General features: G+C 49.7%; 53 protein-coding genes, 2 pseudogenes and 1 riboswitch (2 of these 56 running past the window's edge). Of the genes and pseudogenes, 45 read left to right on the top strand and 10 right to left on the bottom strand.

The features are described 5' to 3' along the window. On the top strand, positions 1-1,092 hold the 3' portion of the coding sequence (locus ACLIN2_RS27310; protein ID WP_411502678.1) for a glycosyltransferase family protein. 138 nt of this gene lie to the left of the window's left edge; 1,092 of the gene's 1,230 nt are visible here — the last part of the coding sequence; its start codon lies off the left edge, out of view; the stop codon is at positions 1,090-1,092. A gap of 5 nt (positions 1,093-1,097) precedes the next feature. Here the strand turns inward: ACLIN2_RS27310 and ACLIN2_RS27305 are convergent, their stop codons facing one another. The 5 genes and pseudogenes from ACLIN2_RS27305 to ACLIN2_RS27285 all read right to left on the bottom strand — a co-directional run bounded on the left by ACLIN2_RS27305 (position 1,098) and on the right by ACLIN2_RS27285 (position 3,912). Beyond that, complete coding sequence (locus tag ACLIN2_RS27305) at positions 1,098-1,499, bottom strand: hypothetical protein (RefSeq protein ID WP_411502677.1); 402 nt, start codon at positions 1,497-1,499, stop codon at positions 1,098-1,100. Positions 1,500-1,580: 81 nt separating this feature from the next. Further along, positions 1,581-1,688 (bottom strand): annotated as a pseudogene (locus ACLIN2_RS27300) (DUF2920 family protein); the annotation flags it as partial. Between the two features lie 190 nt (positions 1,689-1,878). Next, positions 1,879-3,096 (bottom strand): IS256 family transposase, encoded by a 1,218-nt coding sequence (locus tag ACLIN2_RS27295; protein WP_411502676.1) that lies wholly within the window; start codon positions 3,094-3,096, stop codon positions 1,879-1,881. A gap of 56 nt (positions 3,097-3,152) precedes the next feature. After that, complete coding sequence (locus tag ACLIN2_RS27290; protein WP_411502675.1) at positions 3,153-3,677, bottom strand: hypothetical protein; 525 nt, start codon at positions 3,675-3,677, stop codon at positions 3,153-3,155. A gap of 61 nt (positions 3,678-3,738) precedes the next feature. After that, on the bottom strand, positions 3,739-3,912 hold the full coding sequence (locus ACLIN2_RS27285) for a putative motility protein (protein WP_411502674.1): 174 nt from the start codon (positions 3,910-3,912) through the stop codon (positions 3,739-3,741). Between the two features lie 154 nt (positions 3,913-4,066). On the opposite strand from ACLIN2_RS27285, the gene ACLIN2_RS27280 reads away from it, so the two are divergent. From ACLIN2_RS27280 to cspD, 5 genes are all read left to right on the top strand, one after another. Further along, positions 4,067-4,876: a motility protein A gene (locus ACLIN2_RS27280; protein ID WP_092275519.1), complete on the top strand. Its 810-nt coding sequence runs from the start codon at positions 4,067-4,069 to the stop codon at positions 4,874-4,876. After that, complete coding sequence (locus ACLIN2_RS27275; protein ID WP_411502673.1) at positions 4,869-5,672, top strand: OmpA family protein; 804 nt, start codon at positions 4,869-4,871, stop codon at positions 5,670-5,672. The genes ACLIN2_RS27280 and ACLIN2_RS27275 overlap by 8 nt, the downstream gene beginning before the upstream one ends. A 292-nt stretch (positions 5,673-5,964) precedes the next feature. Continuing rightward, positions 5,965-6,762 carry a basic amino acid ABC transporter substrate-binding protein gene (locus ACLIN2_RS27270; protein ID WP_092275525.1) on the top strand — a complete coding sequence of 266 codons (798 nt, stop codon included), beginning with the start codon at positions 5,965-5,967 and terminating at the stop codon, positions 6,760-6,762. Between the two features lie 79 nt (positions 6,763-6,841). Next, positions 6,842-7,522: an amino acid ABC transporter permease gene (locus ACLIN2_RS27265; protein WP_175530597.1), complete on the top strand. Its 681-nt coding sequence runs from the start codon at positions 6,842-6,844 to the stop codon at positions 7,520-7,522. Between the two features lie 93 nt (positions 7,523-7,615). Next, a complete protein-coding gene (gene cspD, locus ACLIN2_RS27260; RefSeq protein WP_055746341.1) occupies positions 7,616-7,813 on the top strand; it encodes a cold-shock protein CspD in 198 nt (65 codons plus the stop codon). 53 nt (positions 7,814-7,866) lie between these two features. On the opposite strand, the gene ACLIN2_RS27255 is transcribed toward cspD, so the two are convergent. Then, entirely contained in the window at positions 7,867-8,919 is a 1,053-nt protein-coding gene (locus ACLIN2_RS27255; protein ID WP_411502672.1) for an HD-GYP domain-containing protein, read from the bottom strand. Positions 8,920-9,130: 211 nt separating this feature from the next. Between ACLIN2_RS27255 and hpf the strand changes: the two genes are divergently transcribed. The 19 genes and pseudogenes from hpf to ACLIN2_RS27160 all read left to right on the top strand — a co-directional run. Beyond that, positions 9,131-9,691, top strand: a complete 561-nt coding sequence (hpf, locus tag ACLIN2_RS27250; protein ID WP_310235758.1) for a ribosome hibernation-promoting factor, HPF/YfiA family — start codon at positions 9,131-9,133, stop codon at positions 9,689-9,691. Between the two features lie 210 nt (positions 9,692-9,901). Beyond that, positions 9,902-12,424 carry a preprotein translocase subunit SecA gene (secA, locus tag ACLIN2_RS27245; protein WP_400588197.1) on the top strand — a complete coding sequence of 841 codons (2,523 nt, stop codon included), beginning with the start codon at positions 9,902-9,904 and terminating at the stop codon, positions 12,422-12,424. 246 nt (positions 12,425-12,670) lie between these two features. Continuing rightward, a complete protein-coding gene (locus tag ACLIN2_RS27240; protein ID WP_400588198.1) occupies positions 12,671-13,123 on the top strand; it encodes a hypothetical protein in 453 nt (150 codons plus the stop codon). A 118-nt stretch (positions 13,124-13,241) separates the two neighbouring features. Next, a protein-coding gene (prfB, locus tag ACLIN2_RS27235; RefSeq protein ID WP_411502671.1) for a peptide chain release factor 2 occupies positions 13,242-14,355 on the top strand; the annotation gives its coding sequence in 2 pieces (ribosomal slippage) (positions 13,242-13,322 and positions 13,324-14,355; 1,113 coding nt in all). Positions 14,356-14,495: 140 nt separating this feature from the next. Beyond that, complete coding sequence (locus tag ACLIN2_RS27230) at positions 14,496-14,894, top strand: VOC family protein (protein ID WP_400588199.1); 399 nt, start codon at positions 14,496-14,498, stop codon at positions 14,892-14,894. 77 nt (positions 14,895-14,971) lie between these two features. After that, a complete protein-coding gene (locus ACLIN2_RS27225; protein ID WP_092275543.1) occupies positions 14,972-15,241 on the top strand; it encodes a YciI family protein in 270 nt (89 codons plus the stop codon). Positions 15,242-15,312: 71 nt separating this feature from the next. Then, entirely contained in the window at positions 15,313-15,675 is a 363-nt protein-coding gene (gene cccB, locus ACLIN2_RS27220) for a cytochrome c551 (RefSeq protein WP_092275546.1), read from the top strand. Between the two features lie 251 nt (positions 15,676-15,926). After that, entirely contained in the window at positions 15,927-16,970 is a 1,044-nt protein-coding gene (argC, locus tag ACLIN2_RS27215) for an N-acetyl-gamma-glutamyl-phosphate reductase (RefSeq protein ID WP_122960716.1), read from the top strand. A gap of 15 nt (positions 16,971-16,985) precedes the next feature. Further along, on the top strand, positions 16,986-17,786 hold the full coding sequence (gene argB, locus ACLIN2_RS27210) for an acetylglutamate kinase (RefSeq protein ID WP_411502670.1): 801 nt from the start codon (positions 16,986-16,988) through the stop codon (positions 17,784-17,786). Positions 17,787-17,799: 13 nt separating this feature from the next. After that, positions 17,800-18,984, top strand: a complete 1,185-nt coding sequence (locus ACLIN2_RS27205; protein ID WP_411502669.1) for an aspartate aminotransferase family protein — start codon at positions 17,800-17,802, stop codon at positions 18,982-18,984. Positions 18,985-19,131: 147 nt separating this feature from the next. Continuing rightward, complete coding sequence (locus ACLIN2_RS27200) at positions 19,132-20,238, top strand: carbamoyl phosphate synthase small subunit (RefSeq protein WP_092275558.1); 1,107 nt, start codon at positions 19,132-19,134, stop codon at positions 20,236-20,238. After that, complete coding sequence (carB, locus tag ACLIN2_RS27195) at positions 20,231-23,473, top strand: carbamoyl-phosphate synthase (glutamine-hydrolyzing) large subunit (protein WP_411502668.1); 3,243 nt, start codon at positions 20,231-20,233, stop codon at positions 23,471-23,473. Before ACLIN2_RS27200 ends, carB begins: the two co-directional genes overlap by 8 nt. Beyond that, positions 23,418-24,389: an ornithine carbamoyltransferase gene (gene argF / locus ACLIN2_RS27190; protein WP_092275564.1), complete on the top strand. Its 972-nt coding sequence runs from the start codon at positions 23,418-23,420 to the stop codon at positions 24,387-24,389. Before carB ends, argF begins: the two co-directional genes overlap by 56 nt. A gap of 93 nt (positions 24,390-24,482) precedes the next feature. Further along, a riboswitch (cyclic di-GMP riboswitch) is annotated at positions 24,483-24,566 on the top strand. Between the two features lie 254 nt (positions 24,567-24,820). Continuing rightward, positions 24,821-25,372 (top strand): DUF5317 domain-containing protein, encoded by a 552-nt coding sequence (locus tag ACLIN2_RS27185; protein WP_400588203.1) that lies wholly within the window; start codon positions 24,821-24,823, stop codon positions 25,370-25,372. Beyond that, the gene (locus tag ACLIN2_RS27180) at positions 25,356-26,690 is read left to right on the top strand and encodes an HD-GYP domain-containing protein (RefSeq protein WP_400588204.1); all 1,335 of its coding nucleotides are present in this window, start codon (positions 25,356-25,358) and stop codon (positions 26,688-26,690) included. The genes ACLIN2_RS27185 and ACLIN2_RS27180 overlap by 17 nt, the downstream gene beginning before the upstream one ends. Positions 26,691-26,808: 118 nt before the next feature. Next, positions 26,809-27,243, top strand: coding sequence for a DUF4760 domain-containing protein (locus ACLIN2_RS27175; RefSeq protein WP_411502667.1), 435 nt, complete (start codon positions 26,809-26,811; stop codon positions 27,241-27,243). A 255-nt stretch (positions 27,244-27,498) separates the two neighbouring features. Next, positions 27,499-28,758 carry an argininosuccinate synthase gene (locus ACLIN2_RS27170; RefSeq protein ID WP_092275573.1) on the top strand — a complete coding sequence of 420 codons (1,260 nt, stop codon included), beginning with the start codon at positions 27,499-27,501 and terminating at the stop codon, positions 28,756-28,758. After that, on the top strand, positions 28,755-30,212 hold the full coding sequence (argH, locus tag ACLIN2_RS27165; RefSeq protein ID WP_092275576.1) for an argininosuccinate lyase: 1,458 nt from the start codon (positions 28,755-28,757) through the stop codon (positions 30,210-30,212). The genes ACLIN2_RS27170 and argH overlap by 4 nt, the downstream gene beginning before the upstream one ends. A gap of 81 nt (positions 30,213-30,293) precedes the next feature. Beyond that, positions 30,294-30,932 (top strand): annotated as a pseudogene (locus ACLIN2_RS27160) (YfcC family protein); the annotation flags it as partial. Positions 30,933-31,038: 106 nt separating this feature from the next. Here the strand turns inward: ACLIN2_RS27160 and ACLIN2_RS27155 are convergent. After that, positions 31,039-32,196: an iron-containing alcohol dehydrogenase gene (locus ACLIN2_RS27155; RefSeq protein WP_092275580.1), complete on the bottom strand. Its 1,158-nt coding sequence runs from the start codon at positions 32,194-32,196 to the stop codon at positions 31,039-31,041. Between the two features lie 281 nt (positions 32,197-32,477). Here ACLIN2_RS27155 and ftsE point away from each other — a divergent pair, with 281 nt between their 5' ends. From ftsE to ACLIN2_RS27120, 7 genes are all read left to right on the top strand, one after another. Continuing rightward, complete coding sequence (ftsE, locus tag ACLIN2_RS27150) at positions 32,478-33,164, top strand: cell division ATP-binding protein FtsE (RefSeq protein WP_092275583.1); 687 nt, start codon at positions 32,478-32,480, stop codon at positions 33,162-33,164. Continuing rightward, positions 33,154-34,050, top strand: a complete 897-nt coding sequence (gene ftsX, locus ACLIN2_RS27145; protein ID WP_310235702.1) for a permease-like cell division protein FtsX — start codon at positions 33,154-33,156, stop codon at positions 34,048-34,050. Before ftsE ends, ftsX begins: the two co-directional genes overlap by 11 nt. Before the next feature lie 25 nt (positions 34,051-34,075). Further along, the gene (locus ACLIN2_RS27140; protein ID WP_411502666.1) at positions 34,076-35,284 is read left to right on the top strand and encodes a murein hydrolase activator EnvC family protein; all 1,209 of its coding nucleotides are present in this window, start codon (positions 34,076-34,078) and stop codon (positions 35,282-35,284) included. A gap of 92 nt (positions 35,285-35,376) precedes the next feature. After that, positions 35,377-36,849, top strand: coding sequence for a S41 family peptidase (locus tag ACLIN2_RS27135; protein ID WP_310235698.1), 1,473 nt, complete (start codon positions 35,377-35,379; stop codon positions 36,847-36,849). 104 nt (positions 36,850-36,953) lie between these two features. Continuing rightward, complete coding sequence (locus ACLIN2_RS27130; protein ID WP_411502665.1) at positions 36,954-38,222, top strand: PDZ domain-containing protein; 1,269 nt, start codon at positions 36,954-36,956, stop codon at positions 38,220-38,222. A 108-nt stretch (positions 38,223-38,330) separates the two neighbouring features. Then, positions 38,331-39,044: a hypothetical protein gene (locus tag ACLIN2_RS27125; RefSeq protein WP_411502664.1), complete on the top strand. Its 714-nt coding sequence runs from the start codon at positions 38,331-38,333 to the stop codon at positions 39,042-39,044. 127 nt (positions 39,045-39,171) lie between these two features. Further along, on the top strand, positions 39,172-40,884 hold the full coding sequence (locus ACLIN2_RS27120; RefSeq protein WP_411502663.1) for a hypothetical protein: 1,713 nt from the start codon (positions 39,172-39,174) through the stop codon (positions 40,882-40,884). Between the two features lie 52 nt (positions 40,885-40,936). Here the strand turns inward: ACLIN2_RS27120 and ACLIN2_RS27115 are convergent, their stop codons facing one another. Beyond that, positions 40,937-41,869: a flagellar hook assembly protein FlgD gene (locus ACLIN2_RS27115; RefSeq protein ID WP_092275604.1), complete on the bottom strand. Its 933-nt coding sequence runs from the start codon at positions 41,867-41,869 to the stop codon at positions 40,937-40,939. A gap of 178 nt (positions 41,870-42,047) precedes the next feature. Here ACLIN2_RS27115 and uvrB point away from each other — a divergent pair, with 178 nt between their 5' ends. From uvrB to ACLIN2_RS27095, 4 genes are all read left to right on the top strand, one after another. Beyond that, a complete protein-coding gene (gene uvrB / locus ACLIN2_RS27110; RefSeq protein ID WP_092275607.1) occupies positions 42,048-44,024 on the top strand; it encodes an excinuclease ABC subunit UvrB in 1,977 nt (658 codons plus the stop codon). 15 nt (positions 44,025-44,039) lie between these two features. Continuing rightward, entirely contained in the window at positions 44,040-46,907 is a 2,868-nt protein-coding gene (gene uvrA / locus ACLIN2_RS27105) for an excinuclease ABC subunit UvrA (RefSeq protein WP_411502662.1), read from the top strand. 103 nt (positions 46,908-47,010) lie between these two features. Next, positions 47,011-47,640, top strand: coding sequence for an HD domain-containing protein (locus tag ACLIN2_RS27100; RefSeq protein WP_411502661.1), 630 nt, complete (start codon positions 47,011-47,013; stop codon positions 47,638-47,640). A 40-nt stretch (positions 47,641-47,680) separates the two neighbouring features. Then, the gene (locus tag ACLIN2_RS27095) at positions 47,681-48,043 is read left to right on the top strand and encodes a phage holin family protein (RefSeq protein ID WP_092275618.1); all 363 of its coding nucleotides are present in this window, start codon (positions 47,681-47,683) and stop codon (positions 48,041-48,043) included. Positions 48,044-48,278: 235 nt separating this feature from the next. Here the strand turns inward: ACLIN2_RS27095 and ACLIN2_RS27090 are convergent, their stop codons facing one another. Beyond that, the gene (locus tag ACLIN2_RS27090; protein ID WP_400588214.1) at positions 48,279-48,878 is read right to left on the bottom strand and encodes an accessory gene regulator ArgB-like protein; all 600 of its coding nucleotides are present in this window, start codon (positions 48,876-48,878) and stop codon (positions 48,279-48,281) included. A gap of 28 nt (positions 48,879-48,906) precedes the next feature. After that, positions 48,907-50,250 (bottom strand): sensor histidine kinase, encoded by a 1,344-nt coding sequence (locus ACLIN2_RS27085; protein WP_400588215.1) that lies wholly within the window; start codon positions 50,248-50,250, stop codon positions 48,907-48,909. Positions 50,251-50,487: 237 nt separating this feature from the next. Between ACLIN2_RS27085 and hprK the strand changes: the two genes are divergently transcribed. The 9 genes from hprK to hisF form a co-directional block, all read left to right on the top strand. Next, a complete protein-coding gene (gene hprK, locus ACLIN2_RS27080; protein ID WP_092275627.1) occupies positions 50,488-51,417 on the top strand; it encodes an HPr(Ser) kinase/phosphatase in 930 nt (309 codons plus the stop codon). Positions 51,418-51,438: 21 nt separating this feature from the next. Next, entirely contained in the window at positions 51,439-51,945 is a 507-nt protein-coding gene (locus tag ACLIN2_RS27075) for an acyltransferase (protein WP_122921930.1), read from the top strand. Between the two features lie 206 nt (positions 51,946-52,151). After that, entirely contained in the window at positions 52,152-53,327 is a 1,176-nt protein-coding gene (locus ACLIN2_RS27070) for an ATP phosphoribosyltransferase regulatory subunit (protein ID WP_411502660.1), read from the top strand. Positions 53,328-53,330: 3 nt separating this feature from the next. Continuing rightward, the gene (hisG, locus tag ACLIN2_RS27065) at positions 53,331-53,978 is read left to right on the top strand and encodes an ATP phosphoribosyltransferase (protein ID WP_092275636.1); all 648 of its coding nucleotides are present in this window, start codon (positions 53,331-53,333) and stop codon (positions 53,976-53,978) included. 25 nt (positions 53,979-54,003) lie between these two features. Further along, complete coding sequence (gene hisD / locus ACLIN2_RS27060) at positions 54,004-55,302, top strand: histidinol dehydrogenase (RefSeq protein WP_411502659.1); 1,299 nt, start codon at positions 54,004-54,006, stop codon at positions 55,300-55,302. After that, on the top strand, positions 55,299-55,898 hold the full coding sequence (gene hisB, locus ACLIN2_RS27055) for an imidazoleglycerol-phosphate dehydratase HisB (RefSeq protein ID WP_411502658.1): 600 nt from the start codon (positions 55,299-55,301) through the stop codon (positions 55,896-55,898). Before hisD ends, hisB begins: the two co-directional genes overlap by 4 nt. A 2-nt stretch (positions 55,899-55,900) precedes the next feature. After that, positions 55,901-56,518, top strand: a complete 618-nt coding sequence (gene hisH, locus ACLIN2_RS27050; RefSeq protein ID WP_122921926.1) for an imidazole glycerol phosphate synthase subunit HisH — start codon at positions 55,901-55,903, stop codon at positions 56,516-56,518. Next, positions 56,515-57,252: a 1-(5-phosphoribosyl)-5-[(5-phosphoribosylamino)methylideneamino]imidazole-4-carboxamide isomerase gene (gene hisA, locus ACLIN2_RS27045; protein WP_411502657.1), complete on the top strand. Its 738-nt coding sequence runs from the start codon at positions 56,515-56,517 to the stop codon at positions 57,250-57,252. The genes hisH and hisA overlap by 4 nt, the downstream gene beginning before the upstream one ends. Before the next feature lie 2 nt (positions 57,253-57,254). Continuing rightward, a protein-coding gene (hisF, locus tag ACLIN2_RS27040) for an imidazole glycerol phosphate synthase subunit HisF (protein ID WP_301170524.1) crosses the window boundary here: on the top strand, positions 57,255-57,671 show its 5' portion. 342 nt of this gene lie beyond the right edge of the window; only the first 417 of its 759 coding nucleotides appear in the window; the start codon lies at positions 57,255-57,257; its stop codon lies off the right edge, out of view.

Raw genomic sequence — 57,671 nt, 5'->3', positions numbered from 1 at the left:
AAACTTATATCTATTTTGGGATCAAAGAAGGTAGCTTTTTTCGTGGGATTAAATGGAGTTGGGATACAGATGGATCTGAATGGTGAATCCTTGTTTACAAACATGAAAACGCCTTTCGTTGCCTATCTAGTTGATCATCCTATGTATCATATCAACCGATTGGAAAGCGCAATGCATAACAACGTAATTGTCTCATGTATGGATGTTGAACATATCAATTATTTAAGACATATGGGTGCTGAATTTGCTAGGGCGTTTACGACACTGTTTATCCCACATGGTTCTTACGTCAATAAAAATGATCTCATTTCGGCAAAGCAGTCTGCGGATCGACCGATCGATATTCTATTTGCCGGAAGTTATATTGATCCAGACGAGATCCGTTCGAAATGGAAAAATTCATCGTCTAGTATCTTAGGAAAAGTGGCAGATGCTATTGCGGAAGAGGCATTGGAGTCGGAATGCGTACCTATTCACGAAATTACAAAAAAGATACTAGTGGATAAAGGGATTCTTTTGTCAGATTCCCTTCACTTAGAATTTTGGCATTTATTGATGAGTGTGGATAGTTATGTAAGAAATAAGATTAGAAGAGACATTATTGAGCACTTACATACCCTTGAATACAGAGTCGATATTTTTGGAAACGGATGGGATCAATTGAATTTAGCATCACGAGCTAATTTTCTAATCAATAATAATATGAGCTTTTTAGGGATTCAAAAGAAAATGAAAGAGGCAAAAATGACATTAAATATTACACCAACCATTCATGCTGGTGGCCATGAGCGAATCTTTACCTCTATGCTAATGGGGAGCGTAGCGCTCTCGACGAACAATCGCTACCTACGCACAAATTTCAAACACGGTGAAAGTATTCTTTTATTTAGTAGCAAAAATATGAATGAGCTTTCCCGTGTTCTTGAGGAGCATCTCAAGAACACAGAAAAATTGAATATAATCGCGCAAAATGGCAAAGAGATTGCTAGTGGTGAACATACATGGGAAAATCGAGCACTTGAAATAATCGAGTCCGTTAGAATGTATACTTTATTGCAAAAAACGAAAGAGACTAGAATGCAACAGAAATAAGTAGATTAGTTAGAATTCAATCCCTTTTTGGCCGTTCTTAATAATGGAATACCATGAGTGTAATCTAAGTAATAATCTTGAACTGGACTTTCGATGGTCATGGGGGTCAACTTGAAAATAGTCGATTTTTCAAATTGTTTTTCGCCCATAACGAAATCAAATAATGCTAAAAAATCTGCCCCCAGACCGTGAGTTGTAGACTTGAAAATGTGACCATCTATACCGGCTTCCGATATCTCGTGATAATGGCAATGGGGAAGGACATTGCAGAAAGCTCGTTTCAGCGTGTGGGGGATTAATGTATCATTTGTTCCATGGAAGCAATACACCTCACAGGTTGTATTTATGAGTGTATATAGATTGGGAAGGTAAAGAAGTGTTTCATCCATCTCGATCTGCGAAGCCAAGTATTCAAAGGATACTCCAAGCAAAATATTTCCTACAGTATAATTTGTGTATCTCTTGCCTTTTAAAAACAGAGGAAACAGCCAAGAAGAATTGTCGATTAATAAGGTGAAGAGGTTGGGTGCAAATACATTGCACAAATAGCTTAGGTAGGCACCGTGGGAGTGACCATAAGCAATGATTTTATTCGAATTAAATGGGAATGTAAATTATTTTGTGTAAATGGGTTTTTAAGAAATGAATAGCTACATCAAAGGCTTTACATGGAGGGGCGGGCATGATAGGCTGGTTCGCCGTGCGATGCATGTCTTTACAAGAATCGCCCGATCGCAAGATCTCATGCCCGCAGAGGCTCCATGTCAAGCCGGCTCAACAGTTGGATTAGGCGGACAGCTCCGCTTGCAATCGGTCTCCAAAATGGATGGCAAGCTGCGATATACATTCTTTCCAACTCCTGACTGGCATAGTCCACTTCTTCGAAGCCTCAATAGTTGCAAGATAGATGATCTTTCGTAGGGCATCGTCAGATGGATAGGCAGTTTTCGTTTTTGTTACCTTGCGGAGTTGACGGTGATATCCCTCAATAACATTCGTGGTGTAGATCATCTTGCGAATCTCTGGAGGATAGTTAAAATAAGCGGTCAACTCAATCCAGTTATTTTCCCAGGAACGTATAATAATAGGATACTTCTTCTCCCATCTGTCTTTAAAAGTAGAGAAGGCAACCTCGGCTTCTTCTAATGTAAGAGCTTGATAGACTTTCTTTAAGTCTGCCAAGACTAGCTTTTCTTCTTTGAAGGGGACATATTTCATGGAATTCCGTATCTGGTGGATGACGCATAGCTGAATCTGAGTTCTCGGGAATGCAGCATGAATTGCCTCTGAAAACCCTGAAAGTCCGTCCTTACAAGCAATCAGGATATCTTCTACCCCGCGACTTTTCAACTCCGTACACACATTTAGCCAAAAGCTAGCACTCTCGTGCTCACCAATCCATATACCCAAAATGTCCTTATGTCCAGACATGGTAATACCTAGAACGCTGTATGCTGCTTTATTGATGATCCGATTATCTTGGCGAACTTTAAAGTGGATAGCATCAAGAAATACAATGGGGTAAACGCGGTCAAGCGGTCTGCATTGCCATTCCGCTACCATTGGCATGATCTTATCCGTTACTTTACTGACCATCGCCGCTGACACCTCGATCCCATATAAATCCTTCATGTGCTCCTCGATGTCTCGCGTAGACATTCCTTTCGCATAGAGAGCAATGATTTGCTCTTCTAAACCATTTACGGTAGTCTCGTGTTTTTTCACAATATGAGGTTCAAATTCGCCGTTGCGATCACGAGGCACACGAAGTTCGGTGTTGCCAAACTTCGTTTTCACCGTCTTTTTGCTGTAGCCATTTCGACTATTGCCAGTATGGTCGCCGTCGGAACTATGCTTGTTGTAGCCTAAGTGATCATCCATTTCAGCTTCAAACAACTGCTGGATTGTGTCACGAAACAGGTCCTTCAGCATCACATGGACATCCTCGATGGTGCGGCAATCCTTTGCTAATTCTTTGATCGTAAGATCCCTTTTGTCTTGCATAAATGATCATCTCCTTAATGGCAAGTTTAACCATTTACACAAAACTTTTTACGCTCTCAATTAAATTGATAGCCATTATCCTGAAGTATTTTAACGACATAGCATACAGCCGTAATATTATCTAGTGCCTGCATGATACCCATGTCATTAAAATTACTGATGCTTTCCTCCAGCATCTCATCTACCAATATTCGCGAGTTGTAGTTCTTTCCCACGCTCGTAAACGCAGAAAAATCAAGACCATTCCTAAAAATAGAGTTCAGTTCAGCAGGAGTTACAATATTTTGTAGTTGGCTGTATAGAGAACCTTTATTTAAGTTTTGAGAGGCCTGCATGAATTCATGTCCGAAATAATCACATTGTACAGTAACAAGATCATATTTGTCTGCGAAAGTTTGGCGCATTTTTGCGTACACCTTTGAGTTGGCATTTCCACCAAATCCGGCGATTAGCAATAAAATTCCAGTATCTTCAGTAACGCCTAGGTCTGGTTCGGAAAAATATACGTTAAAGGTCCTTTCACTATTATTGTTGTAAATATTAGGGTGAGCAGACCAATTTATATGATAATCTTTTGCCAACGTAATCGCTCCTTATGAAATGAAATAAAAAAGAGACCAGCTTCAAGCTGGTCTAATTGGGTCAAGCTTTGATATCCAGAACCTTACCCAAAGTTGGATGACTCGCCTGCGCCTGAACATTTTGCGTCGTATTCGCGAGGCCTTCGAGCAGAATAGATGCTTGAGCCTGCGTAGTATCCTGCACTTGTTTCATAACACTAACATTCACCGCTTGTTGCAATTGTACAGCATTCATGGTGGTTCACCTCTGCGCTAGATTTGCCTTTCACCATTTATATCGACATTTCCTGTATTTTCCGTTACAGTCCAGATACGATATCTGTGCCTTGTGAAAACTACCATCTGCTATACTATACCCATCTCGCCCAAACACTAGGAAGGTGACACCATTGTCCACAAAACGCCGCTCGCTGCTCCTGATCGGGGCCGTCCTGCTCATCTTCGTCCACGCGGTCTACCTGAACGGCAGCCTCGCTGATTTGATAAATCCGACCGCGATCGAGCTGGTCGCGCTCTCGGTGATCATTTCGTTTGCGATCAAGCGCAAGCATCTGGATCTGAAAAAAATTATAAATCTGCTCATCCACGGCCGTGAGAGCAACGTCGAGGAGACCATCAAGCGCTTCTACTATTACGCGCTCGTCCAGAAAGAACAGGGATATATCGCGCTCGAAAAGGAGCTCCAGCAAGAAAAAGACTCGTTCGTTCAGCGCGGCAGCCTGCTCGCGATCGAGGGTGTTCCAGAGGACGAGCTGCGGCTGATTCTGGAAAACGAGCTGAAAGGGGAGCAGTACCGCTACCAGCAGTCTGCGGGTTTTTTCCGGCTCATCAGCTTGCTGGCGCCCGGGATGGGGCTGGTTGGTACCTTGCTTGGGATGACAGGCGTTCTGAAGTCCCTCTCCGACTTTAGCGTGACCGGACACAGTCTGAGCGCGGCCGTGGTTGCGACCTTGTACGGAGCACTTCTGGCCAACCTGCTGGCTCTGCCATGCTACTACCGCATGATGGATATCTATGACCGGGAAATGTTTGAAAAGCGCCTGTTTATTGAAGGCTGTGTCGGCTTGCAGCGGATGGAGACGCCGCGCTTGCTGTTCGAAAAATTGAATTCGTTCCTGCCAGGTGACCAGAAGCTGGTGCTGATCAAAGAGGCGGGCAGTACGAAAGGAACGATTGAAAGGCAGGATCGCTATGCATAATGATCGGCTGTACGATGAAAAGGAGCTGGAGAAAAGCTGGCTGCTCAGCTACAGCGATCTGATTACTCTCTTGTTTGTCATCGTGGTGATTATTGCCGCATCCCAGGCTAACAACATCCAATCGCAGCGTGAAGAGGCGCGAAAGGAAAGCGTGGAGCAGCAGGCGACCCTCAAGCAGGTGCATGAGAGCCTGGATCTCTTGAATCTGCAAAAACTGGAGCTGCAGCGGGAAGTGCATCAGCTGGAAGCGCAGAAAAAGTCGCTGACGGGCACAGAACAAGACAACGCAGATGTTGCTTTGGCAGTGAAGCCCCCACCCCCCATTGGGTCGCAGGATAAAGACGCTGCTGAGCGCGATATGGAGACAGTCCGAACGCAGCTTTCCTCCGCATTGGCAGAACTGAATCTCGATTTCGAAGAGACAGAAGAGGGATTGCGCATCCGTCTGCCCGTAAGCATTTTGTTTACGAGCGGATCCTCTGAGCTGAAGGACCAAGGAAAGCAGGTGGTGGGGACAGTCGCTGGGGTATTGCAGCGTTTTGGCAACCGGGTGAGAATCGAGGGCTATACGGATGATACACCGATTGCCCGTAGTGCCTACCAAACCAACTGGGAGCTTTCCACAGGACGCGCTATTGCAGTAATGCGGGAAATGGTTGATGCGTACAGTTTGCCGTCCACCCGATTTACCGTGGCGGGGCTGGGAGAATCCAAGCCATTGGTGGATAATTCGAACGAGGAGAACCGCGCTCGCAATCGCAGAGTAGAGATTATCATTTTAGCGGAAAAAGAATAATTCATATTTTTCTGCAAATATATTGGATTTTGAGAAGGATTCCTGTGTATCAGATAGAAGTATATCTGACAGGAATCTTTCTTTTTTTCTGACCATTTTCCGTTCGATCTAGGTGCCGCACTCTCGCAAAATCGCGCCTTGCGACCGGAAAATAGTTATGCCCAGCTTGTGCACAACCGCATGTGGATAATGTGGACAACTCTGTGGAGAACGCAAAAAACACGTTATTTGGTTGTGGATAATGTTGGGGAAAAGCTGTACACACAGAGATAGAATCAAGGGGGTTTTACAGTTGAAGATCGGGAAAAAGTGGTTGGCAACACTTGCGTTGACCGTTGGGGTGGGACTTTTGGTCTCAGCATGTGGATCGGGTGGTCAGCAAGCATCAGGTGGTTCTGCAGCGTCAGGAGGGGACAGCAAAGTATATGTGGTAGGTACGGACGCTGCTTATCCGCCATTTGAAAAAATGGAAGCGGACAAAATCACCGGTTTTGACATTGATGTTATTCAAGCAGTTGCAGATGCAGGTGGCTTCAAGATCGAAGTGAAGAACACCGGTTGGGATCCTTTGTTTGATGGCATTGACAAAGGGAATGTCGATTTGGGCATCTCCGCAGTGACGATTACAGATGAGCGTAAACAAAAATATGATTTCTCGGAACCCTACTTTGATGCAAACCAGCTGATTCTTTTACCGGAGGATACGACGGTTACCAAGCTGGCTGATCTGAAAGGGAAGAAGATCGGGGTACAATCGGCGACGACAGGCGAGCAGGTCGTGAAAAAAGCCTTTGGCGATACGTATGAAGGAATTAAAGGCTTCGACGATACGCCATCCGCTGTGGACGATTTCTTTGTGGGCCGTGTAGATGCGGTTGTGGCTGACAATGCCGTTCTGCAGGATTATGCGAAAAAAGTGAAAGACAAAAAGTTCAAGCTGATCAAGGACGATTCGTTCGAGGTCGAACACTATGGCATCATGGTGAAAAAAGGCAATGCAGACCTGCTGAACAAAATCAACCAAGGTCTGAAAACAATTAAAGAAAACGGAAAGCTGAAAGAAATCAACGAAAAGTACTTCGGTCAGTAATGGCTGAGAATAGCCCCGGGGCGGGTGCGTCTATTGGCGTACCCGTTCCTTGTGCTCGGATGACTTTTTGGAAGGTGGAATGGGTTTGGATTGGAGCGTAGTCTATGATTATCGGGAATTATTTATACGTGGTGTATGGAATACAGTACTTCTGACGACGGTTGCGGTCATTTGCGGGACGATCCTGGGCTTGTTCATCGGTTTGGGAAAGATGTCGGATAAGATTTACTTGAAAGCACCGGCCGCCATTTATGTAGAGCTGTTTCGCGGCACGCCTTTATTTCTTCAGATTCTCTTGATCCACACGGCTGTGATTCCAGGCATTTGGGGACTGTTTTTTCCTGAAGCGAAAGTACCGGAAGCTCTCTTTTCCGGTTTTGTAGCCCTGACCTTGAACGCAGCGGCTTATATCGCGGAGATCTTTCGAGCGGGGATTCAATCGATTGATCCGGGTCAAATGGAAGCCGCGCGATCGCTGGGAATGACAAAGGGAATGGCCATGCGGTTAATTACCATTCCCCAAGCATTTTTACGCATGCTGCCTGCGCTCGGAAATGAGTTTATAGCGTTGCTGAAGGATTCTTCCTTGCTCGCTATCATTTCGACACCAGAACTCGGCTATGCCGCTTTCAACATCGCCAAAAACACCTTCGAGCGCTTCCCGCCGTATCTCACCTCAGGGGCAATCTATCTGGTGCTCACCTTGTTCCTCTCCCGCGTTGTCGTGAGAGGACTGGAGAAAAAATATACTCCTAAATAAAGGGAATGACTGTCGTCGTTTTGGGTAAACTAGGAACGAACGCTGCAGGATACTTATCCTAATTTTTTGCAAAAGAAAGGGTTGTGCTGTTTCATGCAAGGCAAAGTAAAATGGTTTAACGCAGAAAAAGGTTTCGGTTTCATCGAGCGGGAGGGTGGCGATGATGTATTCGTCCACTTCTCAGCTATCCAATCAGACGGTTTTCGTAGTCTGGAAGAGGGCCAAGCTGTAGAGTTTGATATTGTGGAAGGCGATCGAGGTCCACAAGCAGCTAACGTGGTCAAATTGTAGAAAAACACATGAAATCCCCCTGGCCCAAAGTTGGGTCCAGGGGGATTAGTATATCAGCTGATCATTTTATGAATATGTAGCTGGCGGTGCTGTCGCAAATCGAGGAATTCCTCTCCGCGACGCACCAGAGGACGCATGGGCTCATCGGTATGAATCATAATAATTTCGACGTCATCCCCGTTGCTCAAGACGGCCTTGGAGCCGACGTACAACAGGACGATGTAATGAATAAAACGGGAAACAATTAAAGGGTTCAGCTTGCCCGTGCAGGCTTGTTCCCATAAGATATGAGCGGCTTCGAAAGGTGAAGTGCCTCTGCGATAGACGCGGTCGGTACAGATGGCATCAAAAACATCTGCGACACTGATGATTTGACATTCAAAGGGAAGCGAGTCATTGCTTCGAGCTTGCGGGTAACCGGTGCCATCCAGACGCTCGTGATGCAATAACGCACACAGAGCCATCAGCTCGCTGGCATCTTCCATGGATTGCAGCAGCTTGTATCCGTATTTTGTGTGCTGCTTCATGATCGCGTATTCTGCATCAGACAGACGTCCTGGCTTGTTCAGCAGTTCATCGGGAATCATCATTTTTCCGACATCGTGCAAAAGACCGCTTTGCCCCAGAAAGTAAATATCCTGCTCCGATCTCCCTAACAGCTTTCCTATGAGGGCAGCTACGATGCCGACATTCAAAGAATGGCGATACGTATAGTTATCCGTTCCTTCTTTTAAGTAAATGAAGCGGAGAAAACCCCAGCGCTGCAATACTTGATCGAGCAAAGGGTAAAAAGCATCGTTGAAATGCTTCAAGGGCGGGACTGTGCCCGAGGCGATTTGTTGGAACAATCTTTTTGTGTGCTGCACGGCCTGCATGTATTGGCGTGCTGCTTGGACTTCACTCCAATGCAAAACAGGGAGAGGCATCTCGGGCTCCGAACCGTGATCCGAGATGTGGATGTTTTGGACTTGATGGGCTTCTAGCAGCCGTATGTCACTCTGATGCAGTACTGCTCCAGCGGGCAGGAGCAGCAGGCCGTACTCATTGTTAACGTCTTGTGCAAGTGTTGCTCCGATAAGAGAATGGGAAGGTTTCACCTCTGCCATGAGGATTCCTCCTGTGCGATATACGACCGCGAAATATGATGAGTAGAGTGACTACTAGGGTATTATATCATAGGGAACATAGTAAGTATTGGTAAAATTCTGTCGATTGTTAACGTAATGTAAATATTTAGTATCATTTTTTGATGGGAAACAGGAGGATTATTTACATGGACGGCGAATATTCTTAACTAGACGGAAGGAGGTTGGAACCATGAAATTTAACATTCGTGGAGAAAACATTCAAGTCACCGCAGCACTTCGAGAGTATGTGGAAAAGAAAGTCGGCCGTCTCGAAAAATATTTTGAAACACCACAGCCTACCGATGTCCATGTAACGATGAGAGTACATCGAGGAGAAGGCACGATCGAGGTAACCATCCCGCTCGGCGGGGTAATTATCCGGGCAGAGGAAACGCACGAGGATATGTATGCTGCTATCGATCTTGTGGTAGAAAAGCTGGAACGCCAGATTCGCAAGCACAAAACGAAGCTGATGAGACAACTGAGGGTGGATACTATTAGCAAGCAACCTCAGCGTGAAAATCAGCAAGTTGCAGTAGCGCTTGCCGAAGACAGCGAGGAAGAAGACGTGGACATTAACATCGTCCGCACGAAAAGATTCGATTTCAAACCGATGGATGCTCATGAAGCAGTGATGCAAATGGATATGCTGGGGCACAGCTTTTTCGTCTTCCAGAATAGCGACACGAACGATGTGAGCGTGGTGTATCGCCGAAATGACGGCCGATACGGTTTGATTGAACCGAAATAACGAAACTTTATCTCAAATCACTCGTATAAGACTAGGGAGTTGCTATTGGCAACTCCCTTTACTTGTGTATATGTGAAACAATTTGTTAAAATAGATTTTTAGAGAGAGTTGAATTTCGGAGAATCGGTATTCCTGCTTCAGGGATACGTTGAGCACTCCTATAAATAGGCGGTTCGGTCTGTTTAGGGAGCATATGGAAGGGGTGTCCTCATGTTAGGACTCGTTAAAAAGATTTTTGGCGATAGCAATGAGCGCGAAGTCAAAAAAATGTTTAAGCGCGTAGAATCCATCAATGCGCTGGAACCAAGCATAGCGGCACTCTCTGACGAGCAGCTGCGTGAAAAGACAGTGGAATTTAAGGCGCGCCTGCAAAACGGAGAGGATCTGGACAAGATTTTGAACGAAGCGTTTGCCGTCGTTCGGGAAGCATCCAAACGGGTTCTCGGCATGAGGCACTTTGACGTTCAGCTGATCGGTGGTATGGTCCTGCAAGAAGGACGCATCTCCGAGATGAAGACCGGTGAAGGGAAAACGCTGGTAGCAACACTGGCTACCTATCTCAATGCCCTGCTGGGAAAAGGTGTTCACGTTGTAACCGTCAACGAATACTTGGCAGAACGTGACTCGTCCATCATGGGCCAGTTGTACAACTTTTTGGGACTCACCGTTGGTCTGAACAAAAATGGACTGGATGCCGAAGAAAAACGGGCAGCCTACGCGTGCGATATTACTTACGGTACCAACAATGAATTCGGCTTTGACTACCTGCGTGACAACATGGTGCTGTACAAAGAACAGATGGTACAACGTCCGCTGTTCTACGCCATCATCGACGAAGTGGACAGCATCCTGATCGACGAAGCGCGTACGCCGCTGATCATTTCTGGTTCTGCGAATCGTTCGACAGAGCTGTACTACATTTGCTCGCACTTCGTCAAACGCATGGAGCAAGACAAAGACTTTACGATTGATGAAAAGCTGAAAATCGTTTCCTTGACAGATGATGGTGTCAGCAAGGTCGAGCAAGCTTTCAATATCGAAAACCTGTATGACACCGCGCACATGACGCTGAACCATCACATCACTGCGGCTTTGAAAGCACAAGTGCTGTTCAAGCGCGACGTAGACTACGTGGTTCAGGAAGGCGAAGTTGTGATCGTTGACGAGTTCACAGGTCGTCTGATGGTGGGACGTCGTTACAGCGATGGTCTGCACCAAGCGATTGAAGCCAAGGAAGGTCTGCGCGTTCAAAGCGAGAGCATGACGCTCGCGACCATTACCCTGCAAAACTACTTCCGTATGTATCAAAAGCTGTCCGGTATGACCGGTACGGCGAAAACGGAAGAAGAAGAATTCAAGAAGATTTACGGGCTCGATGTTGTTGTGATCCCAACGAACAAACCAGTAGCGCGTATCGACCTGCCAGACCTGGTGTTTAAAACAGAGGCAGCCAAGTATCGCGCGGTTGTGAACGACATCGTAGAGCGCCATAAAAAAGGCCAGCCGATTCTGGTCGGTACCATTTCCATTGAAAACTCTGAGCGTCTGTCTCAGATGCTGAAGCAAAAAGGTGTTCCGCACAACGTCTTGAACGCCAAGCAGCATGCTCGCGAGGCAGAGATCGTAGCACGTGCCGGTCAATACGGTGCAGTTACCATCGCAACCAACATGGCAGGTCGTGGTACGGACATTCAGCTGGGCGAAGGTGTAGCTGATTTGGGCGGCTTGCACATCATCGGTACGGAGCGTCACGAGAGCCGTCGTATTGATAATCAGCTGCGCGGTCGTGCCGGCCGTCAAGGGGACCCGGGTTCGTCCCAATTTTTCCTGTCGATGCAGGATGAGCTGATGCGTCGCTTTGGTGCCGACAATATCATGAACATGATGGACCGCTTGGGTATGGAAGAAGACATGCCGATCGAGAGCCGTCTCGTTACACGCGCTGTCGAATCTGCTCAAAAACGGGTAGAGGGCTCCAACTTCGATGCTCGTAAAGGCGTCCTGCAGTACGACGACGTCATGAACCAGCAGCGTTTGGTGATCTACAAGCAGCGCCGCGACATTTTGGAGCAGGAAAACCTGAGCGAGATCGCACTTGGCATGCTGAACAGCGTCCTTGCACGCAATGTTGAGCTGCATTGTCCAAAAGACGAGGTACCAGAGGATTGGGACCTGCAAGCTCTGGCGGATGCAGCCAACAATACCTTCCTGCATGATGAAACGATTACCGCAAAAATGCTGAAAGGCAAAGAAGCGGAAGAAATCATGGAACTGCTGAAAAACGAAGTATCCAAGCAATACGCACAGCGTGAAGCGGAGATTGGCGATATGATTCGCGAGTTTGAAAAAGTGGTCATCCTGCGTGCGGTCGACAGCAAATGGATGGATCACATCGATGCGATGGATCAGCTGCGTCAAGGGATTCACTTGCGCGCGTACGGTCAAAACGATCCATTGCGCGAGTACCAATTCGAGGGCTACGAAATGTTCCAATCCATGGTGGCTGCTGTGGAGGAAGAAGTGGCTATGTATATCATGAAGGCAGAAGTCAGCCAAAACCTGGAGCGCCAGGATGTCATTCGCGGGCAAGGCATGGATCCAAGCCAGCTCCAAACCTCTGGACCATCCGAGCGTCCTGACGATGAGACTTCCGGTGATGCCGATCCGAAAAACCGTGCGCAGCGCCGTGCACAGGAGCAGGAGCGCCGCCGCAGCAACAAGCGCAATCAATAATGGCCCAAACGCCAAAGCATCCCTTCCAAACAGCGAAAGCTGCGGAAGGGATGTTTTTTTCTGCTTCAATCCCTCCTGCATAGACAGCGTTCGTCCCGATCCTGTGTTCCTCGTCGGCATCGGCACGTCGATTTGTCTAACACTGGAAAAAGCCATCGAACGATTCTAGTGGAAAAGATTTGTAAAAACCATAGAATCATAGGTACAACACTTTTTTCCAAATACACGATGACGGGGGAATGAACAATGAAGGCGTCAGTCAACGTGATGGGCATACAAGCAGTAAGCATCCTGGAGCGAATTGCCGGTACATTAAAAGCGGTGCTGCGTGTAGGAAAAGAAAATAGATCGGTACAAATCATCAGTGAAAAAGAGGAGCAATCCTACAAAAAGCCAATCGAGGTGTTTACGGCAAGGGACGCAGTCTTTGCTGAAGAAAGAGTCGTTTCAGAAATTCCGCAGACGCTCTGGATGAACGCCTTTGTGGTTGATCCCAAGGTACTCACAGACAAAGGAAAAACCGGGCAACCAATAGAAGTGAATAACGAATACAAAAAAGTGAATAAACATACATCCGGTAAAAAACGAGCGACAACATCGCGAGGCGGCCATTTAACACTGGTGAAGGCAAAACAGGTGGGGACACCCTCCAGAGAAATCCGAGATCTCCGCTCCTCGCCATCACCACCGGCTCGCTGAGTGGCTAAAAACAGAAAAACCAATCACCTTCCCCCTATCTGGCACTGAAGTCAGGTTGCGGATCTGGCAAATTACGATACAATAAACATAGCTTACAGAAGAGAAGGTGATTCGCAACATGGCATTAATCGATATTGCGGACATCAAACAAGAGATGTCCAGTATGGCTAAGCGTTTAGCAGATATCAGGGGGTCTCTTTGACCTCCCAGTAAAAGAGGCGCGTATCGGGGAACTGGAAGAGCGCATGCTGGCACCAGATTTCTGGGATGACAACGATGCAGCGCAGAAAACGATCAGTGAACTGAACGCCGTAAGAAGTCTCGTGGAGACGATGGGCAAGCTGGATTCCCAGTACGAGGACCTGCAGCTGATGCTCGAGCTGGTCATTGAAGAAGGGGATCAGTCCCTCATCCAGGATTTGTACGACAGCACCCAAGAGCTGAGGAAAGCTTTTGAGAGCTTTGAGCTGGAACTGTTGCTGAGCGATCAGTACGATAAGAACAATGCAATCCTGGAGCTGCACCCTGGCGCGGGTGGAACGGAATCTCAGGATTGGGCATCCATGCTCCTGCGCATGTATACACGCTGGGGCGATGCCAAAGGCTTCAAGGTGGAAACCCTGGACTATCTTCCAGGGGACGAAGCGGGTGTCAAAAGCGTCACGCTTTTGATCAAAGGACATAATGCTTACGGGTATTTGAAATCAGAAAAAGGGGTTCATCGACTCGTACGCATTTCGCCATTCGACGCATCCGGACGTCGGCATACTTCCTTTGTGTCCTGCAACGTTCTTCCAGAAATTGAAGACGATAATGCAATCGACATTCGCTCGGAGGACCTCAAGATCGATACGTATCGTTCCAGTGGTGCCGGCGGTCAGCACATCAATACGACCGACTCCGCAGTCCGGATCACCCACTTGCCATCGGGTATCGTCGTGACGTGTCAAACAGAGCGTTCGCAGATCAAAAACCGTGAGCGTGCGATGAAAATGCTGACAGCACGATTGTTTGAGCGCAAACGGGAAGAGCAGGAAAAAACGATGGCAGCCATTCAGGGTGAGCAAAAAGACATCGCATGGGGCAGCCAGATCCGTTCCTATGTCTTCCACCCGTACAGCCTGGTCAAGGACCACCGCACCAACGTAGAGGTAGGCAACGTGCAAGCGGTCATGGACGGGGAGATTGACGTTTTCATCGACGGTTACTTGAGATCTCAAATTAAACAGTAATCAAAGGGTAAAGCGGCGAGGGTGCAACCTGCCGCTTTTTTTATGGCCACGCACCTGTACCTGTATCCCATGGTAGGCAGCAGGTTGTGACAGTGGTAAAATTCGAAATAAACAGACGAACACTGGAGAGGAGAGCACGCATGATCAAAAAAGCAGAGCATGTAGCCATCATCGTTACAGATATGGACAAGTCAATTGCATTTTACCAGGAGATGTTTGGCTATCAGGTACGTCTGAGGGGAGAGGGAGCCACTCGTGAGATGGCTTTTTTGTTTCACGAAAACCAGCCAAGCTTTGAGATTGAGCTGATTCGCGACCTGCAGCCAATGGCCGATTACGCAGCAGTAGGGATTGTTAATCACCTGGCATTTACAGTTGATAATATCGACGAAGCCATCGCCTACTATCGGGAGAGAGGCATCACGTTTAAAACAGAGGGGCCAACCCCTTCCCTGGATGGAGGCAGAATAATTCTCTTTGATGGACCGGAAGGCGAATTGCTGCAATTTGTAGAGCCGGGCAAGGACCGAAAGCGATAAAAGGTTTACCATCTCATCGGCAAAGTGGTAATTTGATTAAAGGAATGAATGCATACCCAAACAAAGGAGCGATTCTCATGTTGTATGTAGCGTTTTTACCGATTATCAATCAAGAACTGAATGCAAAAGTAAGACCTGCCCACCTGGAATACCTCAACGACTTGTACAAGCAGGATAAGGTTTTTATGGCAGGTCCTTTCACAGATAAAGAGGGAGGCCTCGTCATTTACAAGGCGTCTTCCCTGGAGGAAGCACGGAAGCTGGCAGAAGCAGATCCCGTAGTTGCAGAAGGAGCGCGTACTTTGGAGCTGCGTGAATGGAGCCCACTGGAGCTGCCGCTGACGTAATTTAAGGAATGAGTTTGGGATCTATGAGGCATACTTAGCGAAGAATTATCTAGAAAAGGAGGAAACAGCCCATGAAACGTTCATCACTGTTTGTGGTTGCGGCTGTACTCGTATTCTCGCTAAGTGCCTGTGGCGGAGGAAACACTGCACAACCGCCGGCCAACCAGCCTTCTACCGAAACACCGTCCACGACTGCTCCATCGGGTAGCTACGATGCAGCAACTGCGGAAGCCTTGTTCAAAAATACTTGTGCAGGCTGCCACGGTCAAACTCTGGAAGGTGCTGTAGGTCCGAATCTCCAAAAAGTTGGCGGGCAGCTGAGCAAAGATCAGATTTTGGAAATTTTGAATAACGGTAAAGGCGCCATGCCCCCTGGTTTGGTAAAGGGTGCCGATGCAGAAACACTGGCAGCGTGGCTGGCAGATAAGAAATAAGCAGGTTCGATCCAAGGAAGCGTCCGAGCATATCGGGCGCTTTTTCAACGTATAGGAATTTATAAGCTTTAGGCTTATGAATTCCGGAGCGCATGAAAACTTTCCGCTAAAACGCGGTCGCTCCTTCTTGAATTGGCCTCGATAGAGGTTTTCTTACGTTCTTCCGGTTTTTAGGGTTGTATTCTCCGTGAATTTTTATTATTATTCATGTATAAAAATACAGAAAATTCAGCGGAGAAGGGGAGAGATCTATGATTCGGGTCGGGATTGTTGGGGCTACCGGTTACGGTGGAGCGGAATTGATTCGCTTGCTGGCGGGACACCCTCATGTGCAAATAGCCAACTTGTATTCAAGCTCAGCCGAAGGAGAGTCGTTGGAAAAAACGTTTCCGCACGTGAGCGGACTGGGGCTGCCGAAATTGGCGCCAATCGATGCTCAGAGCATGAGCAAGGATAACGATGTCATCTTCCTGGCAACTCCAGCGGGTGTAAGTGCAGATCTTTCTCCGCAATTGATGAAGCTCGGTGGTACAAAGGTCATCGACTTGTCGGGGGATTTCCGACTGGAGTGCGCCGATGCCTACCGGAACTGGTACAAGAAAGAGCCCGCCCCAGCAGAGTGGGTGGAAAAAGCGGTGTACGGCTTGACGGAGTGGAACTACGAGCAAGTGGCAGGAGCATCGCTCGTCGCCAATCCTGGCTGCTATCCGACTGCTACCTTGCTGGCTTTGATCCCCCTGATGCAAAAAGGATGGGTGAAGCCGGACAGCTGGATCGTCGACGCGAAATCCGGTGTATCGGGAGCGGGACGCGGCTTGTCTATGGGGGTCCACTACAGTGAAATCAATGAGAGCATTCATGCCTATAAGGTTGCGAAGCATCAGCATACACCTGAAATTGAGCAGGAGCTGGCAAAACAATCGGGTATAGCATCACTCGTGCAATTTACTCCCCACTTGGTTCCGATGACCCGCGGGATTCTGGTAACGGCATATGGTCAGCTGGAAACAAAAGTGACACAGGCGCAGGCTCAAGAGCTTTTCGAAGCCACTTATGCGGATAAGCCTTTTGTACGCGTACGCCCGGCAGGATCCCATCCCCATACCAAAGAAGTGCTGGGCTCCAACTACTGCGATATCTCGGTGCATGTAGACGAACGTACGGGTCGCGTCATTGTCCTGTCTGTCATTGACAACATGGTCAAAGGGGCAGCAGGTCAAGCGCTCCAAAACATGAACGTCATGTTCCAAATTCCAGAGAAAGCTGGACTGCCGCTCGTGCCGGTATTCCCGTAAAGAGGAGGAAAGAGGATGGAGGGAATTATCGTCATCAAATGCGGCGGCTCGACGATGGAGCAGCTGCCGGATACCTTCTTTCAAGCCATTGCCAAGCTGCAAGGCGAGGGGAAACCAATCGTCATCGTTCACGGCGGCGGACCGGCTATCAACGGGATGCTGGATAAGGTGCAAATCACACCGCAGTTTGTCGATGGATTGCGCGTGACCTGCGAGGATACCTTGCGCGTGGTGGAAATGGTGCTGTGCGGGAGCATTAACAAAGCGCTGGTGCGGCGACTGACGCAAGCAGGGGCAAAGGCTTGGGGAGCGAGCGGGATCGACGGTCAGACCTTGATCGCGGAAAAGACGACCAAGCCACTCGGATGGGTAGGCGAGGTCAAGCAAGCGGATACAACCATTCCTCTGGCGATCCTCGGTCAAGGCTATGTTCCGGTCATCGCGCCTCTGTCTGTGAGCGCAGATGGCTCCGATGCCTTTAATGTGAATGCAGATATTGCAGCAGGAGCCATCGCGGCTTCGTTGTCGGCCGAGAAGCTGGTCATGGTAACAGATGTTCCAGGTATTCTGCGACCGTTGCCAGATGGCAGCAAGGAGCTTGTACAGGAAACGAGCGCAGGCGAGATCCATCAGATGATCGCAGATGACGTGATTACTGGCGGAATGATTCCGAAGGTTCAGGCTGCTCTGGATGCTTTGAGCCAAGGCGTCAATCAGGTCGTTATTTGCCGGGGAACGGCTGAGGACCTATTGGCAGTCAGCGCAGGAGAAGCAGTCGGAACCACAGTGCGGATGAACGTGATTCAACCACAATAGGAGGGGATTTTCTATGAGTACGGTTACAGCACCCATGCATCTTATGAATAACTATGCACGATGGCCGATTAGTCTGGTGAAAGGACAAGGCAATCAGGTCTGGGACGATCAAGGAAAGGAATATCTCGATTTTACTTCCGGTATCGCCGTAACTTCCTTGGGCCATGTTCCACCAAAGGTAACGGCCAAGCTGCATGAACAGCTCGATACGCTGTGGCATTGCTCCAATCTGGTTCATGTTCCCCAGCAAGGCGTTCTCGCAGAAAAGCTGAGCCGCCTGTCCGGTCTGGACCAAGCCTTTTTCTGCAACAGCGGTGCCGAGGCAAACGAAGGACTGATCAAGCTGGCTCGCCGCTACGCACAAAAAGTAAAAGGGACAGGACGCTACGAAATCATTACGTTTGAACAGTCCTTCCATGGGCGTACGCTGGCTACGCTCACAGCGACAGGGCAAGAGAAAGTAAAAGACGGCTTCGCTCCTCTCCCACAAGGTTTTGTCACTGTACCATACAACGATCTGGATGCAGTCAAGGCCGCTATCACAGATCAAACATGCGCGATCATGCTGGAGCTGGTTCAAGGAGAAGGAGGCGTGCATCCAGCAGAAGAAGCGTGGGTCAAAGCCCTTCGCGAGCTGTGCGATACGCATGGACTGCTCCTGTTGGTAGATGAGATTCAGACCGGTATTGGACGCACGGGCACGTGGTTTGCCTTCCAGCAGTATAATGTGAAGCCAGATGCCATTTCGCTGGCAAAAGGTCTTGGCAGTGGATTCCCGATCGGTGCAGTAGTAGCGACGAAAGAAGTGGCAGAAGCCTTTGCCCCAGGTACACATGGCACCACCTTTGGGGGCAACCCACTCGCGACGACAGCAGGAATCGCTACACTGGATACGATGGAAGAAGAAAACATATTGGAGAAAGTGGCGAAAATCAACAGCCTGATCATTCAGGAGCTGGAGCAGCTCAAAGCGCAGTATCCAGATAAAGTGGCAACCGTTCGCGGAAAAGGACTTCTTCTCGGTGTAGAGCTGTCGATTCCTGCAGCCAATGCCGTGAACTACGCCAGGGAGCAAAAGGGAGTGATTCTCCTGATGGCAGGCCCGAATGTAGTTCGTCTGCTGCCATCCTTTATTACGACCGAGGCAGAAATCAAGCAAGCGGTTGCTGCACTGAGCGAGGCTCTGGCGCAGTCCTAAAACAAATATTGTGTGCATTGGAAAAATGCAACGGGTGAGAAAGGACAAAAAACTCGTTGCATTTTTATAATTACAAATGTATATTAATACAAAGAGTTGCATAAATTTTCGTTAGATGTGCCCTTTGGAGAGGAGTGGCTTTCATAGATGAGCAGAGAGAAAAAAGAAATTGGTATCGGTTATCTCACGCTTGAGAGCGGGGAAGTATTCACAGGAACGTTGTACGGAGCGCCTATCACAGGTTTTGGCGAAGTGGTTTTTCATACAGGAATGACAGGATACCAGGAAGTGATGACTGATCCCTCCTTTGCAGGGCAGATCGTTACATTCACATACCCATTGATCGGAAATTACGGCATTAACGAAAGAGACTACGAAGCCGCACAGCCTGCCCTGACAGGAATGATCGTGAGTGAGCTTTGTCTGGAGCCGAGTCACTACGAATCGACCAAGACGCTGGCTGAAGCTGCAGAGGATTTCGGATTCCCGATCCTGGCTGGAATCGATACAAGGACGATCACCAAGCGCGTACGCCAAAACGGTCCGGTATTTGGCGTGATGTCCGACCATCCGCTAGCGGTGGAGGAAGTCGTCGCGATGCGTTACAAGCATGCGAAAAAGTCGCTGGTCGCAAACGTATCCAGCCAGCAGGTCGAGCGTCACCCCGGAGCTGGGGAGCACGTCGTACTGGTCGATCTTGGCATGAAGCAATCCATTTTGGATTCCCTGCTGGAGATGGGCTGCCGCGTGACTGTAGTGCCATTTGACACGAATTTTGCTCAGATTAAAGCGCTGCAGCCAGACGGCCTGATGTTCTCCAATGGCCCTGGCGACCCGGAGCATTTGCTCGCGTATTGCAGTGAGTGGCGCAAGGCCGTCGAGCAATACCCAACCTTGGGAATTTGCTTGGGGCATCAGGTCCTGGCGCTCATGTATGGCGGCAAGACCGAGAAGCTCGCTTACGGCCACCGTGGTAGCAACCATCCGGTGAAAGAGCTTATGACCGGAAAAGTCTATCTGACTTCCCAAAATCACGGATACGTGGTCAAAGAAGAAGCGCTGGATAAGCGATACCTGGCTGTTTCGTATCGCAACGTCAACGATGGCTCAGTCGAAGGACTTCGTCATCTCAGCCTGCCCGTTTTCACTGTGCAATTCCATCCGGAGGCTCATCCCGGACCTAGTGATACATCTCACATTTTCCACCAATTCTTGCAGTCGATGCGCGTAGTAGGAGCGAAGAATTATGCCTAAATTGTCCCACATCCATAAAGTGCTGGTTATTGGTTCTGGCCCGATCGTCATCGGTCAGGCAGCAGAATTTGACTATGCGGGCGCACAGGCCTGCCTCTCTCTGAAAGAAGCGGGCGTGCAAGTCGTCCTGGTGAATAATAATCCAGCTACGATCATGACAGATGAACAAGTAGCTGACAAAGTATATTTGGAGCCGCTCACGGTGGAATCCGTGACAGCGATCATCGCGAAGGAGCGTCCAGACGGCCTGCTGCCGACCCTGGGCGGTCAAACCGGTCTCAACCTGGCTGTTTCCTTGTCAGAAGCGGGTGTCCTCGAAAAGTACAGCGTAGAACTGCTGGGTACACCGCTGGCTGCCATTCAAAACGGGGAAGACCGTGAGCTGTTCAAACAACTGATGCAACAAATCGGCGAGCCGGTACCGGAAAGCGACACCGTTGAATCCGTGGATGCGGCTATTGCTTTTGCAAATTCCATCGGCTATCCCGTTATCGTGCGTCCTGCCTATACATTGGGCGGAGCAGGTGGAGGGATCGCGGAGGATGAAGCTACTCTGCGCAAAGTAGCGGCTGGCGGTATCGCGGCTAGCCCGATCGGCCAAGTGCTGATCGAGCGCAGCGTAAAAGGCTGGAAAGAAATCGAATACGAGGTCATGCGGGATGCCAATGACACCTGCATCATCGTTTGTAATATGGAAAACCTCGACCCAGTGGGGATTCATACAGGTGACAGTATCGTCGTAGCCCCCTCCCAGACGCTGACAGATCGCCAGTACCAAATGCTGCGCAGCGTTTCGACCAAGGTTATTCGTTCCTTGGGCGTTGTCGGTGGCTGTAACATTCAGTTCGCTCTGGATCCAAAATCGGATCGCTATGTACTGATCGAAGTAAATCCGCGGGTGAGCCGTTCCAGTGCGCTCGCATCCAAAGCGACGGGTTATCCGATCGCCCGTATCGCTGCAAAGCTGGCTTTGGGCTTTGGTCTGGATGAAGTGCTGAACCCGATTACGGGCTACACATATGCAAGCTTCGAGCCAGCGCTGGACTACATCGTCGTAAAAATCCCGCGCTTCCCGTTTGATAAATTCCCGCTGGCTGACCGCAAGCTGGGTACACAGATGAAGGCGACCGGGGAAGTCATGTCGATCGCACGCAATCTGGAGGCAGGGCTCTTAAAAGCAGTACGTTCCTTGGAGCAAGGCTGCACGCATCTGTCCCGTCCGGAGATGACGACCTGGTCAAAAGAAGAGCTGTCTCGTTCTCTGCAGGAAGCGACAGACATTCGCCTGTTCGTATTCGCGGAAGCCATTCGCAAGGGCTTCACCGAGCAAGAGCTTCACAGCTTGACCGGGGTTGATCCATTCTTCCTGCGCAGCCTTCGCAAAATCATCGATCTGGAAATCGAGCTGGCTTGCTGCGAGGGCACCGAGCTGCCTGAGCAATTGCTCTTGGAAGCGAAGCGCCGCGGATTTGCGGATGAGACGATCGCGTCTTTGGCCGGACGCACGTCGGTTGAAATCAAAGGGATGCGCGATCAGGCAGGCATTGCCCCGACCTACAAAATCGTAGATACATGCGCAGCCGAGTTCGATGCGCAAACGCCGTACTATTATTCCGACTGGCAAGGCGTAGATGAAGTGGCTACCTTGGAAGGCCGCAAAGTCATGGTGCTCGGCTCTGGTCCCATCCGGATCGGACAAGGAATTGAGTTTGACTACTGCTCCGTGCACGCAGCCAAATCATTGCAAAAGAACGGGATCGCTGCTGTTGTCGTAAACAACAACCCGGAAACAGTAAGTACGGACTATGAAACAGCGGACCACTTGTACTTTGAACCACTCCATGTGGAAGACGTCCTGCATATCGCAGAGCGCGAGCAGGTAGAAGGCGTGATGGTGCAGTTCGGTGGCCAAACAGCAATCAATCTCGCAGCCAAGCTGGAAAAAGCCGGTCTGAAAGTGATGGGAACGTCCCTGTCGGCTATCGAGCGTGCGGAAGACCGCGAGCTGTTCTATGAAATGCTGCGCAAGCTGGACATTCCGCACATCCCGGGGAAAGGCGTTTCCTCGCTGGAGGACGCAACCGCGATCGCAGAAGAAATCGGGTTCCCTGTCCTGATGCGCCCGTCTTACGTAATCGGCGGTCAAGGGATGGTTGTCGTTCACGACCTCACTGAGCTTGCGGCGACGATCAACGGCTGGTTGAATCATCCTGACAGCAAGACGTTCTTCCCGCTGCTGGTGGACAAATACGTTCCGGGCAGCGAAGCAGAAGTGGATGCCGTTTGCGACGGCGAAAGCGTCATTATCCCAGGAATCTTCCAGCATGTTGAAAAAGCCGGAATTCACTCCGGCGATAGCGTGGCTCTGTTCCCGGCTCCTGGCTTGTCAGATGAGATCAAGCAGAAGATCGCGAGCTATACCGAGGCAATCGCGAAAGAAATGGGAGCGGTTGGCTTGATCAACATCCAGTTTGTGATCGATGGAAGCACGGTTTACGTGCTGGAAGTGAATCCGCGTGCCTCCCGTACGGTTCCAATTACGAGCAAGGTAACAGGAATCCCGATGGTTCAACTGGCTGTTCAAGCACAACTGGGTGAGAAATTGGCGAATATGGGATACAGTACAGGACTCTTGCCGGATATTCCTTTCGCGGTCGTTAAAGCTCCCGTGTTCTCAACGGTAAAGCTGAACGGCGTAGACCCTGTCCTAGGTCCAGAAATGAAATCGACAGGCGAAGTGCTCGGCCTCGGGCGCTCCTTTGAGGAAGCGGCTGGCAAGGCATTCGCATTCAAAGATCATTTTTATGGTGACTGGAAAGCAGGCCATCTGGTGATTGCGTCCTTAAAAGACTCCGACAAGCAGGCAGATATCAGCAAAACGCTAGCACAGCTTCAATCAGAGGGGGGCGTGCTGGCAGCGACAGCCGGAACAGCAGCATGGCTGCAAGAGACCGGAGTAACAGTCAGTCATGTCATCGAAAATGAGGCAAAACTGAACGAACTGCTGCAAAAAGACAAAGCAGCCTTTGCCCTGATCACAGCGACGATCGGAAATCGTCATGGCCGTACCGGATTCGCCCTGCGTGGTCGTCTGGTGCAGCACGGTGTACCGCTGTTCTCAGCAGTCGAAACCTTTGATTTGTACGTGAAATCCATTCTTGAGAAAAGAGGTGGCTCGCATGCAGCCAGTGAAGATATTGGAACACTTTCCAAACTTGCCGCTCAGCAAGCATAAAGGAAAGGACCTGCTCAGAATCGACGAGTTTAACGGGGAAGAACTGATGGAGCTGCTGCATCTGGCCGCTCACATCAAGCAACTGCAAAAGCTGGGACAGCCGTTCCAGCCGCTGCAGGGCAAGACCTTGGGAATGATTTTTGACAAGGCTTCTACCCGTACCCGCGTATCCTTCGAAGTAGGGATGTATCAGCTGGGGGGCATGGGTATGTTCCTGAGCGGAAAAGAACTGCAGTTGGGACGCGGTGAGCCGATCAGCGATACAGCGAAAGTGCTATCCCGCTATGTAGATGCGATCATGATCCGCACGTTCTCCCACTCCTATGTAGAAGAGCTGGCAGAGCATGCATCCATCCCGATCATCAACGGGCTGACCGATCTGTACCACCCTTGCCAGGCCTTGGCTGACATGCTCACGATCTGGGAGCATAAAGGCAAGCTGAAGGGAATCAAGCTGGCGTATGTCGGCGATGGCAACAACGTAGCAAATTCACTGGTTCTGGCAGCGGTCCTCTTGGGAATGGACGTGCGCGTAGCGACCCCGGTCGGCTATGAAATGGACGCCGCAATCGTTCAAAAAGCGACAGAATATGCGAAACAAAGCGGCGGAAACATGACTGTGACGTATGACCCAGCGGAAGCGGTTGCAGGAGCGGATGCGGTGTATACCGACGTTTGGACCAGCATGGGCTTTGAAGCAGAGAATGAAGTCAGATTGAAAGCCTTCGCGAACTACCAAGTCAACGAACAGCTGGTTGCACAGGCAGATCCGAGCTATTTGTTCCTGCATTGCTTGCCTGCTCACCGCGGGGAAGAAGTGACTGCCGGCGTGATTGACGGAGCTCGCTCCTTCATTTTCGATCAGGCAGAAAATCGCCTCCATGCACAAAAAGCGATTCTTGCCGCGCTAGTGTGAGGAAAGGGCTAATTCAAAAGAACTATTTATAGATAAAATCTAGTAAACTATGAATATTTGATTGCCGAAATTTGTCACTTATGTGTAAAATATAGGTATGAAAGTCGCGAAGAAGTACGGACTGTATTTGGTCGCTTGGTCCGTATGGAGCCAGTAGCGAATCCGCCCTTTTCTCGTAAGAAAAGGAAAGATGCGCAGGGGCTGTAAATGGTCGCTTGGCCCCTGGGTTATGACCAGTAGCGAAGCCAGCTTTCTCCACTATTTTAAAGGGGGGGAAATATATATGAAAAAATGGGTCGCAGCAATCTTGATGGTGGTTGCTATCGTAGCAGCTACATCTGCTAACTACAACATCGGGTAATATTGGATGAAATAAAAACACCGCTTGTAAGAAAAGTGGTGTTTTTTCTTCAATACTGGAGGTTTGTGATATGCTGCTGGATGTTATTTGCTTGTCCTTTATTGTAGCGCTCATCAGAGGTGGTAGGATTAGAGAATTCCCTAAATTCAGACGACTATCATTCCTCGTTGTCAGCATTTGCTTGCAAATTTGCTCAGCCCTCTATCCTCCTGCAGGCGGGGTACTAATTTCGATTGCATACTTATTTATTTTGATGTTCCTTGTCTTCAACCGTCAATATGAGGATATACGCATTTTCATGATGGGATGGTTTTTAAATGCCCTTGCCATTTGGACCAATCATGGTAAAATGCCGATTGATTTAGAACAGGCGAAAAAGCTTCCCTATGATTTGACTCCTGTCATTAACGGTACCAACTTCAAACACAACATTTTGAGTGAGACTACCAATCTGCCTTTTTTAACGGATGTAATCTACATGCCATCTATAATCCCTCGAGTCATCAGTATTGGTGATATATTTATCATGTTAGGTGCTTTCCTACTAGTTCAACGATTTATGAATAAGCCAATCTCGCTATTACAACTCCGAGAAGGAAAAAGCTATGCGACTAAAAGTTGAGATCAGCTCGAAAATAAAAGGAATAGTAGTGCCAATTGGTTTTCCAATTGCAGCCATTCTTATTTTTGCTTCACTTGTCCCAGAATGGGAGCCTCGTGAGCACTGGGGGGTATTATTCGCCTATACCTTGCTCACGATTTTTTCCACGTTTGCTCCAATCAGGACGCTAAACACGATCCTTACTTTGAATAATGCCGTTATTTTTTCCGGGATCTTACTATTTGGGGCGTGGGTAGGCGTTTGGTCAGCTGTAGTTGAAACTCTAATTTTGGCTTTCCTTATTAAGTTTAACCCGGTAAAGGCTCTTGCGAATATTGGTCAATTAGTAATCACAATTTGGGCTGTAGACTATTTGAAAAATGTACTCGATTACTTTGCCTTTTCCCCGATGATCTCGGATTTGATCATGGCTGGAGCTTATTGGTTCATTAACATTGTCCTTTGCGCGTTGGGAATCTCGTATTTTTTCCAAACAAGCTGGTTCGCCACTGTCAAAAATATGGCGAAAGGGACAACCCTTACATATTTGCTATTGATGGTAATGGCAGGGATTGGATCTCGACTTGTGGAGAGTTACGGAATCTACACGGTTATTCCTATGACGGCTGCTTTTACGACCATGAGCTTTGTCTTCCATCAATACTACGACAGCCTCAACAAGCTCCATCAAAAAGTAGAGGAAGTTAAGTCGTTTAACCACCGTTTCCTGACGACGATGGCAGCTTCTATTGATGCGCGTGACCGCTATACAAGCGGACACTCCTTGAGAGTCGCCCATTGGGGTAGAGAAATCGCCAGGAAAATAGGGATGTCATCCGAAAAAGTCGAGGAAATATATGTAGGCGGCATTTTGCATGATATCGGGAAGATAGGTATTGAAGATGAAATTCTGAATAAAAAGGGCAGATTGACGCCTGAGGAATACGACAGAATCAAACAGCATACCGTCATCGGGTACGAGATCATTTTACAGGCGGGAATGTTCAAGGAGCTGCTTCCGGCGATTCGTTCTCACCATGAACGAATTGATGGTAAGGGCTATCCGGATGGGCTCGTCGGTGATGAAATTCCGTTGATGGCGAAAATATTGGCGATTTCTGATGCGTTTGACGCGATGGTTGCTGATCGACCATATCGAAAAGGCCTGCCTGTTGAGGAAGCGCTAAATGAAATCAGGCGTGGATCGGGCACTCAGTTTGATGAGATATTGGCAGTTCATTTCATCGAGATTGTAGAAAGACTGCCGCGGGAAGAATTGGAGAGCATTATCAGCCAAGAAACCCAAAGCCAAAAACAGTTACAGGAGGCGATCCATTAACGATGCCTTTTCTGTAGCTGTTTTTGTTTTTGGGAGGCTCATACGTTGTTCGCTTGCATCACGAATCAATAGCAGACATACTGGTAGGGAATGGAAATATCGTTGAGGTGATAGAGAAATGATTCCTACCTATCAAGATGCGGATATGATGGTAAAGCTTTACGAGCAGTATGAATCAGAGCGGCTCAGGAAAGCAAGAGCGTGGTTTATAGCTGTTCTAGGGCAGAAGGAAGAAATAGCACCCGAAGTATTTTGGGAGAAGTATCCACGAACAGGTGAAGAATTCTCGCAGTTTACGACGCTCTACGGTTTTTTTGAAATGGTTGGTGTTTTGCATAAAAACGGTCTTATACATCCTGATCTCTTGTTTGATATGTGGTATATCAATGGGTTTTACAGTCGGATGTATCCGGTCATCGCCTCGTGGAGAGCGGAGGGGGACATCCATATCGCAGAGAACTTCGAGCGCCTGGCGTTAGCTGAGCTGGAATGGATTCGCAAGCATAAAGGTGCAGAGTTTGTCCCGCAGGTATCGTATACAAAGCATGAATAATAGAGCATAAAACAGCCGGACAAGTGATCCTGTACGGGGAGGATTCTATTTTCCTATCCCGTACACAAGAAGCTATGGCAACACCAAAACCTTGGTGCAGCTTGGCTTTCTCACAGGTCCGGCTACTTTGTTTCTGTCTTCCTAAAATTGCACGGGGAAAAAGTAGAGGACAAATAAGAAAAGTGGTTGTATTTTTATTAGTTCGTTTGTATAATTACTCACATGAATAAATCTTCGGAACAGGGAGAGAGAACGATGGCAAAAGATAAAATTGTGTTGGCCTACTCGGGCGGCTTAGATACATCCGTAGCAATTAAGTGGCTTCAAGAAACATACAACTTCGATGTAATTGCGGTAGCACTGGATGTAGGGGAAGGGAAAGACCTGGATTTCGTACAGAAAAAAGCGCTGCAAGTCGGTGCGCTGAAATCCATCGTCGTAGATGCGAAGGAAGCATTTGCAGAAGAGTTCGTATTGCCTGCATTGAAAGCAAACGCGATGTACGAAGGAAAATATCCGCTGGTGTCTGCGCTGTCCCGTTACCTGATTTCGCGCGTACTGGTAGAGATCGCAGAAAAAGAAGGCGCTGTAGCTGTTGCTCACGGCTGCACAGGGAAAGGAAACGACCAAGTACGTTTTGACGTATCCTTCACAGCGTTGAACCCAGATATCAAAATCGTAGCTCCCGTGCGTGAGTGGGGCTGGACTCGCGACGAAGAAATCGAATATGCGAAAAAGAACAATATTCCAATCCCGATCGACCTGGATAATCCATACAGCATCGACCAAAACCTGTGGGGCAGAAGCTGCGAGTGCGGCGTACTGGAAGATCCATGGGCTGCTCCTCCAGAAGGTGCGTATGATCTGACAAAATCCATTGCAGATGCACCAGACGAAGCAGAGGAAATCGAAATCACTTTCGTACAAGGGAAGCCAACTGCACTGAACGGTGAAGAGCTGCCATTGTCCGAGCTGATTCTGAAGCTGAACAAAATCGCTGGCAACCACGGTGTGGGCCGTATCGACCACGTAGAAAACCGCTTGGTCGGTATCAAATCCCGTGAAGTATACGAAACACCTGCAGCAACTACATTGATCCTGGCTCACCGTGAGCTCGAGTTCCTGACTCAGCCTCGCGAGGTAGCATCGTTCAAACCAATCGTGGAGCAAAAGCTGGCACAGGTGATCTACGAGGGTCTCTGGTACTCGCCAATCCGCAATGCAGTTCAAGCGTTCATCGAAGAAACACAAAAACACGTAACAGGTATCGTACGTGTGAAACTGCACAAAGGTCATGCGATCGTAGTGGGCCGCAAATCCGCTTCCTCGCTGTACAGCCATGAGCTGGCTACCTACAATGCAGGTGACCAATTTGACCACAAAGCAGCGCTCGGCTTCATCAAGCTGTGGGGTCTGCCAACCAAGGTATACGCACAAGTAAACGAAGGTGTCTTGCATGAGAACATGAATACAGACATCAAGATCTTGGACGAAAAGGATGCGATCAAGCAATGAAACTCTGGGGAGGACGCTTCACGAAGCCGACGAATCAGCTCGTAGAAGAGTATACTGCTTCTATCTCTTTCGACCAGAAGATGTGGCGTCAGGACATCGTCGGTAGCCTAGCACATGTCGCTATGCTGGGGAAGTGCGGTATCCTGCCGATGGAGGAAGTACGACAAATCATTGCTGGTCTGAAAAAAGTAAAAGAAAAGATCGAGCATGGGCAAGCCCCGTTCCTCGTTGCTCATGAAGATGTTCATATGAATATCGAAAAGATGCTGATTGAGGAAATCGGTCCGGTGGGGGGGAAACTCCACACCGGCCGCAGCCGCAACGACCAGGTTGCACTCGATATGCACCTGTTCCTCCGGGAAAAGCTGATGGAGATTATCCAGCTGGCAATGTATCTGCAGGAAGCGATGATCGAGCAGGCGAACCAGCATCTGGACACCGTAATGCCAGGATACACTCATCTGCAGCGTGCGCAACCGGTTCTCTTCGGCTACCATCTGATGGCGTACGTATCCATGCTGCAACGTGATATCGAGCGGATGACAGAGACCTGGAAGCGGGTAAATGTGCTGCCACTCGGAGCAGGTGCATTGGCTGGGACTACATTCCCGATCGACCGCGCCTTTGTAGCAGAGCTGCTGCAATTTGACGGTATCTATCAAAATAGCATGGACGCAGTCAGCGATCGCGATTTCATCGTCGAGTTTTTGGCAGATGCTTCTCTCTTGATGGCGCATCTCTCTCGTTTGTGCGAAGAGCTCGTGATCTGGAGCAGCCAGGAGTTTTCCTTTGTCGAGCTGGATGATGCCTTCTGCACAGGCTCCAGCATCATGCCGCAAAAGAAAAACCCGGATGTTGCGGAGCTGGTACGCGGAAAAACAGGTCGCGTGTACGGCAATCTCGTTGGTCTGTTGACCGTTCTCAAAGGCTTGCCGATGGCGTACAACAAAGATATGCAGGAAGACAAGGAAGGCATGTTTGATACCGTTACTACAATCCACGGTGCACTTGCTCTCCTGACGCCTATGATTCAAACCATGCAGGTGAGAACCGAGCGTATGCGTCAGGCAGTGACCAATGACTTCTCGAACGCCACAGACTTGGCAGACTACCTCGTACGCAAGGATATGCCTTTCCGTCAAGCGCATGAAGTCGTAGGCAGAGCAGTTCTGTACTGCATTGAGCAGCAAAAGTATTTGCTGGATCTGTCTGTGGAAGAGTTCCAAAGCTTTTCCGAAGTGATCGGCGAAGACGTATACGAGGCGCTTGCGGTTGAGACGGTTGTCAATGCGCGCAATGTCTTGGGTGGTACGGCTCGCAATCAAGTGGAACAACAGATCGAATGGTATCGCAGCAAGCTGGTTGATACCCATGCATGGGTGGACACGAACAGCCAAAAGGTTATGATCGAGGCGTTGATTGACATCGGTGCACCGGTGCAGCGCGCTTTGTAAAAGAAAAAAGCGGATGGGCGATGAGCCTGTCCGCTTTTTCATTTGCCGAAAGGGGGCATCACTCCTTTCCCGTCCGATAGCGGTTCAGCTGCGGGAGATCTGGATAGCAACATTCTCTTTACCCTGCGCCACAAGCTGACACTGGCTTTCTCTGGGATTGTGTTAATTGCCTTTATTGCATGTACCATTTTGTTCAAATGGGACGTCAACGAAATGGCCGGAATCTTTATTGCGATTGGTGTAGGCTTGATCAACAAAATGAGCCTCGTTTATGGTGCGTTGATCGTGGGGATGGCCCGCTCGATCACGGTCATTTTGGAGGATGGAAAGTTCCTGGATACCATCGTGTATGGACTTGCTACCCTCTTGGAGTCGCTTTCACCGATGGCAGGAGCAGTAGGAATGTTCCTGGGAAGCGCTGCCTTGCACTTCCTGATCTCGTCAGGCTCAGGGGAAGCCGTCATGCTGATGCCGCTCCTCGCGCCGCTGTCCGACCTCATGAACATCACGCGTCAGGTTGCCGTAGAAGCGCTGATGCTGGGAGAAGGCGTGGTCAATTGTATCAATCCGACCTCAGGGGTGTTGATGAGCATTCTCGCCATCAGCGGAATCTCTTATGGCAAATGGCTGAGGTTTATGCTCCCGTTGACTGCGATATGGACGGTTTTGTCGATTGTTTTCGTCATGATCGGTGTTGCGATCAACTGGGGACCCTATTAAGAAACAACAAGAAAGCCGAACTCCTCATGGGGAGTCCGGCTTTTTTCGCGTGTATCGCTCCATCGTGAATGGGTCACGAAAGAGGTTTTCTGCATGCTGGGTTTCTTTAAAGCGACATGCGCAGGATTTCCGCCACATCTTCGCTGGTCAGCTTCTTGAAGCTTCCGATTGGGCCAAATGGCGTTGCTTTTTCCGCCATCACTTGCAGCTTGTCATCGCCGATTTGGTAGTCAGCGAGGCGAGTAGGAGCGCCGATACGTGCAAAGAAGGCTTCTACGGCAGCAATTCCTTCGAGAGCGACTTCCTCATCCGATTTGCCTGTTGGATCGACATTCCATACTTCAACGGCAAAGCGAGTGAAGCGGGCCACATTTTCACGATAAACGTAGCGCATCCAATTCGGGAAGATGATCGCCAGTCCGCCGCCATGCGGGATGTCGTAAATAGCACTGACGGCATGCTCGATAGAATGGGTCGCCCAATCCGTCTCAACACCAACAGGCAGGGTTCCGTTCAGGGCCATTGTTCCGCAATACAGGATGTTGGCACGCGCGTCGTAGTCCTCTGGGTTTTCCAGTACACGCTCTGCATTTTCAATCACGGTTTTCAGGATCGATTCGGCAAAGCGTGTCTGCAAAGGAATTTCCGGTGTATGACTAAAGTATTGTTCAAACACATGTGACATGATATCGCTGATTCCGTAAATCGTCTGATCGCGGGGAACCGTGAATGTATTTTCGGGATCGAGAATGGAGAACGTCGGGAAGGTGGTCGTGCCTCCGTGCTTTTCTTGCGTCTCCCAGTTGGTCACTACGCTGCCGCGGTTCATTTCAGAGCCGGTAGCTGCGAGAGTCAGCACCGTTCCCAGCGGCAAAGCTGCCTGTGGCTGTGCAACTCGCGAGTAGAAGTCCCAAACATCTCCCTCATAGGGAACACCCACTGCTACTGCTTTGGCTGCGTCAATGACGCTTCCGCCGCCTACTGCGAGAATCCAGTCAACGCCTTCTTGACGGCAAATCTCGATTCCTTTCTTTACCGTACTCAGTCGAGGATTTGGTTCTACACCAGGCAGTTCAAGCACGCGACAACCTGCATCCTGCAATAGGGAAACGGTTTTGTCATACAAACCGGAGCGCTTGATGCTACCGCCACCGTAAACAATCAGGACAGTGGACCCAAGCTGTTTGGCCTTTTCTTGCAAGAGGGAAAGCTGACCCTTCCCGAAAATAAGCTCTGTTGGATTGTGATAAACAAAGTTGTTCATCGTGCATGGCTCCTTTCTAAATCAAACTTCTTTTATTGTATCCCACGGATCGGAAAGCAGGCTAGGCTGCGATGTGCGAATTAAAACGGTTTCGACAAGAAATGAGAGATTTAGTGGATACCATACACGAAACAGGGTGGTATAATAGGTACGATGGAAATTTCCGCTGTTTTTGTCGATACGCAGGATAGAGCGGCAGTGGATGGCAGAAGGTTTGGGTTTTCGTCGAAATTTAAAAGATCAAGAGATAGATGGATCTGACATTGTAGGATGTGATGGGCATGATCGAGATGTTTGACGTATGGAAAACGTACCCCAACGGCACAAATGCGCTCAAGGGTGTAAACATTCGTATTGAAAAAGGTGAATTTGTGTATGTCGTGGGTCCCAGTGGTGCAGGGAAATCCACGTTTATCAAATTGATGTACCGCGAAGAAAAGCCTTCAAAAGGCCAGATTTTTCTGGGCGGCTTCAACGTAAGCCGGATCAAGGAAAGACAGATTCCGCTGGTACGCCGCAGCATTGGCGTCGTATTTCAAGATTTCAAACTGTTGCCGACACTCACGGTATTTGAAAATGTGGCATTTGCCATGGAAGTTATCGAAAGCAATCCGAAGCAGATCAAGCCTCGCGTGATGGATGTGCTGGGCTTGGTGAAGCTGAAGCACAAAGCGAAAATGCTTCCAAACGAGCTCTCCGGTGGGGAGCAGCAGCGCGTCGCCCTGGCACGTGCGCTGGTCAACAGCCCTGGGATTATCATTGCCGATGAGCCGACCGGTAACCTGGACCCTGAGACATCGTGGGAGATCATGAAGCTGTTTGAAGAAATCAACCAGCGCGGCACGACGGTCGTCATGGCAACGCATAACCGAGAAATTGTAAACACCATGAGAAAGCGCGTTATCGCGATTGAAGCGGGACAAATTGCCCGTGACGAGCAGAGAGGGGAATACGGTTATGAAGATTAGAACGCTGGGACGCCATGTCCGTGAAGGGGTAAAAAACCTCGGTCGGAACGGCTGGATGTCGTTCGCTTCAATCAGTGCCGTTACCATTACTCTTTTCATTCTGGGAGTTTTCCTCGTCCTAGCGATGAACGTCAACTACTTTGCTCAATCGGTGGAAAAACAAGTAGAAATCCGTGTATTCCTCGATGTTTTGGCAACGAAGGATAACGTCACACAGGTCGAGCAGAACATCAAGACGATCGACAAGGTGGAGTCGGTCACGTTTATCCCGAAAGATGAAGGATTGAAGCAATTTAAAGAAAGCCTCGGGGAAAAGGCTTATTTGTTTGAAGGACTGGAAAAGGACAATCCTTTGCCGGATACCTTTGTCGTAAAAACCAAGGATCCAAAGGACACATCCGTAGTTGCAGCGCAGATCAAAAAGCTGCAGTACGTGAAGAACCTCAATTATGGGGAAGGAACGGTTGAAAAGCTGTTCGCCTGGACGGGAGCGATCCGCAATGTCGGGATTGCCTTTATCATCGGGCTTGGGTTTACCGCGATGTTCCTGATCGCCAATACGATCAAGCTGACGATTGTCGCTCGTCGCCGCGAGATTGAGATCATGAAGCTGGTTGGGGCGACGAACTGGTTTATTCGCTGGCCTTTCTTTGTAGAAGGGCTCCTCATGGGAGTTCTGGGTGCTTTGATTCCTACGGCCATGCTGACGGTTGGCTACTACTATTTGCTGGATGCGATTCAGTCAAGCTTTGAGGCTGCCCAACTGTTCAAACTGTTGCCACTGTTCCCGCTGGTTTATGAAGTGGCACTTGCTCTGATTGCGATTGGCGCATTTATTGGCATCTGGGGCAGCTTGGTGTCGGTTCGCCGATTCTTGCGGGTTTAATTCAGGAGAATGTGGGAGGAGTATCATGAGGAAAAAGATTATATTGGCACTCTTGATAACCGGTCTGGTAGCCGGATCTGCAATCCCGACAAATGTGAGCTGGGCAGCAAGCAAGGCATCTTTGGATAAGATCAATCGGGAACTCAAAGAGATTCAAGCCAAGAAAAAGAGTCAGCAGCAACAGGTGAAGCAGGTAGAGGCGAAGATTAACGCCGTGCAAAAAGAGCAGAAAGACCTGCAAACCGAGCTGATGCAGATCGATTTGCGTCGAAACGAGACGCAGAAAAAGCTGGACAAGCTCGAGACGCAAATGGATGAAACAAAGGAAAAGGCAGCCGAGGCGCAGGACAAGCTCGATGAAGCAAAGGATCGCGTCGCCAAGCGGGAGACCCTTTTGAAAACACGTGTGAAGTCCATGTATGAACGCGGAAATGTGTCCTATCTCGACGTACTGCTGGGTTCTTCTGATTTCGGGGATTTTCTCACTCGAATGGAAGGCCTGCAAATGATCCTGGAGCAGGACACACGCATTCTGGAAGACAACATACGTGATAAACAGACGATCGAAACGAAAAAGCAAGAAATTGACCATCAGCTGACTGTGTACGTAGATATGTTTGATCAGGCGGAAAGCCTCAAAGCCGAATTGGACAAGCAGTACAAGCAGTACAAGCAAAGTCTCGTGGTCAAAGCGGAATTGAAGAAAAAAGAAGATGCGCTGGAAGAAGATCTGGAGCAATACGGACAGCAGCTGCTCGCTTTGACCAAGCAGGAATCGGCCAAATACGCAGAACGTGTCCGCGCAATGAGTACAAGCTCCAGTGGGTATAAGGGCGGAAAGCTCGGTCTGCCAGTCGCGGACGGCAGTTTCCGCTTCAGCTCCGGCTTCGGGATGCGTACCGACCCGTTTACAGGGCGCTCAGCTGGGCATAATGGTGTTGATATGGCAGCGCCAAAAGGTACCACGATTATGGCTGCAGCAGCAGGGGTAGTTATCTTTGCAGGCTATTCCAATGGCTTCGGAAATACGGTCATGATCAAGCACAACTCAGAAATTACCACTCTCTATGGGCACATTAGGGAGGGCGGAATTAAGGTTTCTGTGGGACAATCAGTAGAGAGAGGGCAAAAGATTGCTGAGGTCGGTTCTACTGGTCGTTCAACTGGTAACCACGTACACTTTACGGTCTATAAGAACGACGTTGCTGTCAATCCGATGCCGTATCTCAAGTAAGAGAAGATCCGGTCTCGCAAATATCGCTAGCGGAAATGGCATACACTAGCAGCATATCTTTTTGCCGGTAGCACAAAGGATGGTGACGCAAAGTGAAATGGAAGGGACGTACCGTATTTGCGCTTGTGCTCGTCTCGATGGTGGCCAGCAGCTTTTTGACCATGTCGATGATGAAAACATCGGCAAATGCCAACGCGAGTCAAAGTGGGTCGCTCACAGCATCAAGCAGCACCCTATTACCTAGCAGTACAGAGTATCCGCAGGAGTTTAGAAAGCTGTACGAAGCATACTCTGCGATCAAGAAGGACTACATCCAGAATGTCACCACGGACCAGCTGGTAGAGGGTGCGATCGGCGGCATGGTGGGCTCTCTGGAAGATCCGTACAGTGACTACATGGACCCACAGTCGGCGGAAGAGTTTACATCGACCCTGCATTCGACATTCCAAGGGATTGGGACAGAAGTGACGCTGCAAAACGGCAGAGTAACGGTGGTATCTCCGTTCAAGGACTCGCCAGCGGAGCGTGCCGGGCTGCGTCCCAACGACCAGATCATCAGTGTAAACGGTGAATCGTTGGAAGGGCTGGACTTGCATGAGGCCGTGACCAAAATTCGTGGACCTAAAGGGACGAAGGCTGTCCTGAAAGTCGTGCGTGCAGGCGTGGCAGAACCGTTGAACATTGTCTGCGTACGGGACGATATTCCGATCGAAACGGTCAACAGTCAAATCATTGACAAGAACGGCGTAAAAGTTGGTGTGATCGCCATCACCCAATTCTCTACAGATACTGCGAAGCATTTCAAAGAGCAATTGGCGAGCCTGGAGAAACAGGGCATCGGTGGTTTGGTCATCGACGTGCGTGGCAACCCGGGCGGTTATTTGCTTGCAGTGAAAGAAATCGGAGAAGTGCTCGTTCCGAAAAAGGGCTTGATCGTCCAAATCGAATACGGAGCACACGGCCAACAAAAAGAAGAGTATCGCTCGACGACCGACGCAGCGAAGCCATATCCGATCTCGCTTCTGATCAACGGCGGCAGCGCCAGCGCTTCTGAGATTTTGGCAGGTGCTCTGCGCGATAGCGGCAATTACAAGCTGGTCGGTGAGAAGAGCTTCGGGAAAGGTACTGTCCAAAGCACCATGGAAATGACGGACAAGAGCCAGCTGAAGCTCACGATCGCGAAGTGGCTGACACCGAAGGGCGATTGGATTCACAAAAAAGGAATCGAGCCTGACTTCAAGGTCACGCAGCCTGCTTACTTCAACGCCACTCAGCTTCCAGCAGACAAGGACCTGGCTCGCGACATGGCAGGAAATGATGTGAAAAACCTGCAGCTGATTCTCACAGGATTGAATTTGTCTCCGGGTCGGGATGATGGATACTTCGACGAGAAAACAGAGCAGGCGGTCAAGCAGTTCCAGACCGCGCACAAGCTGCCGACGACGGGAAAAGTGGATGCAGCAACTCGCACACAGCTGGAAGACAGCTTGCGTGAGACCATGCGCAAACCAGAAAACGATTTGCAGCTGCAAAAAGCGCTGGAGGTCGTCAGTCAGCCAAAATAATCCAACCCTTTGAGGCAGGGAATTCCCTGACATTCGTAGAAATGGTTAACCACGGTAAATCACATGCCGTGGTTTTTCTTTTTCCTCTTGAGGTGGTGAGACAATTGGCGATACAGGCAGACATGCTCTCCATTGTGTACGGATTGGCTGCCATTTTTCTCAATCCGATTCTTTATTTGTTCCTGATATTTATTTATCTGCACTATCGACGGCAGATGAATCTGGAAAGACAACTGTTCGCAGTACGTATTCAATCGCCTATGCTCCAGACGATTCGTTCGGTAGGGATGGGAATCACGGCGGGCTTGTTGATTTCCGTGCTTGCGGGCGCTCTTGGAGTCGTCGTGCAGGTTCAGGATTTGTGGTTGCTATGGGGATTGGCGATCGTGATGGCGCTGATCCGTTTACGTTTTCTCTGCTTCGCGTATGCGGCAGGCTTGCTTACGCTTTTAAACGGCATTGCGCAAATCATCCATGTTGGAAATACGGTACCGGTAATTGGCCCCTTGTGGGAGATGCTTGGACAGGCAAAACCGCTTCCTCTGCTGGCATTGGTCGCGATCATGCACTTGATGGAAGCCATGCTCGTTCGTTGGAATGGCGGTCGGGATGCTTCGCCACTCTTCGTAGAAGGGAAGCGTGGTCGAATTGTCGGCGCGTACCTGCTGCATTCCTTTTGGCTGACTCCGCTGGTCATGTTTGTTCAAATGGATAACGGATCGATAAGCGGATCGATCTTTCCAGGCTGGCCGCTATTTTGGCCGGAAGCGTCCACGTTTGGCTTGATGCTTTTGCCGACAGTGACTGGGTTTTCCGATATGACGCAATCCATGACGCCCAGACAGAAGTCTTCACAAATCGCAAAGCAGCTAGCTCTTTACTCCGTCATTTTACTAGGGCTCTCCGCACTTGCCATCTGGTTGCCTCCTTTGATGCTCTTGGCTGCCTTGTTTGCCATTGTTGGGCATGAGGCGTTGTTCTACATCAGTCAGGTGCAGGAGAGAAAGCGCACCCCGTACTTTATCCAATCCTCGCGAGGGATCAAGGTCATGGGAGTCATCCCTGATACTCCTGCAGAGGAGATTGGTATCGTACCTGGGGAGATTATCGTGAAAGTGAATGGGATCAACGTTCGCAATAAGGAAGATCTCTACCCGGCCCTGCAGGCGAATTCGGCCTTCTGCAAAATGGAGGTTCTGACGCATGATGGCGAGCTGAAATTTGTGCAGTGCGCCGTTTATGCTGGCAATCACCATCAGCTGGGCATCATCGTCGTGCCGGATGCCCGCACGAGTGTTTACGTAGATCTAAAGCGCGCAAGTGTTGTAGAGCTGATCAAGCAGCGGCTGGAAAAGCTGCATATAGGTGCATAGAGGAAAAAGCGGGAGTGACGATTACGTCGCTCCCGCTTTTGTGTACTGGGAACTACCTGGGAACAAACGTAACGTGGTAAAATTTGGTTAATTGGAAAGAGAGTGAGAGTGATTCCTTTGAAGATAGCGGTTGTCCTGGTGTGTTTCTCATTACTTTTGGGAAATATCCAGACGCAAATAAAACAAGATTCAGATAAAAATGGGAACTGCGTGAACAAATTGTCTGAGTACGATGGCTTTATCATGTGGGACAGCCTAGAGTACGGAAAAAGCTATCATTCAGAAACGAACGGATTAATTCGCGATCTTAAAGTGGGGGAAGTAAGATTTACGATGGCAGGAATGGTTTGCCTAGGGTACCAAATGAAGAACGGAGATGCAACGCTCGCACCAATAGGCACTCCTATTTATCGTGTAAAGGGTTATTCCGAGAAATTCAGATTACTTGTAGGCGATGATTTGTATGAAGTAAGGCATAATCCTGATGCGTATTCGCTCGGAGACTTATTTGATATCAAAGGAAAAGTTTTTAAAGTTACTTTGGAAACTGATGAAGAGAATCCGATCATAAAGGATTTTACAGATGACGCTTCAAAGCAGTTCATGGAGGAGCTACTCAAACTAAAATACGTTGGATTTCAACAAGTATATAATTCAAGGGGTGGTCTTAGCGGAGAAAAGTATTTTATTAGAATATACCTTCAGGATCGTTCCAGTGTACTGATTTCTTATTGGATAGATGAGAACGTTCTGACTCCAGGAGTGTATGGCAATGAAGTCACTCAAAATATCGTAAGGAGTCAGATAGATTCACTCCCGTAAGGACTAAACGAGTAGAAGCTGAATGCATGAAATCTTCAATAGAATTTTTTTTGCGGAATAGCACGTTTATTCAGAAACAAAAACCGCGATCGTGCGTCTCAACCTTAGAGGAAAAAAGAGGGAGTGAATGTTGATCGTGGGAATGCTTCGTAAACCTGCCCTGTGTGTACTTACCAGTGCGCTAGCGGCTGTCAGTCTTTATACTTCACCGATGATGCCGACACCTTATGCAAAAGCAGAAAATCTTGCGCCAAGTACGCTTGCAGCTGCTGCAGCTGTACCTGTTCCAGTTGAAGTGGCCAAAGGCGTCCAGCAGCTTGTACGGCTGATTCCGGAATTATCCCAACGCATTGTGTCATTCGGTGGAGATGTCGATGGGCCTGGAGTAAGCGGTGTTCAAGTCATATTTGCAGCAACGGCAGCAGATAAAGAAACGTCCACGGATCGAGCTATATTTGATCCAACGACAGGGAAGTTGCTGAATCTGAATCTGCAGTCGAAAGCAGCACAAAAGCCCGTCGCCATGACTGATGAGCAGGCAAGAACCAAGGCATCCGCATTTGTAGCAGGCTTGCAAGCAGGCGGCAGCGCATACCAGCCAAAAGAAATTACCCGTGAGTCCTCGCTCACGACAGTCCGACTGGTGAGGACCGTAAACAACGTGGTCTTAGATGACGCCTATGACGCTTTCGTTTCCTTCGATGCTGCAGGCAGAATCATTTCCTTTCGGATGTTTGATGGCAGGCTTTATGAAAAAATAAGCTTGAGCGCTCTCCCTTCCGCCAATCGTGTCATATCCGCTCAGCAAGCCGTGGAAAAGTACAAGGAAAGCCATCCATTGGAGCTCATCTATTTACTCCCTAGCCAATACAGTTTGGGCAACCCAGTTCAAGCCAAACTGACCTACGTAGTCAAAGATGGCGTCATCACACAGTCGCATACGGGCAGTGCGCTGGATGCCTTTACGGGTAAACGATTGGGCAATCCGTCTCCTGCTCAGCTGCAGCCTGTGAAAACGATTGCGGTGAACGGAACAGGAGAAAAGTGGGTGGCTCAGTCAGAGGCGCAAGCGAAAGACATCGTGCGGAAACTGCTGCGCGTGGAGCCTGAGAAGCTGCCTTTGGCAACCTACACGGAAGCATACGGCGATGGGCAGGAGCGGCGCCTGTATATTTGGGGACATTTTGCAGAGGGAACGGCCGATCAGGACAAGAGGTTTCAAATGGGGCAAATCCCTGCGGGTGTAAAAGCGAATGAACGCCTGCATGTTCTCGTGGAGACAGACGCTACAACGGGCCAGCTGCTTCGACTCGAGATGAGCGATGGCACCAGTGTCAGCGCGAAGACAGATAAAGCAAGGGACTGGAGCGCAGCGGAAGCGACACTGAAACGCCTCCTGCCTACAGGAACCAGCCAGGTACGTGTGCGAGATGTGGGGAATGACCAATCCACGCTGATCACCGCCGATCTGATGATCAATGGACTCCCCGTCTATCAAGCCGACCAGATTGTAGAGGATGGCATGTATTCGCTGCGCGTGGATTCCGCTACGGGAAAAGTGATTCAGATTCAAATGAACAGGCCAACAGAAATCATCGCCCCTGCCCGAACAAAGGCACTGATGGAGCAAGGGGCCGTCGAACGCTTGCTGAAGGCGTACCCGCTGGAGCTCACGTATATTCACCAGACGGATTTGCAGTCAGGGGCCATTTCGTGGAAGCTGGGATACGACCTTTCTTTCCGCCAGACGAGAGCGCATTGCTTCTGTGGGGTAGAGAGCAAGGTTGATCTCACTGTTCATCTGGATGCAGTGACAGGGCAGGTCATCGTAAAAGAATAGAGAACAAAAAATCCGCGCTCATCCTGAGGGAAGAGGGCGGATTTTGTTTGGTTTAAACGGCTTTCGCTTCGTAGCCGGTAATTTGACTGAGGGACACTTTCTTTCCATCCTCCAGCACGAATTCGACCAGTCCGTTTTTCATGCTGACGGCTTGGATCACACCATTTAGGCTGTTTGTAGAAGTGCTTCCGTCAGTGTTGGTTTGAGGATCATTGTAAGTAATGGTGTAACCAATCATCTGGGCGTACTGCAGGGAATTGCTCATTGCCTGGTTATCCGGCTTGACGCTCATCCCCACGATCTCATCCAGCTTCACAGTATTGCCGTTGTCCAGCGTGAATAGGGCCGTGCCATCCTTCATGCTAAAGCCTGTGATCACGGCATTTTTGACTTCGTCGACGGTAGTGACATCGTCTGTTGTAGCCGGGTTTCCATCTTTGTCGACCTGCGTGGTCGCTTTATAGGAGATGGTATTGCCGATCATATCCATGTATTTCAGGCTGCTGTCCAGTGCATTTCCGGTCATGCCCTGCGACTCCAGCCCCTTAATGTCTGCCAGCGGGATCGGGTTCGATTCGTTCTCGAGACGGAAGTAGATCTTGCCATTGTCCATATAGACAGCTTGGATGACGCCTTCTTTGGTTTCTGTAGAGGTATCACCGGTAATTTCATCAGCGGTGGTCAGTTCATAGGTAGCCGTTCTACCGACCAGAGACTCGTATTTTTCCAAGGTGAGCATGCTGTTGTTGGATTGTTCCATCAAGCTTGCCATCCGTGTCATTTTTTCCACCATGGTCATCATGCTCGTCTGTTGAATAAACTGTGAGTTATCCATTGGAGACATGGGATCCTGGTTTTTCAGCTGCTCCAGCAGAAGCTTCATGAACGCATTGTTATCGAGCTCCGTGGAGAATTCCTTTTTTCCTTTATAACTGAGGTGGGAAGGCACCATTGAGCTATTGCTTACTGTAGTGTTATCAGACATGTCGAGACTCCCTTCCTGTACGGGTCTTTCCGTGCGGGCATGTTCTTCCACTATCAGTATCGGAAAAAGGGTGCGACGGGTAAAGACAAACATTTGTTCGAATTTCGGCTTATTTTTGTACGTATTGTGTTATAATGGAAATAGATAACCTTTTTGTAATGAGGAGATGAACGAGGGAATGGAGCGTTTTGAATTGGTATCGGAGTATCAGCCGTCCGGTGATCAGCCGACTGCCATAGCTGAACTGGTGGCTGGTATTCAGGCAGGCAAGAGGCACCAGACCCTCTTGGGTGCGACAGGTACGGGAAAGACCTTTACGGCAGCCCAGGTGATTGCTCAGGTGAACAAGCCGACGTTGGTCATGGCGCATAACAAGACGCTGGCGGCACAGTTGTGTGCAGAGTTCAAGGAGTTTTTTCCGAACAATGCCGTTGAATATTTCGTCAGCTACTACGATTACTATCAGCCAGAAGCATACATTCCCCAATCGGATACGTTTATTGAAAAAGACTCCAGCATCAACGACGAGATCGACAAGCTGCGCCACTCGGCGACCAGCGCTTTGTTCGAGCGTCGGGATGTCATCATTGTCGCTTCTGTTTCGTGCATTTACGGCTTGGGTTCTCCTGAGGAATATCGGGAGCTGCTCTTGTCCTTGCGCGTCGGAATGGAAAAGGGCCGTGACGAGATCCTGCATCGACTGGTCGACATCCAATACAACCGCAATGACATCAATTTCATCCGCGGTACATTTCGGGTTCGCGGAGACGTCGTTGAGATATTCCCGGCCTCACAGAGCGAGCAGGCCATTCGCGTAGAGTTTTTCGGAGATGAAATCGAGCGGATCACAGCCATCGATGTACTGACCGGAGAGATCCTGGGCCAGCGTGATCATGTCGCGATTTTTCCAGCGTCCCACTATGTGACGCGGGAAGAAAAAATGAAGCTCGCTGTACAGAGCATCGAGGCGGAGCTGGAAAAGCGTTTGGCCGAGCTGCGCGAAGCAGGAAAGCTCCTCGAAGCCCAGCGGCTGGAGCAGCGCACGCGCTACGACGTGGAAATGATGCTCGAGATGGGCTTCTGCTCTGGGATCGAAAACTACTCCCGCCATTTGACGGGCTTACCGGAGGGGCATGCGCCGTATACCCTCATTGATTATTTTCCGGATGATTTCCTCCTCATGATGGATGAGTCTCACATGACCTTGCCGCAGGTTAGGGCGATGTACAACGGAGACCGTGCGCGCAAAGAAGTGCTGGTCGAGCACGGCTTTCGTCTGCCTTCCGCCAAGGACAACCGACCGCTCACCTTTGCGGAGTTCGAAGCCAAGATCAAGCAGGCCGTTTACATTTCCGCTACACCTGGTCCGTATGAAATGGAGCATTGCTCGGAATTTGTACAGCAAGTGATTCGGCCGACCGGTCTGGTCGACCCAACGATCTCGGTGCGTCCGATCAAAGGCCAGATTGACGACCTCATCGGAGAGATTCAGGCGACGATTGCCAAAGACGAGCGCGTACTGGTGACGACTCTTACGAAAAAGATGTCGGAGGACTTGACGGACTACTTGAAAGAAGTGGGGATCAAGGTACGCTACCTCCACTCCGATATTAAAACGATCGAACGGATGCAGATTTTACGTTCGCTGCGCTTGGGTGAATTCGATGTTCTGGTCGGGATCAATCTGCTGCGGGAAGGTTTGGACCTCCCCGAGGTATCCTTGGTGGCGATTCTCGATGCTGACAAGGAAGGCTTCCTGCGCAACGAACGTTCCCTGATTCAGACGATTGGCCGTGCTGCGCGAAACGCGGAAGGACGCGTGATCATGTACGCGGACAAAATGACGGACTCGATGACCGCCGCTATCCGGGAGACAGAGCGCAGACGTTCCATCCAGGAGGCGTACAATGAAGAGCATGGCATTACGCCGCAAACGGTGAAGAAGGCTGTTCGCGACGTGATTGAAGCGACCAAGGTGGCAGAAGAAAAAGCGGATTACCTGCCACACGAAGAATTCAAGAAGATGCCTAAGAAAGACCGCCTAACGGTGATTGCACGTATGGAAGAAGAAATGAAAGAAGCGGCCCGCAACCTCATGTTCGAACGCGCGGCGGAATTGCGCGACTTGGTACTTGAGCTGAAGGCCGAACTCTAAGGAGAGATTTTTTTCATGCCATTGGAACATATTGTGGTAAAGGGTGCACGTGCCCATAACCTGAAAAATATTGATGTGGTGATCCCGAGGGATAAATTCGTTGTATTGACGGGTTTGTCCGGCTCGGGGAAGTCTTCTCTTGCCTTTGATACGATTTATGCGGAGGGTCAACGCCGCTACGTTGAGTCCCTCTCTGCCTATGCCCGTCAATTTCTCGGGCAGATGGACAAGCCGGATGTCGACTCGATCGAGGGCCTCTCGCCAGCGATTTCCATCGACCAGAAAACGACCAGCCGCAACCCGCGTTCCACAGTAGGAACGGTTACGGAGATTTACGACTACCTGCGTCTTCTGTATGCCCGTGTAGGGAGAGCTGTCTGTCCGGATCACGGTATCGAGATTCAGTCCCAAACCGTCGAGCAGATGGTGGATCGCGTGATGGAATATCCGGAGCGTACGCGCATGCAAATCCTGGCCCCTATGGTGCAAGGGAGAAAAGGCGAGCACGTAAAGCTGCTGGAAGACATCCGCAAGCAAGGCTTTGTTCGCGTGCGCGTAAATGGAGAGATTCGCGATCTTTCGGAAGATATTAAGCTGGAAAAAAATAAAAAACACAACATCGAAGTAGTAGTGGATAGGATCGTCGTCAAACCTGATGTGCAGTCCCGGCTGGCTGACTCGCTGGAAACGGCATTGCGCCTGGCGGATGGCAAAGTCATCGTCGACGTAATGGAGCAGGAGGAACTGCTTTTCAGTGAAAAGCACGCTTGCCCGGTCTGCGGTTTTTCCATCGGGGATCTCGAGCCGCGCATCTTCTCGTTTAACAGTCCGTTCGGCGCATGCTCGGAGTGTGACGGTTTGGGTGTGAAGCTGGAGGTGGACCCGGACATGGTCGTTCCAGATGCGACCAAGACCCTGCATGACGGCGCGATCGGGGCGTGGGAGCCGAAGTCCTCCACGTACTATCAGCAATTGCTGGAGTCGGCTTGCCGTCACTTCGGCATTCGCATGGACCTGCCCTATGAAGAGCTGCCAGCTGAGCAGAGACAGATTTTGATGTACGGCAGTATGGGAGAAAAGATTGAATTCCGCTATGAAAACGAATTTGGTCAAGTGCGTGAAGCAGTCGTACCTTATGAAGGGGTCATCCCAAATCTGCAGCGCCGCCATCTGGAAACCAGCTCGGATTACATCCGCGAGCAAATTGAAGGATTTATGAGCCAAAAGCCATGTCCAGTCTGCAAAGGACAGCGTTTGCGCCAGGAAAGCCTCGCGGTAAAAGTCGGGGAACGGAGCATTTCGGAGCTGACGACTCTGTCGATCATGGATGCCCATCAATTTGTGGATGGCCTGGAGTTGAGCGAAAGAGAAACGAAGATTGCCAACCTGATCGTGAAAGAGATCAAGGCGCGTCTCAACTTCCTGATCGATGTCGGTCTGGATTATTTGACCTTAAGTCGGGCAGCCGGAACCCTTTCAGGTGGGGAAGCGCAGCGGATTCGTTTGGCGACGCAGATTGGCTCCAGTTTAATGGGAGTTCTCTATATTTTGGACGAACCGAGTATTGGCTTGCACCAGCGGGATAATGCGCGACTGATCAAAACGCTGGAGCATATGACCAAGCTGGGCAATACGCTGATCGTTGTGGAGCATGACGAAGATACAATGATGGCTTGTGACTACATCATCGATATCGGTCCAGGAGCGGGAATTCACGGCGGTCAGGTGATCGCGGCAGGCACTCCCGATGAAGTGATGAAGAATCCCGATTCACTTACGGGCGCTTATTTGAGCGGACGCAAGTTTATCCCGGTGCCGATGGAGCGCCGCAAGCCTTCTGACAAATGGATCAAGATCGAGGGAGCCAAAGAAAACAACCTCAAGGGTGTCAATGCGAAGATTCCGCTGGGGATGTTCGTAGCCGTAACAGGAGTCTCTGGCTCTGGAAAAAGTACGCTGATCAACGAGATTTTGCAAAAGACACTGGCACGTGATCTGAACGGGGCCAAGGTCAAGCCAGGGGAGCATCGGCGCATCGTCGGACTGGAGCATCTAGACAAAGTAGTCGATATCGATCAGTCGCCGATCGGACGTACCCCTCGTTCCAACCCGGCTACGTACACAGGTGTATTCGACGATATTCGCGATCTGTTTGCTTCTACCAATGAGGCGAAGGTGCGCGGCTACAAAAAGGGCCGCTTCAGCTTCAACGTCAAAGGCGGGCGCTGCGAAGCGTGCAGCGGGGACGGGATCATCAAGATCGAGATGCACTTTTTGCCTGATGTGTACGTACCATGCGAGGTATGTCACGGTAAGCGGTATAACCGGGAAACACTCGATGTGAAATACAAAGGCAAGAGCATCGCTGACGTGCTGGAAATGACGATTGAGGATGCTGTGGAGTTTTTCCGCAATCTGCCGAAAATCGAGCGCAAGCTGCAAACCATCGTGGATGTAGGCTTGGGGTACATGAAGCTGGGGCAGCCGGCGACTACCCTATCCGGTGGGGAGGCACAGCGCGTCAAGCTGGCTTCTGAGCTCTATCGCCGCAGCACAGGACGCACGATGTACATTCTCGATGAGCCGACGACAGGTTTGCATACGGATGATATTGACCGGCTGTTGAAGGTCCTGCAGCGACTCGTGGAGAACGGGGATACGGTGCTCGTGATTGAACACAATCTCGATGTCATCAAAACGGTCGATTATATCATTGACCTGGGACCAGAGGGCGGTACCCGTGGTGGAGATATCGTCGGTACGGGTACACCTGAAGAGGTATCCGAGCTTACAGGCTCGTACACCGGAAAGTATCTGCGACCGATCCTCGAGAGAGACCGTTCCCGAACAGCGGCAAGAATGGAACAATTGGTCTCCAAATAAAATAATAAGAAGAGAAAGAGGGGCGAACTCGAGTGACTGGGACCGCCCCTTTTTCTGTCAGGGAATGATGAGCTTCTCTGGGCTTCGCGGAAGGGAGCAGCAAATGGATTATCGCAAGGCTTGTTTGGATCGTTTGCCACAAGGATTAGTCGAAGTAGCACGAAGTCACTTTGACGGACAGGACCCTGCTCACGACTGGCAGCACAATCTTCGGGTAATGGCGATGTGTGAGCGCATCGGTAGAGAAGAAGGCGCGGATCTGATGATTCTCGGCTTGGGGGCGCTCCTGCACGACGTCGGACGGGCGGAGGAGCGACGGACAGGGGAGTGTCATGCGCAAATCAGTGCCCGGTCAGCAGAAGTCCTTTTGCGTGAAGAAGGGCTCTCTGACAGCATTATCACGCGTGTGCAGGCTGTCATTCTCGCGCATCGCTTTCGCAAGGACCGTCCACCTGTTACGATTGAAGAGAAGGTCTTGTTTGACGCAGACAAGCTCGATTCCATCGGGGCCATTGGAGTAGCGCGTGCTTTTGCCTACTCAGGCGTATTGGGTCAAGTGATTCAATCGGACCAAGAGGAACAGCATACCCCTTTAAAAGAGTATGAGTGGAAGCTTCAGCGCATCAAAGACAGGCTGTATACGCAAACGGCACGGGATATCGCCTTGGAGAGGCACCGATTTATGACGATGTTTTTTGAACAGTGGAAAGAAGAAGTGCAAGGCAACCGATAATACAAACAGAACAAAATTTGACGGGGAAGGGGAGCTGAGCATGTTTCGTTGGGTTATCAAGCTGCTTTTAAACGGAGGCGCCCTGCTTTTGATTGGCAACTGGTTTCAATCCATCCAAATTAACAGCTACGGGGTTGCAGTCTTGGCTGCATTGATTTTGGGTATCGTCAACTCGATTATTCGCCCGATCCTGACTTTTTTCACCATGCCATTAACGATCTTGACACTGGGTCTTTTCTGGTTTGTGATCAATGCGTTGACGTTTTCGTTGACGGCTTACTTCATCAATGGTTTCGAAGTAGGGCCATGGCCTGACAATATCGGTATTGTCATCATTGCGGCTGCACTCATGAGTGTGTTTGGGTGGCTGATTGATTGGGTAGTCAGCAAAACGAAGAAGTAGCTGGCGGAAACAAACAAAAAACCCGTGTCTCTCGCGTAGAGTGGACACGGGTTATCTTATGTAACCAGCTGCCGGAACTATTTGTCGTTAGCTTGGGCGTTCTCTTCTCGTAGATGAGGCGGAATAGGCTCGTAGAGAACCCCAACCTTTAGCACACCAATCAAGTTTAATGATGATAATAGAGCAAAAAAACTACCAAGAATCACCTGAAATTTTTTCACTGACAATCACCCTCTCAAATTGTTTTTTCCAAACGTGCAAGTAGTCGGAATGAACTCGGCATGAGAAGAACAGATTGTAAGAGAATCGCAAATGTGTAGGTCATGGAGAGCTGATAGGTATATCCTACCAAAATGATCGAAATTGTGCAACCTATTAGAATCATTATTAGGATCATAAGTCTATTTCTTTGCTGGATGGCAGGTTTATCTGGTGCATAGGTATGGGCAGCAGGTGCGTGTCGATAGTTGACCCCGAACGAAAGTCCCGAGACGGCAAGAATAAACAACTGGGCGTACGGTGCTGACAAGAGGGGGAAATGCTTAATAAGGAAGCCTCCTGCCAGCATGAGCACCAGCGTGGCAAGAAGGCAGGTCCATGGGCTGCGCAAATGCACACCGCCTGTGATCGTTCGGAAAAAGTAAAAGAAAGCAAAGAAAAAAATAACCTCTTTGAATAGATTGAGAAAAAAGGAGCCCAAGCATATGGCAACTAGACCGACGAGATTGAAAAGGAAAATTTCAATACCATGAGCAAGCGTGCCAACGGAATAGGGCATTTCCTCTGTTTTTAAACGCTGTGCGAGACGCATCGATACTTTTTCCAACCCTGTCATGCTTTGGCCTCCCTATATATCTCATCAACTATCGAGCTAGAAAGGAAATTCGAAAACGGGTGACGCCATCCTCTGAGCGCACATGGATTTTGCCGCCGTAACGATCGGTAACAGTTTTGACGATAACGAGGCCGAGTCCGCCATCCCCGTCTTTTTTGGTGGTATAGCCTGATTGGAAGATAGCAGAAAGCTTGTCCTTGGGAATGGTAGGCCCGCTATTTTCAATCATCAGGTATTGCTCATTTTCTGAGTGGCCCCATTCTACACGGATAAAACGATTCTCCTCCAATTCGTAAGAGGTTGCTCGAATGGCGTTATCAAAGAGATTTCCCAATACCTTGATGAGGTCGTAAGTCTTGATTTGCGAGAATTGATTCACTGTTGTGATGTTCATCGAAAGAGAGATGCGTTCGGCGTAACATACCTCCATTTTAGACTGCAATAGGGAAGAGACCGCCGGATTCTTGATGTTCTCCAATGCTTGCGAGCTTGTATCCATTTTCTTTTCGCCAGACACGGTTTCTTGTAGCAGCTGTTCTACATACTCTTTCGCCAAATCCACGTATCCCTTCTTAAGAAAGCCATTAATAGCCGTGTAATGGTTTAAACAATCATGCTTGATGGACCGAATGGCTGTCATCAAATCATGGATACTGCTTAAATAGGGGGTGCCCGTTTCTTCTTCTACACGATTGATCGTTAGGTTCAGATAAATGCGGAACAAGATTACGATGATAATAAAAAGGGCCAAAATCAAGATTTGGATGATCATTTGGGACTTGAGCGAATACATGATCATAGAGCTAGTATTGTTATCACGCAAAATAAAGGACGTGTTCAAAAACAGAATCAAAAGAAATTCAATACTGCCGACTAGGACTAGCAAAAAGAGATAACGATTGTATCGATTTTGCGGCAATAAACGTGTAATGTCGAATTTGGAGATCCGCAAACAAAGGGCTAGCAGAGCGAAATTTCCTAGATAGAACGATCGGATTGTGATCGTTTGTATCGTTGTCGAGAGCATTTGTTCAAAATAGATTTGCTGACTGTTGTAAATCATAATGACCAACGATTCTGACAGGATCATAGCGCAAATAGCAGCCATACCCATAAACACTGATTTCAATATGTTGTAACGATAAAGAAACAAGAAAAAAAGAACGTAAACCAAATACATGAGCAATACCTTTGGTTGATAAGAAACCTCTAGATAAGAGAGAAGTTCCCCTGGAATCGAAACGATGATGGCAAACGACAAAGCTGCTTTCCATTTTTCAAAGACCGAGTGATTGAATAATGCCAAAGCGATCGTGAGCAGCAAGAAGGCTTCTGGTATGTCTACAAGTATAAATCGAAGTATGAAATCCAAAGTTTTGCCTCCCCTCAGTCCGAAATTCGGAGCGCGAATGATGTCAAATTAACTGTAACCTATGTAGTGCCTGCTACCAATACATTTTCTATCTTAAAAAATAACGAGAAAAATGTAAATGATACGACAATTTATGCCGATAAGAGGGCGGGGGTCAAAGGTTGTCGCGGCTAGGGAGCTTTCGTTACAATAGAAGCAAACAAACGGGACGGAAAATCCCAAGCTAGGGGGAATCTCATGAGAAAGACAAATGTTAGCCATCTCGCTGAACATTTCAATATGGCTGTATTAAGCGGCGAGGAAGGCTTGGGAAGAGAAATTACCGTAACCGACCTGAGCAGACCCGGCTTGCAGCTTGCAGGCTACTATTCTTACTACGCAGATGAGCGAATTCAACTCTTTGGTTTGACAGAGATCAATTTCTTTCAAACGTTAAATCGCGAGAAACGATTAGAGAGAATGACCTTTCTCATGCAAGGAAAGACGCCATGCTTTTGCGTGACGCGCAATCAACCGGTACCGGAGGAAATGATAGAGGTTTCAAATACATATGGTGTACCCGTCCTCCAGTCTCCGCTAGCTACCACTACACTCGTGGGGAAAATGACGAACTTCCTGGAGAACCGTCTGGCTCCGACTACGACGATCCACGGCGTTCTGACAGACATTTACGGTGTCGGAGTGCTGATTATGGGATCCAGTGGTATCGGGAAAAGTGAAGCGGCTTTGGAGCTGGTCAAGCGTGGACATCGCTTGGTCGCTGATGACGCGGTAGAGATCAGACAGACACAGGCAGGTCAATTAAGCGGGAGCGCGCCTGAACTGATCCAGCATCTGCTCGAAATCCGTGGAGTAGGCATTATTAACGTCATGACCATGTTCGGGGCAGGTGCGGTGCGCAATGTGAAGAACATCGAGATGGTCGTACAGCTCGAGCTTTGGGAGCCTCAAAAAATGTATGAGCGACTGGGATTAGATGAGGAAACACTGAAGATCATGGATACGGATATTCCGATTATTACGGTACCTGTTCGTCCTGGCCGAAATTTGGCGGTCATTATCGAGGTGGCGGCGATGAATTTCCGTTTGAAACGGATGGGGTATAATGCGGCGGTTCACTTCTCGCGTAAACAGTCGGATGCCATCCTGGAAGATTCCGATTTGTAGAGGGATGAAGGAGAGCAGCTCATGAGAAAGACGACACGTTATCCCGTTCATGGCGCCAATCCGTTGTGGCAGCTGTATCGGACGGTGAGCTTTTGGAAAGTCATGAAAAACTTTATCGTGATCCAGTTGGCGAGGTATACCCCTTTTTTATCATGGAAGAATTGGCTGTACCGCACCTTTCTGCGGATGGAGGTCGGCCCGCAAAGTGCTGTGGCCTTGATGGTCATGATGGACATCATGTTCCCCGAGCTGATTAAAATCGGCCGTAACTGCGTGATCGGGTACAATACGACGATTCTCGCCCATGAATATTTGGTGGAAGAGTACCGACTGGGTGAGGTTCGCATTGAGGACGGCGTTTTGGTTGGAGCCAATTCGACGATCCTGCCAGGGGTGACGATCGGCAAAGGAGCGATCGTGGCAGCTGGGACCGTTGTACACAAGGATGTGCCGCCGGGAGCTTTTGTCGGAGGAAATCCCATGCAGGTGATCCGGAATGGAAATGCGACTGGCGATGAACAGGAGTAAGAATAAAGCGAAATAAGAATGATAAAGGGAGGTGACTGTGTTGTAGGCAGAGCCTCCCTTTATTTGGTCATTTATCATTTGTGTATAATTTTCCAACTATTCTTATCTATGTTGACCATGTGGGCGGAACGTGGTACTCTTCTTCATAACACTTTAACTTACTACCATATTAGCAGAGTAAAGCGTAATCGATGGAGGGAAGTACGATGGCAAAGCCGTTGGGATTTGAAAAGCCGCTAGGGATGAGGGACATTTTGCCTGATTCATTGGCAAAACAACGGCATTTGGAGCGGTCGTTGCGCCAATGCATTGAACGTTGGGGATATGAAGAAATCTCCACGCCGTCCCTGGAGTATTACGATACTGTAGGAGCTGCCAGTGCGACGTTGACAGACCGAATGTTTCGCCTTTTGGATAAACAGGGACATACCGTGGTGTTGCGGCCGGATATGACGGCGCCGATCGCCCGCGTGGTTTCCTCCTTATATAAAGATGTTCCGTTGCCGCTCCGCCTGTTTTATCAGGCAAATGTCTTCCGCGCACAGGAAAAGGAAGCGGGACGGAATGCGGAATTTTTTCAGACTGGGATCGAATTGATCGGGGATGCTTCTGTGGATGCGGATGCCGAAGCGATTGCTCTTGCGGTATTTTGTTTGCGAGCTGTTGGCGTGGAGACTTTCCGTATTGCGATTGGACATGTGGACTTCGTCGATGGCCTGCTGGAGGAATGGTTCGAGGATGAATCGATCCGCAACCAGTTCCGTCAATACCTGGTGGAACGTGACTTCGTTGGATTCCGTCAGCTGCTTTCTACACTCGATATTGATCCTGCGGCAAAGGAGCGGCTGGAAGCTCTGCTGAGACTTCGCGGGGGCAAAGGGAAAATCGACGAGGCACGCTCGCTCACGGAAAACGGTAAAGCGAGACGTGCAGTGGAGACGATCGCATCTTTGTGGGAAGCGTTGGAGGCTTATGGCGTAACTGATGACTTACTGCTGGATTTCAACCTGATCATCAACTTGAATTATTACACGGGCGTTGTTTTCGAAGGGTATGCAGCTGACCTTGGCTCTCCGCTCTTGGGGGGAGGACGGTACGATCATCTGCTGGCGCAGTTTGGGCGCCCGGCGCACGCAACAGGCTTTGCGATTAAGATGGACCGGCTGCTGTTGGTAACACCTGTCATGGATGGTCCGCCTGTTACACGCATTCTTTTGTGCTATACAGAGGACCAGCGGACAGAGGCTTTGGCTGAGGCGCAATTGCTTCGGGAAGACGGACTCATCGTCGTGACAAGACTCGTGACAAATCAGGCAGAGGCTGCGACATTCCAGGGAGAAGCGTACAGCAAGGTCATTTGCTTGACGAAACAGGAGGAATAGGAAATGAGTTTTTCCGATAGCTCACAAAAATTGACGATCGCCATGCCAAAGGGGCGAATCTTTGAAGAGGCTGTCCACTTTTTGCAGCAGGCTGGCTTGCAGGTGACGGCAGAGCTTCAAGATTCTCGCAAGCTGGTGATACCTGTTGAAAATGCACGGCTGGAATTCATTTTGGCAAAACCTACGGATGTACCTACCTATGTCGAATACGGGGTGGCTGATGTTGGTGTGGTAGGGAAGGACGTACTGTTGGAAGAAGAACGGGATGTGTACGAGCTGCTCGACCTGCAGATCGGCTACTGCCGGATGATGGTAGCGGGCATGCCAGACTGGAAGCCGACCGACGCACCACGTGTAGCGACGAAATATCCGAAGATCGCCTCTCGTTATTTCCGCGAGCAGGGTCAGCAGGTGGAGGTTATCAAGCTGAATGGTTCCGTGGAGCTAGCGCCGATGATTGGGCTGGCGGACCGGATCGTCGATATCGTTTCGACAGGACGTACGTTAAAAGAAAACGGGCTCGTGGAGCTTGAGCATATTTGCGAGATCACGACGAGGTTGATTGCCAATCGGGCAAGCTACCGGATGAAGAGTGAAGCGGTGGATGATATTGCGAGCAAGTTCTTGGAAGTCATTCCGAAAAGATCGTAGAGAGAATGGGAGAGGTGAAATAACGATGCGCATTCTGTCAGCAAACCAATTTGATGGGAAACGCTCCGTAGATTCAGGTACCAAAGAGCAGCAGGAAGCAGTCAAAGCCATTCTTTCGGATGTGCGCCAGCGTGGAGATGAGGCCCTGCGTGATTATACCGAGCGCTTTGATCGTGTGCGTTTGGAGCAATTTCGAGTAAGCGAGGAGGAGTTTGCCGAAGCAGCTTCGCAAGTCTCCCCAGAGGTACGAGCTGCTCTGGAAGAAGCGGCGGAGAACATCAGGGATTTTCATCAAAGACAAGTGCGTCAATCGTGGTTCTCCACCAAGGAAAGCGGGACGTTGCTCGGGCAGATTATCCGTCCTTTGAAGCGTGCAGGTCTGTACGTGCCAGGGGGAACGGCTGCTTACCCGTCCAGTGTCCTGATGAATGCGATTCCGGCAAAAATTGCGGGAGTACCGGAAGTCGTGATTACGACACCACCTGGACGTGATGGCAAGATCAATCCAGCGATCCTCGTAGCTGCACAGATCGCCGGAGTAAAAGAGATTTATAAAGTGGGCGGTGCACAAGCGATTGCGGCTCTTACTTACGGAACCGAGCAAATCAAAGCAGTGGATAAGATTGTCGGTCCTGGAAACATTTTCGTGGCATTGGCGAAGCGGGAAGTGTTCGGACTGGTGAGCATCGATATGGTAGCGGGACCGAGCGAGATCGCTGTACTGGCTGATGAGACCGCCAACCCGCGTTACATAGCGGCTGACTTACTTTCGCAGGCAGAGCACGATCCGATGTCCGCAGCGATTCTCGTCACCACCTCCCAGGCAGTAGCGGAGTCCGTGGCACAGGAAGTGGAAAGACAGCTGGCAGAGCTGCCGCGCAAAGAGATTGCCGAAGCGGCGATTCGAGATTTCGGCGCGATTTTGGTCGTCAATGATCTGGAAGAAGGCTTTGCGGCAATCAACCGCATTGCTCCTGAGCATTTGGAAATCATGATTGCGGATCCATTTGAGCATCTGGGGAAAGTGGAAAACGCAGGGGCAATCTTCCTCGGGCCGTACAGCTCGGAGCCGGTAGGCGATTACTTTGCGGGAACGAACCACGTCATTCCGACCAACGGGACTGCCCGTTTCTCGTCTCCATTATCGGTGGATGATTTCATTAAAAAATCGAGTGTGGTTTCCTACAGCAAGCAAGACTTGCGTGAGAATGGACATAAAATTGTGGCGCTGGCCGAGCAGGAAGGTTTGGCGGCACACGGAAGAGCGATTACCGAACGGCTACGTGATTTTGATCGTGAAGAGCAGGAGCGTGACAGCAAATGAGTGAAATGCAGAAGCGAGCAGCACAGATTGAACGCAACACCAATGAGACGCAAATTGCCCTTTCCTTCGGGGTAGACGGAGCGGGAGAGAGCAAGCAGGATTCTGGCGTCCCTTTCCTCGACCATATGCTGGATCTGTTTACCAAGCACGGACATTTTGACCTGACCGTCAAGGCAAAAGGCGACATTGAAATCGACTATCACCATACGGTAGAAGACATCGGTATTTGTCTGGGGCATTCCTTGCGGGAAGCGTTAGGTGACAAAAAAGGCATCAAGCGCTACGGAAATGCATTTGTACCGATGGATGATGCACTGGCTCAGGTCGTCATCGACATCAGCAATCGGCCGCATCTGGAGTATCGGGCGACCTATCCGACAAACGTAGTCGGGCAATTTCCTACGGAGCTGGTACATGAGTTTTTGTGGAAATTTGCTTTGGAGGCCAGAATCAATCTTCACGTCATCCTGCACTACGGGCACAATACCCACCACATGATAGAAGCGATCTTCAAAGCACTTGGCCGCGCGCTGGATGAAGCGACGACGATTGACCCACGCGTAAAAGGGATTCCGTCTACCAAAGGGGTTTTGTAAACATGATCGGCATCATCGACTATGGCATGGGCAATCTGTATAGCTTGAGCAAAGCTTTGGAACGACTTGGTTACTCGTATGATTTCGTCTCCCAAGGGGAGCGTTTGAACGATTACAGCGGATTGATCATCCCGGGGGTCGGGGCGTTTGGCGATGCGATCGCGAACATTCGCGAGCTGGGGCTGGAGCAGCCGATTCACGACTACGCTGCAACAGGGCGTCCGATCCTGGGCATCTGCCTCGGGATGCAGCTCTTGTTTGGGAAAAGCACGGAGCACGGCGAGCATATCGGACTTGGGCTGCTTAGCGGGGAAGCGATCCGCTTTGTCGGGGACTACAAGATCCCGCATATGGGCTGGAATCAACTGCAGCTCACACAGGATCACTGGCTTTTGGAAGGTGTAAAGACGGGCGACTACGTCTATTTTGTGCACTCCTATCACGTGCGGGTGGGGCATCCGGAAGAGCTGCTGGCAACGAGTGACTACTATCAGGATGTCACTGCGATTGTAGGGAGAGGCAACGTGTACGGCATGCAGTTCCATCCGGAGAAGAGCGGGGAGACAGGAATGCAGCTGCTGCGCAACTTTGCCGTACAGTGTGAGGGGGTATTGGCGTGAGTTTCATCATTTATCCGGCGATTGATATTCGCGGAGGAAAATGCGTCCGATTGTTTCAGGGTGACTACGCACAGGAGACGGTCTACGCGGATTCCCCGCTGGAAATGGCAAAACGGTGGGTAGAGCAAGGGGCTTCCTGGGTACATCTGGTCGATCTGGATGGTGCAAAAGAGGGCAAGCCTGCAAACGCAGAGATCATTAAGGAAATAGCGCGTACGATTTCGGTCCCGGTTCAGGTAGGCGGTGGGATTCGCACGGAGCAGCAGATTGCTGATTATTTGGAAGCGGGTGTAGCCAGAGTCATCGTAGGGACTGCAGCGATTGAAGACGAGCCGTTTACCCAGCGCATTTTGCAAGCCTACGGGGACAAGATCGCGATTGGTCTGGATTGTCGCAATGGCATGGTTGCCACGCGCGGCTGGCTGAATACGACGGATGTATCTGCGATCGATTTGGCAAAACGTTTGGTATCGTACGGAGCGGAGACGTTCATTTATACAGACATTGCACGTGATGGCACGCTGACTGGTCCCAATGTCGAGGAAATCGCGGGGCTGGCTGTTGCGACAGGCAAGTCCGTGATCGCTTCCGGTGGGGTAAGCAACCTCGAGGATCTGCTGACACTCTCGACGCATGAGAAGGATGGCGTTTCTGGCGCTATCGTGGGAAAAGCGCTGTACACAGACGCATTCACCTTGGATGAAGCGCTGAATCGCATGAGGGAGAGTGTGTAACCATGTTGGCGAAACGAATCATTCCCTGCCTGGATGTGAAGGATGGCCGGGTGGTAAAAGGCGTTCAGTTTGTCGGTCTGCGTGATGCTGGGGATCCGGTAGAGCTTGCTAAAAAGTACAGTGAGGAGCGGGCGGATGAGCTCGTTTTTCTCGATATATCTGCTTCCCACGAAGGACGTAAAACGATGGTTGACGTCATCGAGCGTACGGCTGCCAACATCACGATTCCTTTTACAGTCGGGGGAGGCATCAATAGCGTCGAGGACATGAAGCGCATTTTGCGGGCAGGTGCGGACAAGATTTCCCTCAATACAGCGGCAGTCCTGCGTCCAGAGCTGATCGGCGAGGGAGCGACTGTATTCGGTTCGCAATGCATCGTCGTGGCAATCGATGCCCGAAACGTGGGAGGCGACCGCTGG

The organism is Brevibacillus centrosporus (assembly GCF_046622605.1).
Classification (GTDB): domain Bacteria; phylum Bacillota; class Bacilli; order Brevibacillales; family Brevibacillaceae; genus Brevibacillus; species Brevibacillus centrosporus.
The sequence above is the reverse complement of the archived record's forward strand: the minus strand, read 5'-3'. Positions and strand labels throughout refer to the sequence as shown.

Bases quoted from the DNA above. Each gene is read 5' to 3' on its own strand.
- ACLIN2_RS27255 (WP_411502672.1), bottom strand. From the start codon at position 8,919: ATGGCAGAGGTGAAACCTTCCCATTCTCTTATCGGAGCAACACTTGCA.
- ACLIN2_RS27170 (WP_092275573.1), top strand. From the start codon at position 27,499: ATGGCAAAAGATAAAATTGTGTTGGCCTACTCGGGCGGCTTAGATACA.
- ACLIN2_RS27070 (WP_411502660.1), top strand. From the start codon at position 52,152: ATGGCAAAGCCGTTGGGATTTGAAAAGCCGCTAGGGATGAGGGACATT.
- ACLIN2_RS27095 (WP_092275618.1), top strand. From the start codon at position 47,681: ATGTTTCGTTGGGTTATCAAGCTGCTTTTAAACGGAGGCGCCCTGCTT.
- ACLIN2_RS27075 (WP_122921930.1), top strand. From the start codon at position 51,439: ATGAGAAAGACGACACGTTATCCCGTTCATGGCGCCAATCCGTTGTGG.
- ACLIN2_RS27275 (WP_411502673.1), top strand. From the start codon at position 4,869: ATGCATAATGATCGGCTGTACGATGAAAAGGAGCTGGAGAAAAGCTGG.
- ACLIN2_RS27205 (WP_411502669.1), top strand. From the start codon at position 17,800: ATGAGTACGGTTACAGCACCCATGCATCTTATGAATAACTATGCACGA.
- ACLIN2_RS27200 (WP_092275558.1), top strand. From the start codon at position 19,132: ATGAGCAGAGAGAAAAAAGAAATTGGTATCGGTTATCTCACGCTTGAG.
- uvrB (WP_092275607.1), top strand. From the start codon at position 42,048: ATGGAGCGTTTTGAATTGGTATCGGAGTATCAGCCGTCCGGTGATCAG.
- argC (WP_122960716.1), top strand. From the start codon at position 15,927: ATGATTCGGGTCGGGATTGTTGGGGCTACCGGTTACGGTGGAGCGGAA.
- ACLIN2_RS27185 (WP_400588203.1), top strand. From the start codon at position 24,821: ATGCTGCTGGATGTTATTTGCTTGTCCTTTATTGTAGCGCTCATCAGA.
- ACLIN2_RS27115 (WP_092275604.1), bottom strand. From the start codon at position 41,869: ATGTCTGATAACACTACAGTAAGCAATAGCTCAATGGTGCCTTCCCAC.
- argB (WP_411502670.1), top strand. From the start codon at position 16,986: ATGGAGGGAATTATCGTCATCAAATGCGGCGGCTCGACGATGGAGCAG.
- argH (WP_092275576.1), top strand. From the start codon at position 28,755: ATGAAACTCTGGGGAGGACGCTTCACGAAGCCGACGAATCAGCTCGTA.
- ACLIN2_RS27155 (WP_092275580.1), bottom strand. From the start codon at position 32,196: ATGAACAACTTTGTTTATCACAATCCAACAGAGCTTATTTTCGGGAAG.
- ACLIN2_RS27240 (WP_400588198.1), top strand. From the start codon at position 12,671: ATGAAGGCGTCAGTCAACGTGATGGGCATACAAGCAGTAAGCATCCTG.
- ACLIN2_RS27140 (WP_411502666.1), top strand. From the start codon at position 34,076: ATGAGGAAAAAGATTATATTGGCACTCTTGATAACCGGTCTGGTAGCC.
- ACLIN2_RS27090 (WP_400588214.1), bottom strand. From the start codon at position 48,878: ATGACAGGGTTGGAAAAAGTATCGATGCGTCTCGCACAGCGTTTAAAA.
- ACLIN2_RS27180 (WP_400588204.1), top strand. From the start codon at position 25,356: ATGCGACTAAAAGTTGAGATCAGCTCGAAAATAAAAGGAATAGTAGTG.
- argF (WP_092275564.1), top strand. From the start codon at position 23,418: ATGCAGCCAGTGAAGATATTGGAACACTTTCCAAACTTGCCGCTCAGC.
- hprK (WP_092275627.1), top strand. From the start codon at position 50,488: ATGAGAAAGACAAATGTTAGCCATCTCGCTGAACATTTCAATATGGCT.
- ACLIN2_RS27230 (WP_400588199.1), top strand. From the start codon at position 14,496: ATGATCAAAAAAGCAGAGCATGTAGCCATCATCGTTACAGATATGGAC.
- uvrA (WP_411502662.1), top strand. From the start codon at position 44,040: ATGCCATTGGAACATATTGTGGTAAAGGGTGCACGTGCCCATAACCTG.
- ACLIN2_RS27175 (WP_411502667.1), top strand. From the start codon at position 26,809: ATGATTCCTACCTATCAAGATGCGGATATGATGGTAAAGCTTTACGAG.
- hisB (WP_411502658.1), top strand. From the start codon at position 55,299: ATGAGTGAAATGCAGAAGCGAGCAGCACAGATTGAACGCAACACCAAT.
- cspD (WP_055746341.1), top strand. From the start codon at position 7,616: ATGCAAGGCAAAGTAAAATGGTTTAACGCAGAAAAAGGTTTCGGTTTC.
- ACLIN2_RS27225 (WP_092275543.1), top strand. From the start codon at position 14,972: ATGTTGTATGTAGCGTTTTTACCGATTATCAATCAAGAACTGAATGCA.
- cccB (WP_092275546.1), top strand. From the start codon at position 15,313: ATGAAACGTTCATCACTGTTTGTGGTTGCGGCTGTACTCGTATTCTCG.
- ftsX (WP_310235702.1), top strand. From the start codon at position 33,154: ATGAAGATTAGAACGCTGGGACGCCATGTCCGTGAAGGGGTAAAAAAC.
- ACLIN2_RS27265 (WP_175530597.1), top strand. From the start codon at position 6,842: ATGGGTTTGGATTGGAGCGTAGTCTATGATTATCGGGAATTATTTATA.
- hisH (WP_122921926.1), top strand. From the start codon at position 55,901: ATGATCGGCATCATCGACTATGGCATGGGCAATCTGTATAGCTTGAGC.
- ACLIN2_RS27285 (WP_411502674.1), bottom strand. From the start codon at position 3,912: ATGAATGCTGTACAATTGCAACAAGCGGTGAATGTTAGTGTTATGAAA.
- hisG (WP_092275636.1), top strand. From the start codon at position 53,331: ATGAGTTTTTCCGATAGCTCACAAAAATTGACGATCGCCATGCCAAAG.
- secA (WP_400588197.1), top strand. From the start codon at position 9,902: ATGTTAGGACTCGTTAAAAAGATTTTTGGCGATAGCAATGAGCGCGAA.
- ACLIN2_RS27120 (WP_411502663.1), top strand. From the start codon at position 39,172: ATGTTGATCGTGGGAATGCTTCGTAAACCTGCCCTGTGTGTACTTACC.
- ACLIN2_RS27295 (WP_411502676.1), bottom strand. From the start codon at position 3,096: ATGCAAGACAAAAGGGATCTTACGATCAAAGAATTAGCAAAGGATTGC.
- hisD (WP_411502659.1), top strand. From the start codon at position 54,004: ATGCGCATTCTGTCAGCAAACCAATTTGATGGGAAACGCTCCGTAGAT.
- ftsE (WP_092275583.1), top strand. From the start codon at position 32,478: ATGATCGAGATGTTTGACGTATGGAAAACGTACCCCAACGGCACAAAT.
- ACLIN2_RS27100 (WP_411502661.1), top strand. From the start codon at position 47,011: ATGGATTATCGCAAGGCTTGTTTGGATCGTTTGCCACAAGGATTAGTC.
- carB (WP_411502668.1), top strand. From the start codon at position 20,231: ATGCCTAAATTGTCCCACATCCATAAAGTGCTGGTTATTGGTTCTGGC.
- hpf (WP_310235758.1), top strand. From the start codon at position 9,131: ATGAAATTTAACATTCGTGGAGAAAACATTCAAGTCACCGCAGCACTT.